Source organism: Streptomyces sp. NPDC110618 (genome assembly GCF_055657065.1).
This window is the reverse complement of sequence record NZ_JBVKBN010000008.1, coordinates 57672-115342: the sequence shown is the minus strand read 5'-3', so window position 1 is coordinate 115342 and position 57671 is coordinate 57672. Positions and strand designations below refer to the sequence as shown.

The 57671-nt window shown below is 71.8% G+C and carries 41 protein-coding genes (2 of these 41 cut by a window edge); 27 read left to right on the top strand and 14 right to left on the bottom strand.

What is annotated here, in order from left to right; translation table 11 throughout:
- Positions 1–398, bottom strand: the 5' portion of a protein-coding gene (locus tag ACZ7L7_RS17025; protein WP_285513464.1) for a thioesterase II family protein. The gene continues 364 nt to the left of window position 1, outside the view; only the first 398 of its 762 coding nucleotides appear in the window; its start codon is at positions 396–398; its stop codon lies beyond the left edge, outside the window.
- Positions 399–658: 260 nt separating this feature from the next.
- Between ACZ7L7_RS17025 and ACZ7L7_RS17020 the strand changes: the two genes are divergently transcribed.
- The 9 genes from ACZ7L7_RS17020 (at position 659) to ACZ7L7_RS16980 (ending at position 24330) form a co-directional block, all read left to right on the top strand.
- Entirely contained in the window at positions 659–967 is a 309-nt protein-coding gene (locus ACZ7L7_RS17020; RefSeq protein ID WP_285513465.1) for an acyl carrier protein, read from the top strand.
- Positions 960–6998, top strand: a complete 6039-nt coding sequence (locus ACZ7L7_RS17015; protein ID WP_472076284.1) for a type I polyketide synthase — start codon at positions 960–962, stop codon at positions 6996–6998. The genes ACZ7L7_RS17020 and ACZ7L7_RS17015 overlap by 8 nt, the downstream gene beginning before the upstream one ends.
- A 2-nt stretch (positions 6999–7000) precedes the next feature.
- Positions 7001–13651, top strand: a complete 6651-nt coding sequence (locus tag ACZ7L7_RS17010; RefSeq protein WP_472076282.1) for a thioester reductase domain-containing protein — start codon at positions 7001–7003, stop codon at positions 13649–13651.
- 119 nt (positions 13652–13770) lie between these two features.
- Positions 13771–15279, top strand: coding sequence for an MFS transporter (locus ACZ7L7_RS17005; RefSeq protein WP_285513468.1), 1509 nt, complete (start codon positions 13771–13773; stop codon positions 15277–15279).
- 242 nt (positions 15280–15521) lie between these two features.
- Positions 15522–17273, top strand: coding sequence for an NAD(P)/FAD-dependent oxidoreductase (locus ACZ7L7_RS17000; protein WP_453607514.1), 1752 nt, complete (start codon positions 15522–15524; stop codon positions 17271–17273).
- Positions 17274–17484: 211 nt separating this feature from the next.
- Positions 17485–18981, top strand: a complete 1497-nt coding sequence (locus tag ACZ7L7_RS16995; protein ID WP_471429583.1) for an FAD-dependent monooxygenase — start codon at positions 17485–17487, stop codon at positions 18979–18981.
- 122 nt (positions 18982–19103) lie between these two features.
- The gene (locus tag ACZ7L7_RS16990; protein ID WP_285513471.1) at positions 19104–20840 is read left to right on the top strand and encodes an NAD(P)/FAD-dependent oxidoreductase; all 1737 of its coding nucleotides are present in this window, start codon (positions 19104–19106) and stop codon (positions 20838–20840) included.
- Positions 20841–20892: 52 nt separating this feature from the next.
- Positions 20893–22572 carry an NAD(P)/FAD-dependent oxidoreductase gene (locus ACZ7L7_RS16985; RefSeq protein ID WP_285513472.1) on the top strand — a complete coding sequence of 560 codons (1680 nt, stop codon included), beginning with the start codon at positions 20893–20895 and terminating at the stop codon, positions 22570–22572.
- Between the two features lie 78 nt (positions 22573–22650).
- Positions 22651–24330 (top strand): NAD(P)/FAD-dependent oxidoreductase, encoded by a 1680-nt coding sequence (locus ACZ7L7_RS16980; RefSeq protein ID WP_471592111.1) that lies wholly within the window; start codon positions 22651–22653, stop codon positions 24328–24330.
- A 128-nt stretch (positions 24331–24458) separates the two neighbouring features.
- Here the strand turns inward: ACZ7L7_RS16980 and ACZ7L7_RS16975 are convergent, their stop codons facing one another.
- Genes ACZ7L7_RS16975 through ACZ7L7_RS16950 form a run of 6 tightly spaced genes read right to left on the bottom strand, consistent with a single transcriptional unit; the run spans position 24459 to position 31804 of the window.
- The gene (locus ACZ7L7_RS16975; protein ID WP_285513474.1) at positions 24459–24980 is read right to left on the bottom strand and encodes a flavin reductase family protein; all 522 of its coding nucleotides are present in this window, start codon (positions 24978–24980) and stop codon (positions 24459–24461) included.
- Positions 24980–26461, bottom strand: a complete 1482-nt coding sequence (locus tag ACZ7L7_RS16970; protein WP_285433581.1) for an amino acid adenylation domain-containing protein — start codon at positions 26459–26461, stop codon at positions 24980–24982. The genes ACZ7L7_RS16975 and ACZ7L7_RS16970 overlap by 1 nt, the downstream gene beginning before the upstream one ends.
- Positions 26458–27594 carry an acyl-CoA dehydrogenase family protein gene (locus ACZ7L7_RS16965; protein ID WP_285513476.1) on the bottom strand — a complete coding sequence of 379 codons (1137 nt, stop codon included), beginning with the start codon at positions 27592–27594 and terminating at the stop codon, positions 26458–26460. Before ACZ7L7_RS16965 ends, ACZ7L7_RS16970 begins: the two co-directional genes overlap by 4 nt.
- Before the next feature lie 20 nt (positions 27595–27614).
- The gene (locus tag ACZ7L7_RS16960; protein WP_285513477.1) at positions 27615–28922 is read right to left on the bottom strand and encodes a cation:proton antiporter; all 1308 of its coding nucleotides are present in this window, start codon (positions 28920–28922) and stop codon (positions 27615–27617) included.
- A 40-nt stretch (positions 28923–28962) separates the two neighbouring features.
- The gene (locus ACZ7L7_RS16955) at positions 28963–29976 is read right to left on the bottom strand and encodes a 2-oxoacid:ferredoxin oxidoreductase subunit beta (RefSeq protein ID WP_285513478.1); all 1014 of its coding nucleotides are present in this window, start codon (positions 29974–29976) and stop codon (positions 28963–28965) included.
- Complete coding sequence (locus ACZ7L7_RS16950) at positions 29966–31804, bottom strand: 2-oxoacid:acceptor oxidoreductase subunit alpha (RefSeq protein WP_472076392.1); 1839 nt, start codon at positions 31802–31804, stop codon at positions 29966–29968. Before ACZ7L7_RS16950 ends, ACZ7L7_RS16955 begins: the two co-directional genes overlap by 11 nt.
- A gap of 253 nt (positions 31805–32057) precedes the next feature.
- On the opposite strand from ACZ7L7_RS16950, the gene ACZ7L7_RS16945 reads away from it, so the two are divergent.
- Genes ACZ7L7_RS16945 through ACZ7L7_RS16935 form a run of 3 tightly spaced genes read left to right on the top strand, consistent with a single transcriptional unit; the run spans position 32058 to position 35475 of the window.
- A complete protein-coding gene (locus ACZ7L7_RS16945) occupies positions 32058–33317 on the top strand; it encodes a beta-ketoacyl-[acyl-carrier-protein] synthase family protein (RefSeq protein ID WP_093719771.1) in 1260 nt (419 codons plus the stop codon).
- Positions 33314–34540: a beta-ketoacyl synthase N-terminal-like domain-containing protein gene (locus tag ACZ7L7_RS16940; protein WP_285513480.1), complete on the top strand. Its 1227-nt coding sequence runs from the start codon at positions 33314–33316 to the stop codon at positions 34538–34540. The genes ACZ7L7_RS16945 and ACZ7L7_RS16940 overlap by 4 nt, the downstream gene beginning before the upstream one ends.
- Before the next feature lie 50 nt (positions 34541–34590).
- A complete protein-coding gene (locus tag ACZ7L7_RS16935; protein ID WP_285513481.1) occupies positions 34591–35475 on the top strand; it encodes an aromatase/cyclase in 885 nt (294 codons plus the stop codon).
- Between the two features lie 12 nt (positions 35476–35487).
- Here ACZ7L7_RS16935 and ACZ7L7_RS16930 read toward each other — a convergent pair whose 3' ends face one another.
- Positions 35488–36177, bottom strand: coding sequence for an SDR family NAD(P)-dependent oxidoreductase (locus ACZ7L7_RS16930; RefSeq protein WP_285513482.1), 690 nt, complete (start codon positions 36175–36177; stop codon positions 35488–35490).
- Positions 36178–36402: 225 nt separating this feature from the next.
- Between ACZ7L7_RS16930 and ACZ7L7_RS16925 the strand changes: the two genes are divergently transcribed.
- The 3 genes from ACZ7L7_RS16925 to ACZ7L7_RS16915 are packed head-to-tail and all read left to right on the top strand — an operon-like array spanning position 36403 to position 39124.
- The gene (locus ACZ7L7_RS16925; protein WP_285513483.1) at positions 36403–37968 is read left to right on the top strand and encodes an acyl-CoA carboxylase subunit beta; all 1566 of its coding nucleotides are present in this window, start codon (positions 36403–36405) and stop codon (positions 37966–37968) included.
- The gene (locus tag ACZ7L7_RS16920; protein ID WP_285513484.1) at positions 37965–38198 is read left to right on the top strand and encodes an acyl-CoA carboxylase subunit epsilon; all 234 of its coding nucleotides are present in this window, start codon (positions 37965–37967) and stop codon (positions 38196–38198) included. Before ACZ7L7_RS16925 ends, ACZ7L7_RS16920 begins: the two co-directional genes overlap by 4 nt.
- Positions 38195–39124: an MBL fold metallo-hydrolase gene (locus ACZ7L7_RS16915; RefSeq protein ID WP_285513485.1), complete on the top strand. Its 930-nt coding sequence runs from the start codon at positions 38195–38197 to the stop codon at positions 39122–39124. Before ACZ7L7_RS16920 ends, ACZ7L7_RS16915 begins: the two co-directional genes overlap by 4 nt.
- 39 nt (positions 39125–39163) lie before the next feature.
- On the opposite strand, the gene ACZ7L7_RS16910 is transcribed toward ACZ7L7_RS16915, so the two are convergent.
- Positions 39164–39655, bottom strand: a complete 492-nt coding sequence (locus ACZ7L7_RS16910) for a MarR family winged helix-turn-helix transcriptional regulator (protein ID WP_285513486.1) — start codon at positions 39653–39655, stop codon at positions 39164–39166.
- Between the two features lie 116 nt (positions 39656–39771).
- Between ACZ7L7_RS16910 and ACZ7L7_RS16905 the strand changes: the two genes are divergently transcribed.
- The 5 genes from ACZ7L7_RS16905 (at position 39772) to ACZ7L7_RS16885 (ending at position 43098) form a co-directional block, all read left to right on the top strand.
- Positions 39772–40287, top strand: coding sequence for a YceI family protein (locus ACZ7L7_RS16905; RefSeq protein WP_285513487.1), 516 nt, complete (start codon positions 39772–39774; stop codon positions 40285–40287).
- 103 nt (positions 40288–40390) lie between these two features.
- Positions 40391–40774 carry a cell division protein SepF gene (locus tag ACZ7L7_RS16900; RefSeq protein WP_250754342.1) on the top strand — a complete coding sequence of 128 codons (384 nt, stop codon included), beginning with the start codon at positions 40391–40393 and terminating at the stop codon, positions 40772–40774.
- A gap of 114 nt (positions 40775–40888) precedes the next feature.
- Positions 40889–42064, top strand: coding sequence for an AAA family ATPase (locus ACZ7L7_RS16895; RefSeq protein ID WP_472076273.1), 1176 nt, complete (start codon positions 40889–40891; stop codon positions 42062–42064).
- The gene (locus tag ACZ7L7_RS16890) at positions 42061–42387 is read left to right on the top strand and encodes a nucleotide pyrophosphohydrolase (RefSeq protein WP_285513489.1); all 327 of its coding nucleotides are present in this window, start codon (positions 42061–42063) and stop codon (positions 42385–42387) included. Before ACZ7L7_RS16895 ends, ACZ7L7_RS16890 begins: the two co-directional genes overlap by 4 nt.
- Positions 42388–42615: 228 nt before the next feature.
- The gene (locus tag ACZ7L7_RS16885; RefSeq protein WP_285513490.1) at positions 42616–43098 is read left to right on the top strand and encodes a DUF6099 family protein; all 483 of its coding nucleotides are present in this window, start codon (positions 42616–42618) and stop codon (positions 43096–43098) included.
- Between the two features lie 109 nt (positions 43099–43207).
- Here ACZ7L7_RS16885 and ACZ7L7_RS16880 read toward each other — a convergent pair whose 3' ends face one another.
- Positions 43208–43402, bottom strand: a complete 195-nt coding sequence (locus ACZ7L7_RS16880) for a hypothetical protein (RefSeq protein ID WP_285513491.1) — start codon at positions 43400–43402, stop codon at positions 43208–43210.
- A gap of 199 nt (positions 43403–43601) precedes the next feature.
- Here ACZ7L7_RS16880 and ACZ7L7_RS16875 point away from each other — a divergent pair, with 199 nt between their 5' ends.
- The 3 genes from ACZ7L7_RS16875 to ACZ7L7_RS16865 all read left to right on the top strand — a co-directional run bounded on the left by ACZ7L7_RS16875 (position 43602) and on the right by ACZ7L7_RS16865 (position 48720).
- A complete protein-coding gene (locus ACZ7L7_RS16875) occupies positions 43602–44522 on the top strand; it encodes an LLM class F420-dependent oxidoreductase (protein WP_453607649.1) in 921 nt (306 codons plus the stop codon).
- Positions 44523–44680: 158 nt separating this feature from the next.
- Positions 44681–46144 (top strand): 3' terminal RNA ribose 2'-O-methyltransferase Hen1, encoded by a 1464-nt coding sequence (locus ACZ7L7_RS16870; RefSeq protein WP_453607646.1) that lies wholly within the window; start codon positions 44681–44683, stop codon positions 46142–46144.
- The gene (locus tag ACZ7L7_RS16865) at positions 46141–48720 is read left to right on the top strand and encodes a polynucleotide kinase-phosphatase (RefSeq protein WP_471429601.1); all 2580 of its coding nucleotides are present in this window, start codon (positions 46141–46143) and stop codon (positions 48718–48720) included. The genes ACZ7L7_RS16870 and ACZ7L7_RS16865 overlap by 4 nt, the downstream gene beginning before the upstream one ends.
- Before the next feature lie 175 nt (positions 48721–48895).
- Here the strand turns inward: ACZ7L7_RS16865 and ACZ7L7_RS16860 are convergent, their stop codons facing one another.
- Both ACZ7L7_RS16860 and ACZ7L7_RS16855 read right to left on the bottom strand, forming a co-directional pair.
- Positions 48896–49789 carry a hypothetical protein gene (locus tag ACZ7L7_RS16860; protein ID WP_471429603.1) on the bottom strand — a complete coding sequence of 298 codons (894 nt, stop codon included), beginning with the start codon at positions 49787–49789 and terminating at the stop codon, positions 48896–48898.
- Entirely contained in the window at positions 49786–50790 is a 1005-nt protein-coding gene (locus ACZ7L7_RS16855; RefSeq protein ID WP_285513495.1) for an SPFH domain-containing protein, read from the bottom strand. The genes ACZ7L7_RS16860 and ACZ7L7_RS16855 overlap by 4 nt, the downstream gene beginning before the upstream one ends.
- Positions 50791–50925: 135 nt before the next feature.
- Between ACZ7L7_RS16855 and ACZ7L7_RS16850 the strand changes: the two genes are divergently transcribed.
- Both ACZ7L7_RS16850 and argF read left to right on the top strand, forming a co-directional pair.
- Positions 50926–52152, top strand: a complete 1227-nt coding sequence (locus tag ACZ7L7_RS16850; protein WP_093723250.1) for an arginine deiminase — start codon at positions 50926–50928, stop codon at positions 52150–52152.
- 75 nt (positions 52153–52227) lie between these two features.
- Positions 52228–53244, top strand: a complete 1017-nt coding sequence (gene argF / locus ACZ7L7_RS16845) for an ornithine carbamoyltransferase (protein ID WP_472076269.1) — start codon at positions 52228–52230, stop codon at positions 53242–53244.
- Positions 53245–53346: 102 nt separating this feature from the next.
- On the opposite strand, the gene ACZ7L7_RS16840 is transcribed toward argF, so the two are convergent.
- Positions 53347–53787 (bottom strand): ATP-binding protein, encoded by a 441-nt coding sequence (locus ACZ7L7_RS16840; RefSeq protein WP_285513498.1) that lies wholly within the window; start codon positions 53785–53787, stop codon positions 53347–53349.
- Between the two features lie 311 nt (positions 53788–54098).
- Here ACZ7L7_RS16840 and ACZ7L7_RS16835 point away from each other — a divergent pair, with 311 nt between their 5' ends.
- A complete protein-coding gene (locus ACZ7L7_RS16835; protein ID WP_472076267.1) occupies positions 54099–54926 on the top strand; it encodes an enoyl-CoA hydratase family protein in 828 nt (275 codons plus the stop codon).
- A 3-nt stretch (positions 54927–54929) separates the two neighbouring features.
- Positions 54930–57206 (top strand): bifunctional salicylyl-CoA 5-hydroxylase/oxidoreductase, encoded by a 2277-nt coding sequence (locus ACZ7L7_RS16830; RefSeq protein ID WP_472076265.1) that lies wholly within the window; start codon positions 54930–54932, stop codon positions 57204–57206.
- A 4-nt stretch (positions 57207–57210) separates the two neighbouring features.
- Here the strand turns inward: ACZ7L7_RS16830 and ACZ7L7_RS16825 are convergent, their stop codons facing one another.
- A protein-coding gene (locus tag ACZ7L7_RS16825) for a sulfate adenylyltransferase subunit 1 (protein ID WP_472076263.1) crosses the window boundary here: on the bottom strand, positions 57211–57671 show its final stretch. Its footprint extends 766 nt past the window's final position; only the last 461 of its 1227 coding nucleotides appear in the window; its start codon lies beyond the right edge, outside the window — the gene reads right to left on this strand; the stop codon is at positions 57211–57213.

Here is a 57671-nt window from a genome sequence, read left to right as displayed (position 1 = left end):
TGCAGGCCCCGGACGAAGCCGTCGTCGGGCAGGTGGGCGAAGGGCCGGTGCGACAGCGGCTCGGTGGGACCGTTGCGGCCGGAGACCAGCAGCAGCTTCGGCGGGGTCCCCTGGGCGGTCAGCACCCGCGCCGCCTCGTAGCCGAGCAGTGAGCCGAAGCTGTGCCCGAAGATCGCGTACGGCTGGTGCCGGCGCTCGCCGATCAGCCGTACCGCCTCCTCGGTGAGCGCGGCCATGCCGTGCAGCAGGGGCTCGCGTACCCGGGTGCCGTGGCCGGGCAGCTCCAGCGGGACGACGGTGACACGACCGGGCAGACCGGCGCCGAGCCGGAGGTAGGGATGCGCGCTGCCGCCCGCGTGGGCCAGGCAGAACAGCGTCAGTTCGGGGTCGGTGGTCAACGGAGCGTTCCTTCCGCGCGAAAAGGCAGGTCGGTCGGACCTGGTTCGCCCCGGATCGCACCAGCAGACGCTCAAGCCGCCGTCGACAGGGGTTCGAGAGGGGAGGGGGTGCGGCACTCCCCGGCTGGCCGGAACAGCTCGAACTGGCGTGCCCTTCAAGGGTGGTCGGACACCGGCTGCCCCCGTGCTCTCTCAAGGGCGTCTTGAGGCCGTCTCCCTACCGTCGCTTTCGGCCGCACTTGAGAGGGAGAGGTGCCACGGTGAGCGGAACTGTGCAGGGGGTCACCCCCCAGGAGATCACCCCCGAAGCGGTGGAGAACTGGCTGGTGGAGCAGATAGCCCAACGAACCCTGCTGCCCCCGGCCACGGTGTCGGTCCACCTCTGCTTCGACGAGTTCGACATCGATTCCGCGGACAGCCTGGTCATCACCACGGCCCTGGCGCACTGGCTCGGATTCGAGGTGGATCCGCGCGCCCTCGTCAGGTACCCGACCATCAGGTCGCTCGCGGGTTACCTGGCCGGCCAACGCCGTCAGGTCATCACAGGAGGTATGCCGGTCCATGGCTGAGAACCGACGGTTCGAGCCCCGCCCCGACGACATAGCAGTCGTCGGGGCCGGTTGCCGCTTCCCCGGGGGCGTACGCGACCTGGACGGACTGTGGCGGGTGCTGATGGACGGCGTGGACGTCGTCACCCCCGTGCCCGCCGACCGCTGGAGCGACGACTTCCACCACCCCGACCGGCACAACCCGGGCACCACCTACTGCCGTGAGGGCGGATTCCTCGACGAGATCGACCGGTTCGACGCCGACTACTTCGGTGTCTCGCCGCGCGAGGCCCGCGCCATGGACCCGCAGCAGCGGCTGCTGCTGGAGGTCTGCTCCGAGGCCATGGAGGATGCGGGCGTGCCGCGCGGCGCCTGGGAGGGCAGCCGCACCTCCGTGCACATGGGCATCCTGGGCTCCGACTATCTGCTGCTGCACGCGCGGACCAGCGGGATCCGCGGTATCGACCCCTACTTCGCCTCCGGCAAGGAGTTCAGCTTCGCCGCCGGACGCATCGCCTACACCTTCGGGCTGCACGGCCCGGCGATGACCGTCAACACCGCCTGCTCCTCCTCGCTCGTCGCCGTCCACCTCGCCTGCCAGGCGCTGCGCAACGGCGAGGCCGACACCGCGCTCGCCGGCGGCGTCAACGTCATCGTCGCCCCCGAACTCTCCGTCTTCATGGGCAAGGTGCAGGCGCTGTCCCCGACCGGACGGTGCCGCCCCTTCGACGCCCGCGCCGACGGCATCGTCCGCGGCGAGGGCTGCGGGGTCGTCGTACTCAAGCGCTACGCCGACGCGGTACGCGACCATGACCGCATCCACGGGCTGATCCGGGGCTCGGCCGTCAACCAGGACGGCCGCAGCGCCGGACTGACCGCCCCCAACGCCGTAGCGCAGCAGGACCTGCTGCGCGCGGCGCTGGCGTCGGCGTCCGTCACCCCCGACGAGCCCGTGTACGTCGAGGCGCACGGCACCGGCACCCCGCTCGGCGACCCGCTGGAGATCTCCGCGCTCACCGAGGTCATCGGCCGCGCCCGCCCCGACGGCAAACCGCTCCTGGTCGGCTCCCACAAGGCCCACTTCGGGCACATGGACTCCGCCGCGGGCATCGCCGGACTCCTCAAGACGCTGCTGGTGCTGCGCCACCGCACGGTCCCCGGCCAGATCCACCACGTCTACCCGGCCCCGATGATCGACTGGGAGTCCTCCGGCACCCTCGTCCCGGTGGAGCACACCCCGCTGCCCGGCGAGGAGCCGCTGACCGCCGGGGTGAGCGCCTTCGGCCTGTCGGGCACCAACGCACACGTGGTCCTCGGCAGCGCGCCGCAGCCGGCGGAGACCGACGACACCGCCGACGCCGCCGGTCCGCACACCCTGCTGCTCTCCGCGACCACCGCCGACGGACTGCGCCGGCTCGCCGCCGACTACGCCGGGCGGCTCGCCGACCCGGTCGGCCCCGTCGCCGCCGCCTCCGCGGTGCGCCGCAGCCACCTCAAGCACCGGATCGCCGTCGTCGGCAAGGACGCCGCCGAACTCACCGCCGCGCTCGCCGAGGCCGAGGGCAGCCGGGCCGCCGACAACCCGCCCAAGGTCGTCCACGTCTTCTCCGGACAGGGCTCGCAGTGGCCGAGGATGGGCCTGGACCTCGCCGAGAGCGAGCCCGTGGTCCGCGACACCCTCGACGACATCGACGAGCTGCTGCGCGCCGAGGCCGGCTGGTCCCTGTACGACGTCCTGCGCGACGCCGACCCGGCCCGGGTGAAGGCCACCGATGTCGCCCAGCCCGCCGTGTTCGCCGTCCAGGTGGCGCTGGCCCGGCTCTGGCAGTCCTGGGGCGTGCGCCCCGACGCGGTCATCGGCCACAGCATGGGCGAGGTCGCCGCCGCGCACATGGCCGGAGCGCTCGAACTGGAGGACGCGGTACGGCTGGTGACCCACCGCGGGCGCCTCATGCACCGCGCCGCCGGCACCGGCCGGATGGCCAACGTCGAACTGGGCGCCGACCAGGTCGCCGAGCGGCTCGCGGCCCGCCACCCCGAGGTGTGCGTCGCCACCGAGAACGGGCCCGCCTCCGTCGTCATCGCCGGACCCAAGGAGGCCGTCGAGGCGGCGGTGCGCGAACTCGCCGACGACGGGGTCAACGTGGTCGCGCTCCCCGTCGACTACGCCTTCCACTCACCGCTGATGCAGCCCTACGCCGACGAACTCGCCGCGATACTCGCGGACTTGAGGCCCACCGCGCCGACCGTGCCGTTCCTGTCCACGGCTCTGCCCGGCGAGGACGTGCCGCTGGACGCCGCGTACTGGAGCGCCAACCTCCGGCAGGCGGTGCGGCTGTGGCCCGTCGTCGACACCCTGCTCGCCCAGGGCGAGACGGCGTTCGTCGAGATCGGGGCGCACCCGGTGCTGGCCCGGCCGCTGAACGCCGCGCTCGCCCACCGCGAGCGGCGCGGGCCGGTCGTCTCCTCGCTGGTCCGGGCCCAGCACGGGCCCACCATGCTGGCGCGCTCCCGGGCCAGGCTGCACGAGGCGGGCGTCGCGATCGACTGGGCCGCCGCGCACGGCCGTCCGGTGCGGCCGGTGACGCTGCCGCCGCAGCGGTGGGCCGACGAGCGGTTCTGGCTGGACGGCGTGGAGCGCGGCGAACAGGGCTCCCCGGCCGCCGACCTGAGCGGGCTGCGCGCCGAGGTCCGGCTCGTGGACTCCGGTGGACGGGTGGTGGCGGAGCTGGGCGCGGCGACGCCTGCCGTCGAGGCTCCCGCGGCAACCGTCCCGGCTCCGGCGCCTGTTGCCGTCGCGGTCCAGGAAGCGCCGGACGCCGCCGTGGAAGAGGCCGCGCCCGTCTCGTACGACCGTGAATACGTGGCCTCCACCGTGCACTCCGTGCTCATCAAGATCCTCGGGCACGGGCCGCGCAAGCGGCTGCCGCGTGGCCGGGGGTTCTTCGAGCTCGGTGTCGACTCGATCTCCGTCGCGGAGTTCGGGCGCATGGTGGCGGAGAAGCTGAGGGTGCCGGTCGACGGCGCGGACGCGCTCGCGCACGGGACCATCGACGGGTTCACCGACTACATCATGACGCTCACGCCGGAGGGGGATGCGCGGGCGGAGGGTGCCTCGACCCACGAGCCGGAGCCTGCCGCGCCCCTCGACGGCACTCCCGAACCGCCCGTTGCCAAGGCACCCGTCGGCGGCACTCCCGAACCGCCCGCCGCCAAGGCGCCCGCCGAGGTGGTTCCGGTTCTTCCCGCCGAACCCGCCCCCACCCCCGAACCCCCGGCCCCCGACCTCGGCGAATCCGTCGAACCCATCGCCATCGTCGGCATCGGCTGCCGGCTCCCCGGCGGGGTCAACGGCCCCCAGGACTTCTGGCAGTTGCTCGACGAGCGCCGCGACGCCAGCGGGCCCGTGCCGGCCGGCCGCTGGGACGCCTCGGCGTTCGAGGGAGTGCCCGCGCGCGGTTCCTTCCTGGACTCCGTCGACGGGTTCGACAACTCCTTCTTCCGGATCTCGCCCCGCGAGGCCCGCACCATGGACCCGCAGCAGCGGCTGTTCCTTGAGGTGGCCTGGGAGGCGCTGGAGGACGCCGGGGTCCGGGCGGACAAGCTGAGCGGCACCCGCACCGGCGTCTTCGTCGGCCTCAACACCACCGACTACCAGCAACTGGTGACCCGCCGCGAGTCCGACGTGGACCTGTACTACGGCACCGGCAACTCCTTCAGCGCGACCGCCGGGCGCATCTCCTACTTCCTGGGGCTGCGCGGGCCGAGCATCGCCGTCGACACCGCCTGCTCCTCCTCGCTGACCGCCGTGCACCTGGCCTGCCAGAGCCTGCGCGCGGGGGAGAGCGGGGTCGCGCTGGCCGGCGGGGTGAACGTGATGGCCACTCCGACGGTGTTCCTGTCCATGGGCGCGGCCGGGGCGCTCGCCCCCGACGGGCGGTGCAAGACCTTCGACGACTCCGCCGACGGCTACGGCCGGGGCGAGGGCGCCGGTGTGGTCATCCTCAAGAAACTCTCGACCGCGCTGCGCGACGGTGACCGGGTGTACGCGATCATCCGCGGCAGCGCGGTCAACCAGGACGGCTCCAGCGGCGGGTTCACCGTGCCCAGCGGAACCGCCCAGGAGGAGGTCATCCTCACCGCGCTCGACCAGGCCGGGATCGCACCGCACGAGGTGTCCTACGTCGAGGCGCACGGCACCGGCACCCGGCTCGGCGACGCGGTCGAACTACGCGCTCTCGCCGGTGCGTTGGGCGCCGGCCGCCCCGAGGACCGTCCGCTGGTCGTGGGCTCGGTGAAGACCAACGTCGGCCATCTGGAGGCCGCCGCCGGAGTCACCGGACTGATCAAGACGGTGCTGGCGCTGGGCCACGAGACCATCCCCGCCCAGCTCCACCTGAACGAGCCGACCGGCCAACTGGACTGGCAGAAACTGCCGTTGAAGGTCGCGGCCGGACCCGTGCCGTGGCCGCGCGGCGACCGGCCGAGGATCGCGGGCATCAGCGCCTTCGGCTTCACCGGCACCAACGCGCACGTCCTGGTCCAGGAGGCCCCGCCGCAGCCCGCCCCGGCCCTGACCGGGCCCGCCCGGCCCTGCGTGCTGACCGTGTCGGCCGCCACCCCGGACGCCCTGACCGATGCCGTCGCCCTGATGCGCGAGCGGGTCGCGGCCACCGAGGACAGCGAACTCGCCGACCTGTGCTGGACGTCGGGCGCCCGCCGCGCCCACCTCGCGCACCGGGTCACCGCCGTCGGAGGCACCCGCGAGGAGCTCCTCGCCGCCCTGGACCGGGCCCGCCCGGTGCAGGCCCGCGACGAGGCGACCGTGCTGTTCGTCTTCGGCCGCACCCCCGCCGACACCTCCGGCTACGAGGAGGCCCTGGCCGGCGACCCCGAGGCCGCCGACGCCTACCGCAGCGCCCTCGCCGAGGCGCGGGACGCGCTGCGCGCCGAACTCGGCGAGACCGACGGACCGGCGCCGCCCGGCAGCGTGGAGCACGCGGGCGAGGTGTTCGCGGGCCAGCTCGCCACCACCGCGCTGTGGAAGGCGCTCGGCGTCGAGCCCGACGCGGTCGTCGGCTGGGACATCGGCGAGTACGCCGCCGCCGTGGTGGCCGGTGACCTCACCCTGCTGAACGCCGTACGGCTGCTCGCGGCCGGAGTGCCCGTGCCCGCGCAGGCCGACGGGGCGCGAGTGGTCCGCCACTCCGCCGCGCGCGGCTGGTCGGGGCTGGCCAACGAGGTCATCATGTCCGGCATCGACGTCCTGCTGGACATCGGCACCGGCAGCCGCGCCATCCGCATGCTGGGCGCCGCCCTGGACGCGGCGGCCGAACCCGGCGAGACCGTGCCGGTCCAGCTCACCGCGCCGCGCAAACGCCAGCCCAGCGGTGTCGAGAAGGCCTACCTCGGCCCGGTCGACCTGCTGGAACTGGCCGCCTCCCTGCACGCGCACGGCGTGAGCGTCGACTGGGACCGGCTGGTCCCCGGCGCGCACCGGCCGGTGACCCTGCCCGCCTACCCGTGGCAGCGCAAGCCGTACTGGGTGGACACGCCGTACCGCGTGGAACCGCGCCCGCAGTCCGAGCCGCAGCCCGCGGCCGAGACGGCGAGCGCTCCGGAGCCCGCCGCCGGACTCGCCGCCGACCTGCTCGCGCTGCCGCCCGACCGGCGTGCGCAGCGACTGGTCGACCTGCTGCTCAAGCTGGTCGCGCAGGTCCTCGGCGAGGAGGCCGACGTCTCGCCCGACCAGGGCTTCTTCGACCTCGGCATGGACTCGGTGCTCTCCCAGGACCTCAAGCGGCGCGCCGAGCACGAGCTGGGCCTCGAACTGCCCGCCACCGTCCTGTTCGAGTGCCCCAATGTCACGTCCTTCGCCCGCTTCGTCCTCGACGAGGTGCTCACCGAAGAGCAGGACCAGCCCGAACCGGTGGCCGAGCCGGAGCCGGTGGAGGACCTGGAAGATCTCGCCGACCTCGACGACGACTCGCTGCTCAGCCGTCTCGACGACGCGCTGGCGTCGTCCGAAGCCCTGTTGACCGAGGGAGACTGACCATGACGACCCCGGACTACCGGGCCCGCCTCGTCGAAGCCGTCCGCACCATCGAGAAGCTCAAGGGCGAGCTGGCCAAGAACCGCAGCCGCCCGCTGGACGAGCCGATCGCCATCATCGGGCTCGGCTGCCGCCTGCCCGGTGGCGCGGACAGCCCCGACTCGCTGTGGCGGATGCTGGTGGACGGCACCGACACCATCCGGGAGTTCCCGGCCGAACGCGGCGACGCCCAGGCGGTGTTCGACGCGGACCCGGACCAGCCCGGGAAGGCGTACGTCACCCAGGGCGGCTTCCTCGACGAGCGCGTGGACCTGTTCGAGCCCGGCGTGTTCGGGATCTCCCCGCGCGAGGCCGTCGGCATGGACCCGCAGCAGCGGATCGGGCTGGAGGTGGCCTGGGAGGCCCTGGAGCGCGCCGGGTACGCGCCAGACCGGCTCACCGGCTCCGCCACCGGCGTCTACTTCGGCGTGTCCACCACCGACTACGCCCGCCTGAGGCAGTCCGAGGGCGACATCCGGGACGTCGACGCCTACCAGCTCGTCGGCGAGCCCAGCTTCGTCGCGGGCCGGATCTCCTACACCCTCGGCCTGATGGGCCCGAGCAAGGTCGTCGACACCACCTGCTCCTCCTCCCTGGTCGCGCTGCACGAGGCCTGTCAGGACCTGCGTACCGGCGAGTGCGACATGGCGCTCGCCGGCGGGGTCAACCTGATGCTCTCGCCGTACGGCTTCGTGATGATGAGCAAGTTCGGCGGCCTGTCCCCGGACGGCCGCTGCAAGACCTTCGACGCGAGCGCCAACGGCTATGCGCGCGGCGAGGGCGCCGGGGTGGTCGTGCTCAAGCGGTACTCCGACGCGCGGCGCGACGGCGACCCCATCCTCGCCCTGGTGCGCGGCTCGGCCGTCAACCACGACGGCCGCAGCAGCGGACTGACCGTGCCCAACCCGGCCGCCCAGCAGGGCGTCATCCGCAGCGCCCTGGAGCAGGCCGGGATCGCCCCCGGCGACGTCGACTACGTGGAGGCGCACGGCACCGGCACCGCGCTCGGCGACCCCATCGAACTGCGGGCGCTGCAAGCCGTGATCGGCCGCAACCGCCCGGCGGACAGGCCGCTGAAGGTCGGCTCCATCAAGACCAACATCGGTCACCTGGAGTCGGCGGCCGGCATCGCGGGCGTGCTGAAGCTGGTGCTCGCGCTCCAGCACGGCGAGCTGCCGCCGCACCTGCACTTCAACGACCCCAACCCGAACGTCGACTGGAGCAAGCTGAACGTCGAGGTCACCAAGGACGGCGGTCCCTGGGGTGCCACCGGCGACCGGCCGCGCATCGGCGGCATCAGCAGCTTCGGCGCCAGCGGCACCAACGCGCACGCCGTCATCAGCGCGGTGCCGGAACCAGCCGAGCCCGCCGACACGTCCGCCGGGCCGCAGGTGCTGACCCTGTCCGCGCACTCCGCGCAGAGCCTGACCGCGCTCGCCGGACGGTACGCCACCCACCTGCGGGACAACCCCGAGGTGCCGCTCGCCGACATCAGCTGGACCAGCCAGGTCGGCCGGTCCCGGCAGCGCAGCGGGCTCGCGGTCACCGGCTCCTCGGCGGGCGAACTCGCCGACGCGCTGGAGGCGTTCGCGCGCGGCGAGCGGGCCTCCGGCGTCGTCACCGCCGAACTGCCGGTGCACAAGCACCGCAAGACGGCCTGGCTGTTCACCGGCCAGGGCTCCCAGTACGCCGGAATGGCCCGCGGCCTGGCCGACGTGCCCGCCTTCCGGGTGCCGTTCGACGAGGCCGCCGACCTCTTCGACGTCCACCTGGACCGGCCGCTGGCCTCCGTGGTGTGGCCCGAGCCGGGGCAGGACTCCCCGGTCGACGACACCCGCTACACCCAGCCCGCGCTGTTCGCGGTGGAGTACGCGCTCGCCCGGATGTGGCAGTCCTGGGGCCTGAGGCCCGGCGGACTGCTCGGCCACAGCATCGGCGGCATCGTCGCCGCCTGTATCGCCGGTGTCTTCGAACTCCCGGACGCCGTCCGGCTGGTCGCCGCCCGCGCCGCCCTGATGGCCGCGCTGCCGGAGGGCGGCGCCATGGCCGCCCTGGACTGCGACGAGGCCACGGCCCGCGCGGCGATCTCCGGGTACCGCGACACGGTGTCGCTGGCCGGGGTCAACGGCCCGTCCAGCGTGGTGATTTCCGGCGCCGCCGCCGACGTGGACGCCGTGCGCGCCACGCTGGAGGCACGCGGCACCCGCACCACCCGGCTCACCGTCAGCCACGCCTTCCACTCCCCGCTGCTGGCGCCCATGCTGGCGGACTTCCGGGCGGTCGCCGAGTCGCTGACGTACAACATGCCGACGCTGCCGCTGGTCTCCGACCACACCGGACGCCCCTGGACCGCCGAGGACAGCGGCCCGGAGTACTGGGTACGGCACGCGGCCGGCACCGTCCGCTTCCACGACGGACTGACCGCCCTGCACGCCGAGGGCGCCCGCACCTTCCTGGAGATCGGACCCTCCCCGGTGCTCAGTGGCATCGGGGAACGCACCGGCCTGGACGGCGACTGCCTGTACGTGCCGTCGCTGTACAAGCCCCGGGCCGGGGCACCCGAGGACCGCACCGCCGTCCAGCGGGCGCTTGGTCTGCTGCACCTGCGCGGCGAGACCGTGGACTGGACGGCGGTGCACTCGGGAGCGGACCGGGCCCCGCGCCGGGTGCCGCTGCCGGTCACCCCGTGGAACGGCGAGCGCTACTGGTACGAGGAGCGCCGCGAGGCGCCCCGCGCCTCCGCCGGAACTCCGGTGCCGGTGGCCGGAACACGGCTGCACAGCGCCGTACCCACCTATGAGCAGCAACTGGACTCCCCGGAGTGGGACCGCTACGCGCGCACCGGCGCCGACGGCTTCCGGTTCCTGCCCGTCGGCTCGCTCAGCCGGGTCGCGCGGGCCGCGGCCGGGGACGCCCTCGGCGGGGTGTGGTCCTGCGTGGAGAAGCTGGAGGTCTTCCGGCGCATCCCGATGGAACGGGCCGGCCGGGTCCTGCAAGTCACCGTCGACGGCGACGAGGACGGCTGCGCGATCGTCACCCTGCACACCCAGACCCCCGCCGAGGCCAACGCCGGGGCGCCCTGGACGCGGCACGCCCGCGCGGTGCTCAGGCGCCGGGCGAGCACCCGCTCGCGGCACTCCGCGCCGACCCTCGCCGGGCACGAGTACGCCGACGACCTGCACTACGAGACGGCCTCCCTGTCCGACGCCCTGATCGGCGCCGTGGTCTCCGCGCGCCGCGGCGACGAGGGCGTGCTGGTGGCCCTCGGCCTGGACAGCGAGGAGACCGCCGACCACGCCGTGCAGGTCTTCGACGCGGCCGTCGCCGCCGTCTCCTGGGACGCGGGCCTGACCAAGGCGGGCTACGCGGGCCGCGTCACCGAGGCCACCCTGGAGTCCCTCCAGGCCGCCCGCTACGTACGGGCCATCGCCCAGCCCGGCAAGGACCCCGGCACCGTCTGCGGCAGCGTCGACCTGTTCTCCGAGGACGGCGCCTACCTGGGCGGCATCCGCGAGCTGATGGTGGTCATCGAGGACGCGAAGCCCCCCGCCGAGCCCGCCCCCTGGCGCGACCCGGAGGAGCTGCTCACCCGCCTGGAGTGGCAGGAGACCGAACCGGCCGCCGCCGCGCCCGACCTGTCCGGGCAGGGCTGGCTGCTGGTGCCCGACCGCACCGGCACCGCCCGCCGGCTCGCGACCGCGCTGCGGGCGCTCGGCGCGGACGCCCGGATCGAGGAGTCCGGCGCCCCCGATCTGGACGACTGGCTCGGCCGGCTGCCCGACGGTGTCACCCCGCACCGGGTCGTCCTGCTGACCGGCCTGGACGCGCCGCGCCCCGACGCCGCCGACGCCGACTCGCTCACCGCCTTCCGCGACCGCGCCGAACTGGCCGCCGTCGCCCTGGTCCAGGGCCTGTCCGCCCGCGCGGCCTGCACGAGGACCGGGCTCAGCCTGGTCACCCGCGGCGCCGTGCCCGCGCTGCCCGAACAGGGCGTCACCTCGCCGTTCGCCGGGACGCTGTGGGGCCTTGGCCGGGCGATCGCGCTGGAGCACCCCGAGCACTGGGCCGGTGCGATCGACCTCGACCCGGACGCGGGGGAGAGCGACGAGGGTACGGCGCTGGCCGCGGCGCTCGCCGACACCGCCGAGGAGGACCAGCAGGCGCTGCGCGGCACGGGCCGCCGGGTCGCCCGGCTGGTGAAGTTCCCGCTGAGCGCCGAGGAGTTGAGGCGCAGGCCGGTCATCGACAAGCAGGGCACCTATCTGATCACCGGCGCCTTCGGCGGCATCGGCCAGGCTCTCGCCCGCGACCTCGCGGACAGCGGCGCGGGCAAGCTCGTGCTGCTCGGCCGCACTCCGCTGCCGCCGAGGCAGCAGTGGAACGATCCCGGGTTGACCGACTCCGTGCGCGAGCGCGTCGACTTCGTGTCGGCGCTGGAGGAGACCGGGGTGCTGGTCGACGTGGTCGCCGCCGACGTCAACGACGTCGAGGAGATGCTCCCGGTCGTGCAGGGCCTGGCCACCGGCCTGATGCCGCTGCGCGGTGTGGTGCACGCGGCCGGTACGTCGGTGCCGCAGTTCCTGCGGGACATCCCGGTCGACGATCCGCGCGACTACGACGCGGTGTGGCGGCCCAAGGTGGTCGGCGGCTGGCTGCTGCACCAGCTCACCGAGGGGCTGGAGCTGGACTTCTTCCTCGGCTTCTCCTCCATCGCGGCGACCTGGGGCTCGCAGCACGTGACCAGCTATGCCGCCGCCAACTCCTTCCTCGACGCGCTCGCCGAGTACCGGCACGCGCAGGGCCTGACCGCGCTCACCGTGAGCTGGGGCCCGTGGGAGCTGACGAGCAATCTGTTCGGCGCGGACGTCGTGGAGTTCCTGACCTCCACCGGTCTGCGCATGCTCTCGGCACCGCAGTGTCTGAAGCTGCTCAACGCCCTGCTCGCCCAGGACGCCCCGCAGGCCGTGGTGTGCTCCGCCGACTGGGCGCGGTACAAGCCGGTCATGGAGGCCCGCGCCGACCGCCCGGTGCTGCGCACCGTGGAGATCGACGAGGGCACCGGCGGCGGTACGTCCACGGCGGTGCTCCAGGCCCTGGAGGGCGCCGACGCCGCGGGCCGGGCGGGCGTGCTCACCGGGTATCTGCAGCAGGTGCTCGGCGAGGTGCTGGCGGTGCCGCCGGAGTCGGTGCTGCCGGAGGCGGACGTGATGTCGCACGGCCTGGACTCGCTGATGGTCATGGAGGTCGTCAAGCGCTGCAAGGGCGACCTGGGCATCAGCGTGCGCCCGAGTCAGTTCTTCGAGCGGACCACGCTGGAGGACTGGGTGCGCCTGCTCGACACCGAGCTGGGCGGCGAGGGCGAGGCCGCCCCGGAACCGGCCGCGGACTGGACGGAACCGGCGCGGATCGCCGCCGACGTGAACCTCGACCCGGCGATCGTGCCGGCCGGGCCCGTCGGCAAGGGCTGCACAGACCCCACCGACGTGCTGCTCACCGGTGCCACCGGCTTCCTCGGGGCGTACATCCTCGACGAGTTGCTGGCCACCACCCGGGCCACCGTGCACTGCCTGGTCCGCTGCGACACCCCCGAGTCGGGCCTGGAGCGGATCAAACGGAACCTGGAGCAGTACCTGCCCTGGCGCGAGGACGCCGAGGCCCGCATCGAGGTGGTCCCCGGCGACCTCGGACAGCCCCGACTGGGCCTGGACGAGGCGGAGTTCACCCGGCTCGCCGGACTGCTCGACGGGATCTACCACAACGGCGCCTGGGTCAACTTCTCCTACACGTACGAGCAGTTGCGCCCCGCCAACCTCTCGGGCACCGAGGAGATCCTGCGGCTCGCCTGCGCCGGTCCGACGCAGATCCCGGTCTCGTACGTCTCGACGTACGGCATCTGGGGCATCCCGGCCGACGGCCGCACCGTGATCGCCGAGGACGACGACATCCTCGGCGCCGGCAAGCTGGTGACCGGGTACGTGCAGACCAAGTGGGCGGCCGAGCTGCTGGTGCGCCAGGCGCAGGAGCGCGGTATCCCGGTCGATGTGCACCGGCCCGGCCGGGTGCTCGGCGACTCCCGTACCGGCGCCTGCCTCACCACCCACTTCACCACCCGTGTGATCAAGGGATGTGTGCAGCTGGGAATGGCCCCGGACCTCGATCTGGAGATCGAGATGACCCCGGTGGACTACGTCACCTCCGCGCTGGTGCGGATCTCCCGCGAGGAGCACGCGTGGGGGCAGACGTACCACCTGGTCAACCGGCGCAAGGCGGCCTTCAAGGAACTGCTGGAGGCGATGGAGCGGCACGGCTGGGAGTTCCGCACGGTGCCGGTGGAGCAGTGGTGGCGTGCGCTGCAGGACTCCTTCGCCGTCAACGACAACGAGCTGCACCCGGTCATGGGGGTGGTGGAGGAGTTCGTCGTCGGGGGCGAGGAGGCCATCGACTACGACGCCACGAACACCTTGCGGGGCCTGGCCGGCTCGGGCATCGCTTGTCCGCCGCTCGACGGGTCACTGCTCTCGCTGTACTTCGAGTGGATGGTCCGAACTGGGTACTTGCCCGCACCGTCGCACAGGGAGAATAATTCATGGCAGGATGAATCCATCAACGGGTGAATTCATGAAGCGGTGACGCCCCCGCCCCTTGCGGCGGCCGACCCGCCCCGCCGAACCAAGGTCCGCGGCCCCCGTCGGAAGGGGGCCGCGGAACACGACGGAGAAAGGCATCTCCCCCCATGACCACATCCGAAGACCGGGTCCCCGGCGGTACCGCCGTCGGAGCGGCCCCGTTAGCGAACCCCAAGCGCTGGACGGCCCTCGTCTTCATCTGCCTGGCCCAGCTGATGGTGGTTCTCGACATCACGATCGTGAACATCGCTTTGCCGGAGATGCAGGCCGACCTCGGCTTCTCCAATGAGAACCGGCAGTGGGTCGTCACCTCGTACACCCTGGCCTTCGGCAGCCTTCTGCTGCTGGGCGGCCGGATCGCGGACTACACCGGCCGCAAGCGGGCCTTCCTGATCGCACTGGCGGGCTTCGCGGTCGCCTCCTGCCTGGGCGGTGCCGCTCCCAACATCGAGATGCTGCTCACCGCGCGTGCCCTCCAGGGCGCCTTCGGTGCGCTGCTCGCCCCGACCGCGCTCTCCCTGATCTCGGTGAACTTCACCGACCAGAAGGAGCGCGCCAAGGCGTTCAGCATCTTCGGCGGCATCGTCGCCTCCGGGGCCGTCATCGGTCTGCTGCTCGGTGGCATCCTCACCGAGTACATGGACTGGACCTGGTGCATGTACGTGAACGCGCCGATCGCCGTCATCGCCGCGTTCGGTGTGCTGTACCTGGGTCCGGAGCAGCGTGCCGCGGTGCGCGCCCGGATGGACATCCCCGGCGTGCTGCTGGTCACCAGCGGTCTCGTCGCGGTCGTGTACGCGTGCAGCGAGGCCGAGTCCGAGGGCTGGGGCTCCGGTCTGGTGGTGGGCCTGTTCATCACCGGCGCGGTGCTGCTGGCCGCCTTCGTCGCGGTCGAGGCGCGCTCCTCGCACCCGCTGCTGCCGCTCGCGGTCATCCGGGACCGCACCCGGGGCAGCTCCTACCTGGCGGTCGGTGTGGCGATGATCGCCATGCTCGGCGCGCTGTTCTTCCTCACCTTCTACCTCCAGCTCGTCAAGGGGTACTCGCCGGTGGAGACCGGTCTGGCGTTCCTGCCGCTGCCGCTCGGTGTCGGTATGTTCGCCGGCGGTGTGTCCACCAAGCTGATCCCCAAGGCCCCGCCGCGCGCGCTCGTGGTGCCCGGCATGGTCATCGCGGCCTGCGCGCTGTTCTGGCTGGCCGCGCTCGACCCGGGTTCCTCGTACTGGGGCATGGTCGCGCCCGCTCTGTACGTCCAGGGCGCGGGCATGGGTCTGGTGATCGCGACGGCGATGAACTACGCGACCTACCGGATCGCCGACGAGCACGCCGGTGTCGCCTCCGGCACCGTCAACACCGCGCAGCAGATCGGCGGTTCGATCGGTACGGCGCTGCTCAGCACGCTCGCGGCGGACGCGGCGGCCGAGTACCTCGCCGAGCGCGCCGCACAGGCGAAGAACCCGGCGGTGGTCCACCAGGCCATGACCGAGGGGTTCACGACCGCCTTCACCTGGGCCGGCATCATCATGGCCTGCGGTGCGGTGGTCATCGCGGCGATGATGAACACGCCCAGGCCGCGGCCCGGTGAGACCAGCGCCCCGGTGGCGCACATGGGCTGAGGCAACCCCGCACGGCCCGGGCGGCCGGCTCCCCGCGAGGGAGCCGGCCGCTTCACCGTGTGCGCCCCCGGGCGGTCGGCCTCTTTTTCGGGGAGGTCGACCGCCCTTTTTTCTTTAACGATTGATTTCTCGCCATGCATGTACCGTTGAAATGACCGGAATATGAGTTGTCTTTGAGGTGCGAAACCTACCTTGGCCGGGATCCGTAGCCCTGACGGCTGAAAACGACCAAGGAGAGGCTCATGCCCCGAGACGGCCTCAGCCCCAAGAGCCCCCATGCACCGCAGTACGACGTGGCCATCCTGGGCTCCGGCCTGGCCGGAACCACGCTGGCCGCCTGCCTCGCCAACAACGGCGCCAAGGTGCTCGTCCTCGATGCCGGACTGCACCCGCGGTTCGCCATCGGCGAGTCCACCATCCCGTACACCTCGATGATGATGCGACTGGTCAGCGAGCGGTACGGCGTACCGGAGGTCAAGTGGCTGACCACCTTCGAGGCGGTCCAGTCGAAGATCACCACCAACTGCGGGGTCAAGCGCAACTTCGGCTTCCTCTACCACCGCGAGGGCGCCCGGCAGAACCCGCTGGAAACCAGCATGTTCCCGATCCCGAAGATCACCCACACCGAGAACCACTTCTTCCGCCAGGACACCGACGCCTGGATGCTGAACGTCGCCCTCAAGTACGGTGCCGAGGTCCGCCAGCAGACGAAGGTCATGGACGTCGACATCGACGACGACGGCGTCACCGTCATCCCGGACCAGGGCGACCCGGTGCGCGTGAAGTTCATCGTGGACGCGAGCGGCCACCGCTCCCCGCTGGCGCAGAAGTTCGGGCTGCGTGAGGAGCCGAGCCGGCTGCGTCACCAGTCGCGCTCCCTGTTCACGCACATGATCGGGGTGAAGCCGTACGAGGACACCGTGCCCAAGGGCACGCACCACAACCCCAGCCCGTGGAGCGAGGGAACCCTGCACCACCTCTTCGAGGGCGGCTGGATGTGGGTCATCCCCTTCGACAACCACCCGTTGCACACCAACCCGCTGTGCAGCGTGGGCCTGAACCTGGACCCGCGCATCCACCCGGTCCCGGACTGCTCCCCGGAGGAGGAGTTTCGCCGGTTCATCGCCAAGTACCCGGACATCGCCCCGCAGTTCGAGGGCGCCGTCGCCACCCGCGACTGGGTGCGCACCGGACGGCTCCAGTACTCCTCGAAGCAGACCGTCGGCTACCGTTGGTGCCTGACCTCGCACGCGGCCGGCTTCGTGGACGCCCTGTTCTCCCGCGGCCTGTCCAACACCATGGAGATCATCCACGCCCTGGGCTGGCGCCTGCTGGACGCCATCAAGGAGGACGACTTCTCCGTCGAGCGCTTCCAGTACGTCCAGGAGCTGGAGCAGGGCCTGCTCGACTTCAACGACGACCTCGTCGCCAACGCCTACACCTCGTTCGGCAGCTGGTTCCTCTGGAACGCCTGGTTCCGGGTGTGGTCGCTCGGCCAGATCCTCGCCACCTTCGAGATCAACCGCGCCTACGCCACCTTCCTCGACAGCCGGGACCCGGCCGGGCTCGCCCGCCTGGAACGCCAGGCACCCGACGGCGCGATCCCCGACCACGCCCCGGTGCGCCGGCTGCTGAAGAACGTCAGCACCCTCGTGCAGGCCGTGCAGAAGGGCGAGGCGGACCCGCGGGAGACCTCGGACGAGATCCTGCGGCAACTGCGCGCCGCCGACTTCGTACCGCCCGCCTTCGGCCTGGCCGACCCCGACAACCACTGGACGGACGCCACCACACTGAAGGTCCTGCAGACCCTCAAGTGGGCGAAGAAAGACGCTCCCGACGAGATCGGGGACCTCGTCTACGAGGGCCTGACCCTCTTCCTGCGCAAGCGGTTCGACCAGGAGGAGTTCAAGGTCACCGAGGAGCTGAAGCACATGGCCGCCTACTGGCCGGTGGTCGGGCGGATCATCAAGCACCGGGCCCACAACGTCAGTTGACGCCGGACGGGTCCCGCCGTCCGCGCGGACGGAACGGTGGGACATCGGCCGGGGCGATCGAGCGCTTCCCGAAGGGCAAGCGGATCTTCCAGCACCTCCTGCGGGCCCGGTCGGTTCCGCGACCGACCGGATGATGCGAGCCGTTTCTCGCGCACCGGTCGCGAAGGAGTCGACGGGCCCGCCCAGGGGGCCGTAGAGAGAGGTCAACGCAGTGAACGACAAGACCGCCGCATACGACGTGATCGTCGCCGGTGCCGGTCCCACCGGGCTGATGCTGGCCGGTGAACTCGCCCTCGCGGGCGTGCGCTGCCGGGTCGTGGAACGGCGCGAGGACCGCACACGGGAGTCCCGGGCACTGGGACTGCACGGCAGGACCATGGAGGTCCTCAACATGCGCGGCGTCGCCGACGAGGTACTGGCCCGCGCCAACCCGATCCCGCGGGTACGGGTGTCCCTCGGGCAGTCCCTGTTCGACATGGGCCAACTGGCCACCGACTACGGGCAGTTGACGATCATCCCGCAGGGGGAGACCGAGGAGGTCCTGGAGAAGCGCGCCACCGCCCTCGGCGTGGTCGTGGACCGCGGGGTCAGCCTCACCGACTGCCGCCAGGCCGGCGGTCTTGTCCACTGCACCCTGGAGCAGGACGGCCGCACCTGGCAGGAGAGCGCCTCCTACCTCGTCGGCTGCGACGGCTCGCGCAGCCGGGTGCGGGAGGCGATGGGCGCCGATTTCACCGGCGCCACCTACCCGTACACGATCATCGTGGCCGATGTGAAGCTCGGCACCCCGCTCGACGACCAGCTCCTGATCCGCGTCGGCCGCGCGGGGCTCGTGGTCGCGACCGACTTCGGCAACGGCTGGTACCGCATGGGCGTCATCGACCGGGAGAAGCCCTGGTCCGACGACCCGGTCACGCTCGCCGAGGTCGACCAGACCCTCGCCAAGCTGTTCGGACGGGACATGCGGCCCAGCGAACCGCTGTGGACCTCCCGCTTCCACATCCAGGAACGGCAGGCCTCCTTCTACCGCCAGGGACGCATGCTCATCGCCGGGGACGCCGCGCACGTGCACTCCCCGCTCGGCGGACAGGGCCTCAACCTCGGTATCCAGGACGCCATGAACCTCGGCTGGAAGCTCGCCGCCGTGATCAACGGGCGCAGTTGCGACGACATCCTCGACACGTACGCGCTGGAACGGCGCCGGGTGTCCCAGGGCGTGATCAAGGTGACGGACATCGCCACCCGCATGATGACCTCCGACAAGCTGCCCGCCCGGGTCGCCCGCAAGGCCGTGATGACCCTGGCCAGCCGCATCCCCAGGACCCACCAGGTCGCCGTCGGACACCTCTCCGGCATCGCCACCCGCTACCCCTCCATGGTGTCCGCCGTCGGCGCCTCGCCCCTGGCCGGCACCCGCGTCCCCGACCTGAGGATCGCCGGGCCCGGCGGCCCGCAGCACCTGCACGAAGTGCTGCGCCACGGCGGGTTCGTGCTCATCGAGCGCGGGGACGGCGCCCCGGTGCTGCCCTCGGCGGCCGAGGGCGAGGGCATCCTGCTCCGGCTGCGCGGCCGGATCGTCGCGGACTCCGGCCCCTGGAGCGAGCCCGAGGTCGTGCTGGTCCGCCCCGACGGCTACTGCGCCTGGGCCGGCCCGCGCAGCCGCGCCCAGGAACTGTCCCTCGCCTACCGGAGGTGGATCCAGGACTGACCCGCGCCGCGGGCGAGGCCGTAGCGGTGCGCGGCGGCTCCCTGAGCCGTGGCTGAGTGGGGCTTGAGCCGGTGGTCCTAGCTTGGCCGAAACGGATGCCGGGATCGACCAAGGAGAGGCTCATGCCGACTCGCTCGAAGCACCCTACGTCGCCGCAGTACGACGTGGCCATCCTGGGTTCGGGCCTGGCGGGCACCACGCTGGCCGCCTGCCTCGCCCGCAACGGCGCGAAGGTGCTCGTCCTCGACGCGGGTACGCACCCTCGCTTCGCCATCGGGGAGTCCACCATCCCGTACACCTCGATGCTGATGCGGCTGGTCAGCGAGCGGTACGGGGTTCCCGAGATCAAATGGCTCACCACGTTCGAGTCCGTGCAGTCGAAGATCTCCACGAACTGCGGGGTCAAGCGCAACTTCGGCTTCCTCTACCACCGCGAGGGCGCCCGGCAGAACCCGCTGGAGACCAACGAGTTCCCGATCCCGAAGATCACCCACACCGAGAACCACTTCTTCCGCCAGGACGTCGACGCCTGGATGCTCACCGTGGCCATCAAGTACGGCGCCGAGGTCCGCCAGCAGACGAAGATCGTGGACGCCGAGTTCGACGACGACGGGGTGACGGTCATCCCCACCACCGGCGACCCGGTGCGGGTGAAGTTCCTCGTCGACGCGAGCGGCCACCGCTCGCCGCTGGCGGAGAAGTTCGGGCTGCGCGAGGAGCCGAGCCGGCTGCGCCACCAGTCGCGCTCGCTCTTCACGCACATGATCGGGGTCAAGCCGTGGGAGGAGACCGTCCCCAAGGGCAGCCACAAGAACCCCAGTCCGTGGAGCCAGGGCACCCTGCACCACATGTTCGAGGGCGGCTGGATGTGGGTCATCCCCTTCAACAACCACCCGCGCGCCACCAACCCGCTGTGCAGCGTGGGTCTCAACCTCGACCCGCGGATCCACCCGGTGCCGGACTGCTCCCCGGAGGAGGAGTTCCGCCGGTTCATCGCCAAGTACCCGGACATCGCCCCGCAGTTCGAGGGCGCCATCACCACCCGGGACTGGGTGCGCACCGAGCGGCTGCAGTACTCCTCCAAGCAGACCGTCGGCTACCGCTGGTGCCTGACCTCGCACGCGGCCGGTTTCGTGGACGCGCTGTTCTCCCGCGGTCTGTCCAACACCATGGAGATCATCCACGCGCTGACCTGGCGGCTGCTGGACGCCATCAAGGACGACGACTTCGCCGTCGAACGCTTCGAGTACGTCCAGGAGCTGGAGCAGGGCCTGCTCGACTTCAACGACGACCTCGTCGCCAACGCCTACACCTCCACCAAGAGCTGGTTCCTGTGGAACGCCTACTACCGCTCCTGGGTGCTCGGCCAGGCGCTCGCCACCTTCGAGATCAACCGTGCCTACGCCTGGTTCCTGGAGGACCACGACCCGAAGGTCCTGGAGCGGCTGGAGCGCCAGGCCCCGGACGGCGCCATCCCCGACTACGCGCCCCTGCGCGAGCTGCTCAAGGGGATGAGCGAGGCGATCCAGGACGTGCAGCACGGGCGCCGCGAGGAGCGCGAGGCCGCCGACCACATCATGACGCTGCTCGGCAAGGCCGACTACATCCCGCCGGTGTTCGGCCTCGCCGACCCCGACAACCACTGGACGGACGTCACCCCCGTCAAGCTGGCCAAGACCCTGCACTGGTCGCGCACCAGGGCGCCCAAGGAGATCGGCGACCTGACCTGGGAAGGGCTCACGCTCTTCATGAAGAAGCGCTTCGACCGCGACGAGTTCCAGCTGGCCGAGGAGCTCAAGCACACGGTCGCGGGCTGGCCGGTGATCGGGCGGGCCTTCCGGGTCCCCGAGCCCGAGTGACCGCACCCCCGGATCCCGCAACCAGCAGCCCGACAAGCCTGAGGAGTTCCCCGTGTCCGACAGCCCCGCCCTGGTCAGCGGCCCGGAGCCGGTGTACGACGTGGCGATCCTGGGGTCCGGCATCGCCGGCTCCATGCTCGCCGCCGTCCTGGCCCGCAACGGCGTCAAGGTCCTGCTCCTGGACGCCTCGGCCCACCCGCGCTTCGCGATCGGCGAGTCCACCATCCCGTACACCCTGGTGTGCCTGCGCACGATAGCCGAGCGCTACGACGTGCCCGAGATCAAGACGCTGGCCACCTTCACCAACAGCACCAAGGTGCTCGGCCCCAAGTTCGGGGTGAAGAAGCACTTCAGCTTCCTGCTCCACCACGAGGGCCAGGAGCAGGACCCGCAGGAGGTCAACCAGTTCGGCACGCCCGGCCTGCTGCACGAGGCGAGCCACCTGTACCGGCAGGACACCGACCTCTACATGTTCCACACGGCCCTGAAGTACGGCGCCCACGCGCGGCAGAACTTCCGGGTCTCCGACATCGACTTCGACGACAGCGGGGTCACCCTCTCCACCGCCGCGGGCGAGCAGTACCGCGCCCGTTACGTCGTCGACGCCAGCGGCTACCGGTCCCCGCTCGCGGACAAGTTCAACCTGCGCGAGGACCCCTGCCGGTTCAAGCACCACTCGCGGTCCATGTGGAACCACATGACCAACGTGCGGCGCACCGACGAGCTGTTCACCCACCGCAGCAAGGAGGACACCCCGCCCTCCCCCTGGTACCAGGGCACCGTGCACCACATGTTCGAGCGCGGCTGGTTCTGGGTGATCGGCTTCGACAACCACGAGTGGTCCCGCAACCCGCTGTGCAGCGTCGGCCTCACCCTCGACCCGCGCAAGTACCCCAAGTCCGCGGACATGACGCCGGAGGAGGAGTTCTTCTCCTACGCCTCCCGCTTCCCGGACATCGCCCGCCAGTACGAGGGCGCCAAGGCGGTCCGCAACTGGGTCTCCACCGACCGCCTCCAGTACTCCTCGCGCCAGTGCGCCGGAGACCGCTGGTTCCTGCTCTCGCACGCGGCCGGCTTCCTCGACCCGCTGTACTCGCGCGGCCTGTCCAACACCGCCGAGGCCATCAACAGCCTCACCTGGCGGCTGTTGGAGGCCGTCAAGGACGGTGACTTCTCCCGCGAGCGCTTCGACTACGTCGACCGCATGCAGCAGGGCCTGTTCGACTACAACGACTCCCTGGTCAACGCCTCCTTCATCTCCTGGAGCGACTACGACCTGTGGACCGCCGTCTACCGGATGTGGGCCTGGGGCGCCAACGCGGGCACCTACCGGCTCTCCGAGGGCCTGTTCAAGTACTTCAAGGACGGCAACGAGCAGCACTTCAAGGACCTGGAGAAGGCCCCGCACCTCGGCCTGTACTGGCCGGACCACGACGGCTTCAAGGACCTGTACGACCTCATGATCGGGCAGGTGGACGAGTACGAGGCGGGGAAGATCACCGCCCGCGAGGCCGCCGACACCATCTACGAGCAGCTTCAGTCCGTGAACTTCGTGCCGAAGAACTTCGGCTTCTCCGAGCGCACGCTGCGCTTCATGATCCCGGGCCCCAAGACCATCCTGAAGACCGCCCGTTGGCTGCGCACCGAGGCCGACCCGGTCGTCAAGCGGATGATGACGGGCAACGGGCGGGAGGCCGTCAAGGCGAAGCTGCGCGGCAAGCGCATCTTCTGACCGCGCGAGGGGCGCCGGTCCCCACGGGACCGGCGCCCACGCGTGTGTCCAGGGAGAGAACCGAGGGGAGTTGAACCCATGAAGATCAACCGAACCGCCCCCGACGGCGACCGCGCGGCTCCTCCCGCGGACTTCCGGGAGAGGTACGACGTCGCGGTACTCGGGGGCACCATGGCCGGCGGCCTGCTCGCCGCCGTGCTGGCCCGGCAGGGCGTACGGGTGCTCGTGGTGCCGGGCGCCGAGGACCGCAGCGAGCCGTCCGGCGAGACCACCGTGCCCTACACGGCCGAGGTGTTCCTGCTGCTGGCCAAGCGTTTCGACATCCCGGAGATCGCCGCCTTCGGCCTGTTCCCGGACCTGCCGGCGGACGTACGGCGCGACAGCGGCGTCAAGAAGAGCCTCGGCTTCCTCCACCACCGGGTCGGACAGCGGCAGAACCCCGAGGAGAGCATCCAGTTCAACGTGCCCGGCGAGCACGCCGAGTGGCACCTGGAGCGGCGCACCGTCGACGCGTACACCCTGCGCATCGCCCACCGCTACGGTGCCGCGATCCTGCCGCACGGGGTGCACGCCACCGACGCCTGGACCGAGGAGGACGGGGCACGGATCGAGACCACCGACGGGCATGTGTGGAAGGCCCGTTACCTGGTCGACGTCAGCGGACCCGGCTCCTTCCTGGTGGCCCGCAACGGCGGCGACGACCCCGAGCCGCGGCTGTCGCTGCGGTCCCGGGTCATCGCCACCCACATGACCGGCGTGACCCCCTTCGAGGACGTACGGCCCGTCACGGAGTACCCGAAGGCCACCGCCTGGTCCGAGGGCACCGTCCACCACCTCTTCGACGGCGGCTGGATCCAGCTGGTCCGCTTCGACAACCACCCCGGCGGCGCCAACCCGGCCACCGGGGTCACCCTCAGCCTCGACCCCGACCGCTGGGGCCACCTCCCCGACGACCCGGAGAAGGCGTTCCGCACCGTCGTGGAGCAATTCCCCGACCTGGACAAGCAGTTCGCCTCCGCGACCGCGGTCCGCCCCTGGACCAACGCCCCGCTGTGGCAGCGCACGGCCGCGAGGACCTACGGGGACCGCTGGTTCGCGCTGGAGCGCACCGCCTCCCGCAACGACCTGTTCCTCTCCCGCGACGTCACCATGGCCACCGAGGTCGTGCACGCGCTGGCCGGTGTCCTCGTCCCGGCCGTGCGCCGCGACGACTTCTCCGTCGCGCCGTTCGCCAAGGTGGCCGCCTTCCAGGACGAGCTGGCCGCCTTCAACGACCGCTGGCTGGCCTGCGCCCGCACCGCCGCCCGGGACTTCCAGCTCTACAACGCCTTCTCCCGGGTCTGGCTGCTCTGGCAGATCCTCGCCGACCTCTCGCTCAAGCGGGCCCGGCTGGACTGCGAGTCGAGCGCCGGGCGGGACTGGTCGGCCGTGGAGCGCTTCGAGCTGGGCGGCATCTGGTTCCACGTCCCCGAGGGGCTGCGCGGGGTCATCGACCGGTCGCTGCGGACCATCGAGCGGGTCGGCTCGGGCGACCTGCGGCCGAGCCCCGCCGCGGAGAGCATCTTCGCCGAACTGCGCCGGGAGAAGTTCATCCCGCCGCTGTACGCCTTCGGCGACCCGGACGCCCGGGTCTACCACTTCACCATCCCCAAGCGGCTGAAGATGCTGTGGTGGGTCAAGACCGCCGCCCCCGCGGACTTCCGCCGCCTGCTGACCCGGGACAACGTGACCTCGGTGACCTCGGCGTCCTCGCGCTGAGAGACCGACCCCCTGCAGGACGGTGCCGCCGCATCCCGCGGCGGCACCGTCCTTTCGTGCTGTCCCGCACACACCAGAACCCGGCGTGGGTGGGGCCACGCCGGGTTCTTGAGGTGCCGCTCGGTGGGTCAGGCCGCCGAGGACGGCAGCAGCCGGGCGTAGCTGCCCCGCCAGTAGGTGAGCGGGAACCGCTCCTCCGCGCTGCCGCCGCCCACCACCCGGCCGATCAGCAGGGTGTGGTCGCCGGCCTCCACCGCGTCGTGCAGCTCGCACTCCGCGTGCCCGACCGTGACCGCCAGCAGCGGCGTCCCGGTCACCGGGCCGGCGGTCCAGCGGACCCGCTCGAACTTGTCCTGGGCGCCCGAGGCGAACAGCTGGGACGCCATCTGGCCCTGCGAACCGAGGATGTTGACGGAGAACTGGGCCCGGTCCAGCACCGCGCGCAGGGTGCCGCTGCGGTTGCTGACGCTGGCCAGCAGCAGCGGCGGGTCCACCGAGACACTGCACACCGCGGAGCAGGTCAGCCCGCGGGGCTCGTCCTCCTTGTCCAGGGTGGTCACGATGGAGACACCGCTGGCCAGCGAGGCCATGACGGTACGGAACAGCTGGATGTCGACGGACTGGGCCAGCGTGGGCATGGCGGTCTGCATCACAGCTCACCCGCCTCTACGGCCGTCACCAGCGCGGCGCGGTGCAGCTTGCCGTTCGGTGTCCTCGGCAGGTCCTCGGCGATGTGCAAACGGTCGATGTTCATATAGGTGGGCAACCTTTCCGCACAACGGCGTTTGATGGCGAGCAGGGAGGGCCGCTGCCCCGGCGAGGGGACGACGACCGCGTGCAGTTGGGACGTGAGGCCGGTGCCGATCACCAGAACCGTCACCTCGGCGACGGATTCGAGGGTGCCGATGGCCGCCTCGATCTCGCCCAGCTCGATCCGGTTGCCGCGGACCTTGACCATGTGGTCGCGGCGACCGACGTACTCCAGGTTCCCGTCCGCGTCCAGGCGGGCGATGTCGCCCGTGCGGTACGGGCCCTCGTGGGGGCCGCGCCCCCAGTAGCCCAGCATCACCGTCGGACCGGTGACGACGACCTCGCCCTCACCGTTCTCCACGCCGTCCAGCGTGACGGTGTCACCGGAGCAGGCCTTGCCGATCGGCAGCGGCGACTCCCGCTCCAGGTCGGCCTCGGTGACCTCGTAGGAGGTGCACACATTGGTCTCGGTCGGGCCGTACCAGTTCAGCAGCCGCACCCCGGGCCAGGCCTTGCGCAGTTCCTGGACGTGGTGGATGGCGAACGGCTCGCCGGCGAACAGACAGACCCGCAGCGACGACGGCGGGGGACCGTCCAGCAGGCCGCCCTCGCGCATCATCAGGCTGATCGCGGACGGCACCGAGTACCAGACGGTGATCAGTCGCTGCCGCATGAACTCCGCCAACTGCACGGGCGCGTACGCCAGTTCCTCGGGCACCAGGTGCACCGAGGCGCCGGCGGCGAAGGCGCCGTACAGGTCGAAGACGGACAGGTCGAAGTTGAACGGCGCGTGGTTGGACAGCCGGTCGGAGACGGTGAGCTGGAGCTCCTCCACCGCCCAGTCCACGAACGCCAGCGCGTTGCGGTGGCTGATCATCACGCCCTTGGGCTCACCGGTGGAGCCCGAGGTGTAGAGGATGTACGCCGGGTCGTCCGGCTCGTTCTTGTAGTGGGTCGGGCGCGCGCCCTCCTCGGCCCGGCCGCGCAGCTCCTCGAAACCGGCCAGCGGCGCCGCGTCGAACCCGGCCGCCTGGGCCCGCTGCACGCCGCCGTCGTCGGCCACGACCAGCTTGGGTTCGCAGCCGGCCGCGATCCGCGCCACCCGGGCGGGCGGGTTGGAGCCGGTGACCGGCACGTACAGGGCGCCGATGCGCAGCGCGCCCTGCATCACGGCGATGGCGTCGACGCTCTTGTGACTCCATATGATCACGCGGTCGCCGACTCCCACCCCGCTCTCGCGCAGGGCCGCGGCGTACCGGTCGGCGAGCCGGTCGAGCTTGCGGTAGTCGATGGGGCCGTCCGCCCCGTGCACCGCCACCGAGTACGGATAGCGCCGGGCGGAGTCGTACAGCAGGCGGTGCAGGCTGACGTTGGTGCTCATAGTCCCAGCTCCCTGGAGATGATGTCGCGCTGGATGTCCGACGTGCCGGAGAAGATGACGGAGGGCACCGCGTCCCGCAGCGCGGCCTCGATGCCCTCGGAGCGCAGATAGCCGCGTCCGCCGAAGAGCCGGACCGCGTCCAGCGCGGTGGTGATCACGCCCTCCGAGACGGCCAGCTTGGACAGGGCGATCCACAGGGTCGCCGGGCCGCCCCGGTCCATCTCCCAGGCGGCCCGGTACAGCAGCAGCCGGGCGCTCTCGGTGCGCAGCTTCATGTCCGCGATCCGGTGCGAGACGGCCTGGAAGCGGGAGATCCGGCGCCCCGACTGCCTGCGGGTGCGGGCCTGTTCCACGGCCCGGTCCAGCAGATGGTCGGCGAGCCCGAGGAACCCGGCGAACAGACAGCACCGCTCCCAGCCCATGGAGTGCTGGAAGATGAAGCCGCCCTGGCCCTCCTCGCCGAGCACCTGGTCGTCCGGCACGAAGCAGTTCTCGAACGTCAGCCGCCCGGCCGGTACTTGGGACATGCCCATCTTGTCGAAGGGCTCCCCGACGGTCAGTCCGGGCGCGCCGCGCTCGACCACGAACCCGGTGACACCGAGATAGCCCGCCTTGGGGTCGGTCGTCGCGTACGTGGTGAACACATCGGCGGCCGGGCCGTTGGTGACGAAGCTCTTCTCGCCGTTGAGGATCCAGCCGCCGTCGGTGCGCTCGGCGACCGTGGCCAGCTTGGAGACGTCCGAACCGGCCTCGTCCTCGGTCATCGCGTTGCCCGCGATCAGCTCGCCGGTGCACATCCCGGGCAGCACCCGGGACTTCACGGCCGGGGAACCGAAGTCGACGATCGGCATCGCGCAGGCGAACAGGTGCGCGGAGGCGCCGAAGACCAGCCCCGTGCGGTCGCAGCCGCGCCCCAGGGCCTCCACCTGCCGTGCCGTGTCCAGCGCGCCGAGCCCGCGGCCGCCGTAGTCGGCCGGCACCGAGAGCCCCAGCAGGCCGAGCTGCCCGAGCGTCTTCCAGTCCCCGCGGTGGTAGTACTCGGCCGTGCCGTCACTGGGCGGGAACGCCTCGCGCACGGCGGCCAGCGTGTCGTCGTATGCCTGCCGCTGTTCCTCGGTCCAGGCGAAGTCCATGGCGCGTGCCTGCCTTTCGACTATTTGGGAGAAGGGATCGCGGAAACCGCGGGCCGGGAATTCAGCAGTTCCTCGTGGGCGCGCTCGTTCTGGCGGGCCAGCAGGGCGGACAGCAGGGGCGCCGCCATCGCGGTGGTGACCAGCGCCATGATCACCATGGCGCTGAACAACTCCACGGTGAGCAGCCCCAGTTGGAGACCTACGTTGAGGATCACCAGCTCGGTCAGGCCGCGGGTGTTCATCAGCAGCCCGAGCACGGTGGCGTCGCGCCAGTTCATCCCCGTGAGCCGGGCCGGGATCGCCACCCCGCCGAGCTTGCCGACACAGGCGACCGCGATGACCGCCAGCATCACCAGCAGGCCCTGTCCGGTGATCGTGGTGAGGTCCACGGACAGCCCCGTCACCACGAAGAACAGCGGCAGCAGCAGCTTGCTGGCGCTCTCCATCGGCCCGAACGCCGACTGCATCAGACGGCGGTCGCGCGGCATGACCAGACCGAAGAAGAAGGCGCCGAAGATGGCGTGGATACCGATCTCGGAGGTCAGCCAGGCCGAGCCGAAGGCACCACAGGCGGCGATCACCATGATCTGCGGGCCGGGTGTCTGCGGCAGCCGGTCCGTCAGCTTGCGCAGCGCCGGTTTGACGACCCACAGCATGCCCGCCACGTACACCAGCGACCACAGCAGCATGGTCACGAAGGCACCCGTGCCGCTCGCCGTCACCAGCGCCACCACCAGGGCGAGCATGCACCAGGCGAGCACGTCGTCGGCGGCGGCCAGCGCCAGCGACAGCGCGCCGGCCCGGCTGAACTGCAGCCCCTGGTCGGCGACGATCCGGGCCAGCACCGGGAACGCGGTGATCGACATCGCCACGCCCAGGTACAGCGTGAACTCGAACATGCCGGTCTCTTTGCCGTTCACCGTGCCGTAGGTGCCGTAGATGAGTGCGGCGAGGCCCATGCCGAGGGCCAGCGGGCAGGCGATCGAGCTCAGCCAGATAATGCCGGTGGACTTGCGGCGGCCGCTGAAGCTGGTGCCGTCGAACTCCCAGCCGATGACGAACATGAACAGGATCAGCCCGATCTGGGCGGCGGTGCCCAGGTGGGCCCGCGCCTCGGCCGGGAAGAACTTCTCGGGCAGGTCGCCGGGCAGCAGCCCGAGCAGACTCGGACCGAGACAGATGCCCGCGGCGATCTCACCGACGACCGCGGGCTGGCGGATCCGGCGGGCGGCTGCCGCGAAGGCGACGCCCACCAGCAGCGCCAGTGCGATGCCGCCGATGACGGTTGTCAGCAACCACTCGGAGTGTGCGGCAGCGGCAGAGCTCACTGGGTCTCCTTACGAAAGGGCAGTGCGGGTCGGGAGCGGATCAGCGGCTCCATGTGTCGCTTCCGGCCAGGACGGCGGCGAGGTCGCCCTTGCCGTGCTGCTCGACGGCGGCCTCCAGCTGGTCGGCCATCGTGGTGTCGTAGACAGGCCGTTCGACGTCCCGGAAGACACCGATCGGCGTGTGGTGCAGGGTCTGCGGGTCGGCGAGCCGGGACAGCGCGAAGGCGGTGGTGGGGGAGGCGGCGTGCGCGTCGTGCACGAGGACGTCGGCCTCGTTCTCCGGCGTCACCTCGACCACCCTCAGGTCGCCGGTCGCCCGGTCCCGTACGACTCCCTTGGCGCCGTCGGCCCCGAAGCGGACCGGCCTGCCGTGCTCCAGCCGGATCACCGACTCCTGCGCCTGCTGCCGGTCCTTGAGGACCTCGAAGGCGCCGTCGTTGAAGATGTTGCAGTTCTGGTAGATCTCCACCAGCGCGGTACCGGGGTGCTGGTGCGCGGCGCGCAGCACCTCGGTGAGGTGCTTGCGGTCGGAGTCGACGGTCCGCGCCACGAAGGACGCCTCCGCGCCGATCGCCAGCGACACCGGGTTGAAAGGGGCGTCCAGCGAGCCCATCGGCGTCGACTTGGTGATCTTGCCGAGTTCCGAAGTGGGGCTGTACTGGCCCTTGGTGAGCCCGTAGATGCGGTTGTTGAACAGCAGGATCTTCAGGTTCACGTTCCGCCGCAGGGCGTGGATCAGGTGGTTGCCGCCGATGGACAGCGCGTCGCCGTCACCGGTGACCACCCACACGCTCAGGTCCGGCCGGCTCACCGCGAGGCCCGTCGCGATCGCCGGGGCACGGCCGTGGATGGAGTGCATCCCGTACGTGTTCATGTAGTACGGGAAGCGCGAGGAGCAGCCGATCCCGGAGATGAAGACGATGTTCTCCCGCGCCACCCCGAGTTCGGGCATGAAGCCCTGCACCGCGGAGAGGATGGCGTAGTCACCGCACCCGGGGCACCAGCGCACCTCCTGGTCGGACTTGAAGTCTCGGGCCGACAGTTCAAGCCGCATGGATCTCCTCCTTCAGCACCGCGGCGAGTTGCTCGGCCTTGAACGGCATGCCGCTGACCTGGGTGTGGCTGTGCACGTCGACGAGGTAGCGGGCGCGCAGCAGGGTGGCGAGCTGGCCGAGGTTCATCTCGGGCACCACGACCCGCTCGTAGCGCTTCAGCACCTCGCCGAGGTTGCGCGGGAAGGGGCTGACGTGGCGCAGGTGCGCCTGCGCGACCGGCTCCCCGGCCCTGCGCAGCCGGCGCACGGCGGCGGTGATCGGGCCGTACGTCGAACCCCAGCCCAGCACCAGCGTGTTGGCCCCGTGCGGGTCGTCGACCTCGACGTCCGGCACCCACACGCCGTCGACCTTGGCCTGCCGGGTGCGGACCATGAAGTCGTGGTTGGCGGGGTCGTAGGAGATGCTGCCGGGGCCGTCCTGCTTCTCGATGCCGCCGATGCGGTGCTCAAGACCCGGCGTGCCCGGGATCGCCCACGGGCGGGCCAGCGTCAGCGGGTCCCGCTTGTACGGCCAGAAGACCTCGGTGCCGTCCTCCAGGGTGTGGTTGGGTCCGTCGGCGAAGTTCACCCGCAGGTCCGGGAGTTCATGCAGCTCCGGGATGCGCCACGGCTCCGCCCCGTTGGCCAGGTAGCCGTCGGAGAGCAGATAGACCGGCGTGCGGTACGTCACCGCGATGCGCACCGCCTCCAGCGCCGCGTCGAAGCAGTCCGCCGGGGTGCGCGGGGCGACGATCGGCACCGGCGCCTCGCCGTTGCGGCCGTACATCGTCTGCAGCAGGTCCGCCTGCTCGGTCTTGGTCGGCAGACCGGTGGACGGGCCGCCGCGCTGGATGTCGACGATGACCATCGGCAGCTCCAGGGCGACCGCGAGGCCGATGGTCTCGCTCTTGAGCGCCATCCCGGGACCCGAGTTGGAGGTCACCGCCAGCGAGCCGCCGAAGGCCGCGCCCAGCGCCGCGCCCGCCGCCGCTATCTCGTCCTCGGCCTGGAACGTGCGCACCCCGAAGTTCTTGTGCCTGGACAGCTCGTGCAGGATGTCCGAGGCCGGCGTGATCGGGTACGAGCCCAGGAACAGCGGCAGATCGGCCTGCCGGGCGGCGGTGAGCAGCCCGTAGGACAGGGCGAGGTTGCCGGAGATGTTGCGGTAGGTGCCGGACGGGAAGGTGTCCGCGGCCGGGGCGATCTCGTAGGTGACCGCGAAGTCCTCCGTGGTCTCGCCGAAGTTCCAGCCGGCCTTGAACGCGGCGATGTTGGCCGCCGCGATCTCCGGCTTCTTGGCGAACTTCGACTTCAGGAACTTCTCCGTGCCCTCGGTGGGCCGGTGGTACATCCACGACAGCAGGCCCAGCGCGAACATGTTCTTCGCGCGCTGCGCCTCCTTGCGGCTGAGCCCGAACTCCTTCAGTGCCTCCACCGTCAGGCTGGTCAGCGGCACCGGGTGGAGCCGGTAGCCCTGGAGGGAGTCGTCGTCCAGCGGCGAGGCGTCGTACCCGGCCTTCGTCAGCGCACGCGAGTCGAACTCGTCGCTGTTGACGAGGAGTTCACCGCCCGGACGCAGGTCCGCCAGATTGGCCTTCAGAGCCGCCGGGTTCATCGCCACCAGCACGTCCACGGCGTCGCCGGGCGTGAGGATGTCGTGGTCCGCGAAGTGCAGCTGGAAGGAGGAGACCCCGCCCAGGGTTCCGGCGGGGGCGCGGATCTCGGCGGGGAAGTTCGGCAGCGTCGACAGGTCGTTGCCGAACGACGCCGTCTCCGACGTGAACCGGTCACCCGTCAGCTGCATGCCGTCTCCGGAGTCGCCCGCGAACCGGATGACCACACGCGACAGCCGCTCGGTCCGCGAGGAGGTCTCCGCGGAAGCCTCCGAGGCCGCCGGTGGATGGGTGCTGGGGTGAGGAGCTGCAGTCACCGAGCCTCTACCTCTCTCTCGGGGGGTGCCCTGGGCGGTTGCAGTTTGGGTAGGCCGCCTAGAGGGAGGGTCAAGAAGCGGTGCACCGGCGGGGGTTGTGTCAACCGACGTCCCTCGGCCAGGTCGGGCGCCGCTCCACCGCAGCTTGAGCGCGCGCACCGACCATCCCGGCATGACCCGACGCGCAGTGATCACAGGGCTGGGTGTGGTCGCCCCCGGTGGCATCGGCACCAAGGACTACTGGGCGCTGCTCACCGGCGGCCGGGCCGCGACCCGGCACATCACCTTCTTCGACGCCTCCGGCTACCGCTCCCGCGTCGCCGCCGAGGTCGACTTCGATCCCGCGGCGGCCGGACTCGGAGCCCGGGAGATCCACCGCATGGACCGCTCGGCGCAGTTCGCCGTGGTCAGCGCCTGGGAGGCGGTCGCCGACAGCGGCCTCGCGCTCGGCGGCCTCGACCCGCAGCGCACCGGCGTCGCCATCGGCAGCGCGGTCGGCGCCGCCACCAGCCTCGACCGGGCCTACCCGCTGCTCAGCGACGAGGGCCGGGAATGGCGCACCGACACCGACTACGCCGTACCCCACCTGTACGACTACACGGTGCCCAGCGCGCTCGCCCGCGAGGTCGCCTGGACCGTCGCCGCGCAGGGGCCGGTCGCGCTGGTCTCCACCGGCTGCACCTCCGGCCTCGACGCCCTCGGGCACGCCGCCGGGATCATCGCCGAGGGCTCGGCCGACGTGATGCTCGCCGGCGCGGCGGAGGCACCCGTGTGCGCCATCACCGCCGCCTCCTTCGACGCCATCAAGGCCACCACGCCCTACGACGGCGACGACCCCGCCGAGGCGTGCCGCCCCTTCGACCTCAACCGCGACGGATTCGTGCTCGGCGAGGGCGGCGCGGTCCTCGTCCTGGAGGAGAGGGAACACGCCCGCCGCCGCGGCGCCCATGTGTACGCCGAGATCGCCGGGTTCGCCACCCGCGGCAACGCCTACCACATGACCGGGCTGCGCCCCGACGGCACCGAACTGGCCGCCGCCGTCGGCGCCGCCCTCGACGAGGCCCGGCTGCCCGCCGACGCCGTCGACTACGTCAACGCGCACGGTTCCGGCACCCGGCAGAACGATGTGCACGAGACCAACGCGCTGAAGCTGAGCCTCGGTTCGCACGCCTACGACGTGCCGGTCAGCTCGATCAAGTCGATGATCGGCCACTCGCTCGGCGCCATCGGCTCGCTGGAGGCGGCCGCCTGCGCGCTGGCCCTGGAGCACGGAGCCGTCCCGCCCACCGCGAACCTTCACACCCCGGACCCGGAATGCGACCTCGACTACGTACCCTTGACCGCGCGGGCTCAGCCCCTCAGGACCGTGCTCAGCGTGGGCAGTGGCTTCGGGGGCCTGCAGAGCGCCCTCGTCCTGAGGAAGCCCGAATGAGCCCCGACCCCTCGCCGGTACGCCCCGACCGGGCGCGCGCCGCCGTCACCGGACTCGGTGTCGTCGCCCCCAACGGCGTGGGCGCCCGCGCCTGGTGGCAGGCCACCCTGCGCGGCGTGAGCGCCCTGCGCCCGGCGCGCGACGCGCCCGTCAACCGGGTGCCGGTCGCCGGTGAGGTGACCTCCTTCGTGGCCGAACAGCACCTGCCCAGCAGGCTGTTGCCGCAGACCGCCCGCTTCACCCGGCTCGCGCTCGCCGCCGCCGCCGAGGCCCTCGACGACGCCGACGTCGACCGCGCGGAGCTGGGGGAGTACGGCACCGGCGTGTACACCGCCAGCTCGGCGGGCGGCTACGAGTTCGGGCAGCACGAGATGAGCGCCCTGTGGCGCACCGGCAGCGACAGCGTCAGCGCGTACCAGTCCTTCGCCTGGTTCTACGCAGCCTGCACCGGCCAGGTCTCCATCCGGCACGGACTGCGCGGCACCAGCGGCACGCTCGTCACCGAACAGTGCGGGGGACTGGACGCGGTGGGGCAGGCGCGGCGGCGGCTCGGGGACGGGGCGCGGGTGCTGCTGGCCGGGGGCTCCGACGCGGCCCTGTGCCCGCTGGGCTGGGCCGGACACCTCGCCACCGGCCGGGTCAGCCCGCACAGCCGCCCCGACCGGGCCTACCTGCCCTTCCACCACGACGCCTCCGGGTACGTGCCCGGCGAGGGCGCCGCCTATGTCGTACTGGAGGAACGGGCCGCCGCCGAGGAGCGGGGCGCGGAGGTCCTCGGCGAGATCGCCGGGTACGCCGCCGCCTTCGACCCGCCCACGGGGCCCGGCAACCTGGGACGGGCGGCCCGTCTCGCCCTGGAGGACGCGGGGCTGCTCCCCGACGACATCGACGTGGTGTTCGCCGACGGCTCGGGCGTACCGGAGCTGGACGAGGCCGAGGCGGAGGTCATCACCGACATCTTCGGCCCGTACGGCGTCCCGGTCTCGGTGCCCAAGACCATGACGGGCCGGATCGGCGCGGGCGGCTCCACCCTGGACCTGGCCGCTGCCCTCCTCACCCTGCGCGAGGGCGTCATCCCCCCGGCGGCCCACGTGGACCGCCCGAAGGACGGCTGGCACCTGGACCTGGTCACCACGGCACCCCGACCGGCGGAACCGCGCGCCGCGTTGGTACTGGCCCGGGGGCACGGTGGCTTCAACTCGGCGGCCGTAGTGGTGAAGTGACGCCCTGTCCGTACGTCAGTGAACCGTCCACGACATCGAGGGGGACCCGCATGGCGAACACCGTTCACACCACTCGGATCGCCGCGCCCGCGAAGGCGGTTCACGCGCTGATCGCCGATGTGACCGTGTGGCCGCTGATGTTCGAGCCGTGCGTGCACGCCGAGTACGTCGAGGACTCCCCGCGCGGCGAGGGGCGGGAACGGATCCGCCTGTGGGGTTTCGCGGGGGAGGAGGTCCGCAGCTGGGTCTCCGAGCGGACGCTCGATCCGCACTCCCTCAGCGTCGACTTCCGGCAGCTGGAACCCGCCGCGCCGCTCGCCTCGATGAGCGGGCGCTGGCTGGCCAAGGACCTCGGCGACGGCCAGACCCTGCTCGAACTGCACCACGAGTTCGAGGCGTTGAGCGACGAGCACGTCGTCCTGCACGCCCTGCACCAGAACAGCCCCGCCGAACTCGCCGGGTTGCGGATCGCCGCCGAGAACCCCAGGGCGCCGTACACCTTCGAGGACAGCCTGCGCATCGCCGCGCCCCCCGAGGCGGTCTACGACTTCCTGTACGCCGCCGACCGCTGGCCGCAACGGCTGCCGCACGTGGCCTCGCTGGAGCTCACCGAGGAAGCGGGGGGCATCCAGCGGCTGGTCACGGAGACCCGCGGCCCCGACGGCACCACGCACCCCGCCGAGTCGGTCCGGGTGTGCCGGCCCGAGTCCGGCAGCATCGCCTTCAAACAGCTCCGCACCCCGACCGTCCTGGTGGCCCACACCGGCGAGTGGCGGCTCACCCGCCTCCCCGACGGCACGACCCTGGCCGCCTCCCGCCACTCGGTGATCCTGGCCGACCCCAAGTCCCGCGAGGCCGTGCGCAACACCCTCGGCACCACCAGCAGAGCGACCCTGCGCCGGGCGAAGGAGTACGCGGAGACCCGCAGGGCGTAGCGGCACCCGGTCTCAGGGCCTGCCGGTGAGCGCCTGCCCCGCCGGACGGTGCGTGCGCACCATCGCCAGCACCGCCTGCGCCACCCGCTCCGCCGCCACGGGGTCCGCGCCGTCCGCCGGTCCGGAGGCCACGGCGTGCACCCGCACCTCGGGGCCGGTCAGCGCCGCCAGCATGCGGGTGATGTTGTTCAGGGCGGCCCTGCTCACGGCGTACGGGACGGACCCGTCGGCCGGGCTCTCGTCCGCCACGGTCGCCACGTTGATCACGCATCCGTCGCCGCCCGCCCGCAGATACGGCATCGCCGCCACACTCATCTGCCAGGTCCCGAGGACGTTGACGTCGAAGATCTCCCGCAGCACCTCGGCGTCCGCGGCCCGCTCGCGCCGTGCCGCGCCCGCGGAGTTCACCAGCACGTCCAGCCGCCCGTACCGCGCGAGGACCGCCGCGACCAGCCCCTCGGCCTCCTCGCGCACCGACACATCGGCCGTGGCGCACCACGCCTGCTCCAACTGCGCCGCCAGCCGCTCCCCGGCCCGCCGCCCCGGCTCGCAGTTGACCACCACCCGCATGCCCTCCGCCGCCAGCCGCCGCGCGACCGCCGCGCCGACGCCGGAGGCGCAGTCCGTCACCAGGGCGACCGGCGCCCCGTCCGAGGGAGTGGGACCGGCTCCGAGGGGCTCTGCACCGGACGGGTACGTCATGAGACCACTTCCCTTCGTCCCCCGAGGCTTTCCCCGGTACATGTCCGCGTACTTTTCCGTGCGGACGCCCTGATTCTGCTTCGCCCCGGTTGAGCCCGGCTCGACGCCTTCGCGGACGCGCTCAGGCCCCACTCCACCAGCGCTCCAGCCCTGCGACGCACTCTGTCCGCCACGCGTTCCGGGAAGAGGCGCGACTCGCCTCTTGACGACTTGTAAGGAGCGTCAATGGACCGCACTACCCCTCCACTCCGGGAACGGACGGCCGAACTCCTCGAACTGCGCGAGTCGGTGCACCGCGGTCCCTCGGAGCGGGCGACCCAGGCGCAGCACGCCAAGGGGAAGCTGACCGCACGTGAACGGATCAACCTGCTCTTCGACAAGGGCACCTTCACCGAGACCGAAGGACTGCGGCGCCACCGCGCCACCGGCTTCGGCCTGGAGGCCCGCCGCCCGCACACCGACGGAGTGATCACCGGCTGGGGCCGGATCAACGGCCGTACCGCCTTCGTCTACGCCCACGACTTCCGGATCTTCGGCGGCGCCCTCGGCGAGGCGCACGCGCAGAAGATCCACAAGCTGATGGATCTCGCGACGGCGGCCGGTGCCCCGGTGATCGGCCTGTGCGACGGTGCCGGGGCGCGGATCCAGGAGGGCGTCACCGCGCTCGCCGGATACGGCGGCATCTTCTCCCGCAATGTGCGCAACTCCGGTGTCATCCCGCAAATCAGCGTGATCATGGGTCCGTGCGCGGGCGGCGCGGCCTACTCGCCGGCGCTCACCGACTTCGTGTTCATGGTCCGCGGCACCTCGCAGATGTTCATCACCGGCCCGGACGTCGTCCAGGCGGTGACCGGCGAGGAGATCACGATGGACGGGCTCGGCGGCGCCGACCCGCACTCCACCTCCTCCGGGGTCGCCCACGCCGTCTTCGACGACGAGGAGGAGTGCCTGGAGAACGTGCGCTTCCTGCTCTCCCTGCTGCCCGCCAACAACCGCGAGGCGGCCCCCGCCGTCGCCGAGTCCGACCCGGCCGACCGGCGCACCGAGGCGCTGCTCGACCTGGTCCCGGCCGACCCGCGCGCCTCCTACGACGTGCGGGACGTGATCGAGGAGATCGTCGACGACGGCTTCCTCTTCGAGGTGCACGAGAATTGGGCGCGCAACGTGGTCTGCGCCCTGGTCCGGATGGGCGGCGAGGTCACCGGGGTGGTGGCCAACCAGCCGATGGTGCAGGCCGGCGCGCTGGACATCCAGGCGTCGGAGAAGGCGGCGCGGTTCGTGCGGTTCTGCGACTCCTTCAACATCCCGCTGCTGACGCTGGTGGACGTGCCCGGCTTCCTGCCCGGCGTGGACCAGGAGCACGGCGGGATCATCCGGCACGGCGCGAAACTGCTGTACGCGTACTGCGACGCGACCGTCCCGCGGGTGCAGCTGATCATGCGCAAGGCGTACGGCGGCGCCTACATCGTCATGGACTCGCGCTCCATCGGCTGCGACGTCTCCTTCGCCTGGCCGGTCAACGAGATCGCGGTGATGGGCGCGGAGGGCGCCGCGAACGTGGTGTTCCGGCGCGAGATCGCCGCCTCCGACGACCCGCAGGCCACGCGCGAGCAACTGGTGAAGGAGTACCGCTCGGAGCTGATGCACCCCTACTACGCCGCCGAACGCGGCCTGGTGGACGACGTCATCGACCCGGCGCAGACCCGCGCGCGGCTCATCGACGCCCTGCGCACGCTGCGCCGCAAGCACGCCGACCGGCCGTCCCGGAAGCACGGGAACCAGCCCCAGTGAGCGCGACGGACTCCGAGGAACGGGTGATACGAGTGCTACGAGGCGAACCCACACCGGAAGAGCTCTCGGCCGTGCTCACGGTCCTGCTGGCCCTCTCCGGCCGACGGGAGGGGCAGGCGGAGGGCGAACCGCTGCCGACCCAGCCGCCCGCGGTGTCCTGGGCCCGGACGACCGGAGGGGGGACGAGCTGGGCGGCGCCGGGCTACCCGTACTGGGCGGCCGTCTCATGAGCGCCCCGGTCACGACGCTGCGCACCGAGCTGACCGAGGTCGCGGACGGTGTGTACGCCCACCTCCAGCCCGACGGGGGCTGGTGCCTGAGCAACGCGGGCGTGGTCGCCGGTCCCGAGGGCCTGGTCCTCGTCGACACGGCGGCCACGGCGGCCCGCGCGGCGGCCCTGCGCGAGTCCGTACAGGGCCTCGGGCGCGGCCCGGTGAAGGTGCTGGTCAACACCCACCACCACGGCGACCACACGCACGGCAACGGCGCCTTCCCGGGCGCCACGGTGGTGGCGCACGCCCGCACCCGCGCCGAGATGGCCCGCAACGGCCTTGCCCTGACCGGGGTCTGGCCGGACGTGTCCTGGGGCGAGCTGTCGGTACGGCTGCCCGACCTCACCTTCACCGACCAACTCACCCTGTACCAGGGCGAGAAGGAGATCCGGCTGCTCCACCTGGGCCCCGCGCACACCAACGACGACGTGGTGGCGTGGCTCCCTCAGGACCGGGTCCTGTTCGCCGGGGACATCGCGATGTCGGGGGCCTCCCCGTTCGTCCTGATGGGCTCGGTCTCCGGCTCGCTCGCGGTCCTGGCCCGCCTGCGCGCGCTGCGGCCCCGCACGGTGGTGTGCGGTCACGGGCCGGTGCGGGGGCCCGAAGTGCTGGACGAGACCGAGGAGTACCTGCGCTGGATCCAGCGGGTCGCCGCGGAGGGCAGGGCCCAGCGGCTGACCCCGCTGGTGGCGGCGAAGGAGGCGGGCAAGGGCGCCTTCGGCCATCTCTCGGAGTTCGAGCGGATCGTCGGCAACCTGCACCGCGCCTACGCCGAACTGGACGAACGCGAGGCGATCGCCACCGGCCGGACGGTGGACGTGGCCGAGGCGTTCGGCGAGATGATCACGTACAACGGCGGCAGGCTGCCGACCTGCCACGCGTGAGTCAAGGGGCTCGTCGGCAGTTGAGGGGCCCGGCCTGCCTCAGTCCTCGGCCAGGCCCGGCACCAGGCCGCACATGGCCTCGCGCTCGGCCGGGCCGACGACATGGCCGAGCGCCTCGGTGATCGTGCGGGCGAGCGGGCCCGCGGCCTCGGTGAGCAGGTCGCGGGCCTTCGCGGTGAGGGCGACCTCCACGCCGCGCCGGTCGCCGCAGACGGACTGCCGGGTGACCAGGCCGGCGCGCTGGAGGCAGGCGATCTGGTAGGTCAGCCGGGTCTTCGGGCGGCCCAGCAGCTCCGCGATCCGGCTCATCCGCAGACCCTCGCGGGGCCGCTCGGCCAGCAGGCACAGGATCAGGAACTCGTCGTGGGAGACGTCGAGGGTCTCCTTCACCACGGAGTGCAGCCGCTGCTCCACCGCGGCCGTCGCGGCGAGCATCCGCATCCAGGAGCGCAGCTCGGCCGGGAGCAGGCTGTCCGCGGACGCTCCGGGGCATCCGGGCTGCTCGACGGGGGTCTCCTGGGAGTCGGCCACGTGGTCGATCCTACCTGTTGTCCAAATTTGCACGAGAGAGTTGTTCAAATTTGGACCGTCCGCTACGGTGGCGGTCATCCAAATTTGGAGCATTGCGATCCGACAGGAGTACGACCATGACCGTCGCCGTAGAGACCGGCCTGTGGCAGCTCGATCCCACCGCCACGACGGTGGCCCTGAAGCACCGCACGATGTGGGGCCTGGTCACCGTGAAGGGCACCTTCACCGGGGTCGCCGGCCAGGGCGAGGTACGCCCCGACGGGACGGCGGTGGGGCAGGTCACCCTGGACGCCGCCTCCCTGGACACCAAGAACGCCAAGCGTGACGAGCACCTGCGTTCGGCGCACTTCCTCGACACGGCGAACCACCCCGAGCTGACGTTCGCGGTCCGGGGCGCCGAGGCGGCCGCGGACGGCACCGTCCGGGTCGACGGCCAGTTGACGGTCCGGGGTGTGAGCCGCCCGGTGACCGTCACCGCCCGCCTGGCCGGGGCCGGGGCCGACACGGTCACCCTGGAGACCGAATTCACCGTGGACCGCGAGGAGTTCGGCATGACCTGGAACCAGCTCGGTATGATGCGCGGCCCGGCCACGGTCACCGCCGCCCTGCGCTTCACCCGCCGCGACGCCTGAACCCGGCCCGTCGCGGTCCGTGTCGCTGTTGGGCCGAACGGGTGACTTGGCGTAAGAATTGGCTGGTGCAGGCATTGAGTACCAGTCAGTTCGGGGGGAGCCGGTGAACCGCTACGACGTCACCGATGAGCAGTGGGAAGGGCTTGCCCAGGTGGTTCCACTGCGCGGCCGGGACGCGTGGCCGTCCGCCGTCGACCACCGCGCCCACCCGGAGGCCGACACGGAGCCGCGCCGCCGCTTCGTGGTCCTCAGGGTGAACGTCTTCGGCGACGCCCGCGAGGTCGCCGAGACCCTGATGGCCGGTATCCCGGTCCTGCTCGACCTCACCGGCGCGGAGGGCGAGGTCGCCAAGCGCGTCCTCGACTTCAGCACCGGCGTCGTCTTCGGCCTGTCCAGCGGTATGCACCGGGTCGACCGCAATGTGTTCCTGCTGACCCCGAACGGCACCGAGGTCAGCGGGATCATGGAGGGCGCGGGAGTGCCGTAGTCCCGTACGCGGGCCGTACCCGGGTCACGGAGCGCGGGGGCGTGCGCCCCCCGATCGTAGGAAGCTGCCGCCGCCAAAACGGTTCCGCCTCCACCGGAGTCCTACGGTCCGCATATGGCCGTCCCCTCCAGCTCCGTACAGGTCGGCGCCCAGCGCGCGCCGCTGACCTCCGCCGGGCCCGCCCGGCCCTGCCTCACCGAGTTACGGCTCGGCGCGTTCGCCGGACACCGGAGGGTCGCGGTGCCGTTCGGCGCGTGCACGCTGATCGCCGGGCCCAGCGGCAGCGGGAAGAGCACGGCACTGAGGGCGTACGAGGCGCTCGCCCGGCTCGGGGGCGGGGCACGGCTCGTCGAGGCCTTCCCGGACGCCGGTGCCTGTGTGCCCGACGGGGCGCGTCCCGACGCCCAGCGACGGCGGGGCTTCCGGATCGGCTGCACCGCCGACGGACCCGAGGGGCCGGTCCGGCTCGAACTCGCCGTGCAGGCCGAGCCCGAGCTGCGGATCGTCGGGGAACGACTCACCGCGGACGGGATGGTCCTGCTGGAGACCGCCCTGCGCGACCCCGGGCGGCGCGCTGTCCAGGCCGCCTGGCACACCGCCGGGTCCGCCCCGGTCACCCGAGCCCCGCTCCCGGACGACCGCCTCGGCACCGCCCTGCTGCCGCTGCGGGTCGCCGGGGCGACGGACGGACAGCGCAGGGTCCTCGCCGCCGCCGAACAGATGGTCGTCGCCCTGCGCTCGGTCTTCGCCTGCGATCCCCGGCCCGACTGGATGCGCGTCCCCGTGCCCACCGGCTCCGGCCGGCTCCTCGGCGGCTGCGACAACCTCGCCGACGTCCTGTGGCGCACCCGCCACGAATGCGCCCGCCGGCACCAGCAACTCGTCGCCGCGGCCCGCGCCGGCTGCCTCGGCCCCGTCACCGACGTCCTCGCCCAGCACCTCGGCGACGGCACCGTCACCGGCGTTCTGGACCGCGGCGACGGCAGCCGCACCGACTTCGGGCGCCTCGGCGACGGCGAACTGCGCTATCTCGCCCTCGCCCTGGTCCTGCTCACCGGCCCCGGCGTACTGGAGGTCGACCCGCCCGGCGAGGTACCGCCCGCCATGCGCACCCTCACCGTCCTCACCGACGGCCTCGAACGCTGCCTCGACCCCCGCCAGCGCACCGAACTCCTCCAGCTCGCCGCCCGGATGGGCGACCGCGGCCACATCCGCCTTGTCGCCACCGTCAGCGACGCGACCTGGGCCTGCCGGACGCCCGGCGTCACGGTGGTACACCTGAACCCGTGACACAGGACCTGGACCTCGCGACCCTCCAGCGCAGGCTGGCCGAGTTCGCCGCGGCGCGCGACTGGCAGCCGTACCACACCCCCAAGAACCTCGTCTCCGCCCTCAGCGTGGAGGCCGCCGAACTGGTCGAGATCTTCCAGTGGCTGACCCCCGAGGAGTCGGCCCGCGTGATGGACGACCCCGACACCGCGCACCGCGTCACCGACGAGGTCGCCGACGTCCTCGCCTACCTCCTCCAGCTCTGCGAGGTACTCGGCATCGATCTCCTCGCCGCCCTGGCCGCCAAGATCGACCGCAACGAACAGCGCTTCCCGGCGCCGTAGTTGTCGGTCGGTGAGGGAGTGATTCAGTCCGCGGTTCCCGACCGAATGAGGGAGTGAATCAGTCCGCTTTCACTCTCCGTGCACATTCTTCGGCCCGAAACCGATTTGTTGTCCACAGATTTCCGTCTTCCTCTGGCTTTTCGTCCCACACACCCTCACTCTGGGTAGTGGACAAGGGAGTTCGGGCGGAGACGTGCCGCCGGCGCGTCGGACGGACGGGGGCAGCGCATGGACGCTGTGCGGCTCATCGTGACGAGCAGGCGCGCCCTGGCAGGCACCGAACGCGCGCCGGACCTGATGACGGAGGTGTGGCAGGCCCAGGCCCTGGCCCAGGCGATAGGCAGCCGGCTCGCGGTCTTCGGACCGCCCGAACTGCGCGGCGAGGCACTGGGGCTGACCGAACTGGCGGGCCGCGGCTGCGGGGTGCTGGACACCCCCGAACTCGACACCAAGGACCTGCGCGCGGCCCAGCTCAGCGAACTCGGCGACGCCCGCCAGGCGTTGATGTACCTCGGCTCCCTCCTCGGCGAGGTCGGCATCGCCCTCGTCGGCCTGGCGAGCGCCGCGGACGACGAGGGCACGTACTGGCAGTGCATGGAGGCCATCGACGCGGCCGACGAATCCCGCGACCGCGTCCTGGAAATGCTCCGCAGACTCGCCGACCGAGACAGGGACCAACTGCTCCGCCAGGACCAGAGAGAAGCGGGCTGACACCCCGTCCGACTCAGCCCGCGTCCGGCTCGGTCACCGACCGGCTCGGTCTCCGGTCGGCTCGGTCGCCGACCGGCTCAGCCCCCGCCCCGCTCGGCCTCCCCCCGACTCAGCCCCCGTCCTCCGCGCCTCCGGTGCCGTGTCGCGCACCCGAGGCCGACTGGAGGTCCGCGTCCAGTGCGGACAGGTCCGCGTTCAGCGCCGCCATCAGCTCCTCCATCTGCTGCAACAGCCCCTTCGGCTGACCGGAGGCGCCCCCGGCACCCCCCGCCCCGCCCTGCTGCGGCACGGACTCTTCGGACATGACGGCCTCCTCGGCCCCCGGCCCTGCCACCTGTGCGCGGGCCGATACGGGTGAACACCCCGGCGGCAGACAGGCCGGTGCGGGAGCCGGGCGGTCCGGCTCCGCCCGAGCCAACGATCATCACTTCAGCTGGTCACTGGCCCGTCGTGCCGCGAGGTCCGACACCCCGGAATTTCACCCGACCGTGCAGGATGGGGTCATGGATCTTCGCATCTTCACCGAGCCCCAGCAGGGGGCGACCTACGACACCTTGCTCACCGTGGCGAAGGCCACCGAGGACCTGGGCTTCGACGCGTTCTTCCGCTCCGACCACTATCTGAAGATGGGCGACGTCGACGGCCTGCCCGGCCCCACCGACGCCTGGATCACCCTCGCCGGACTCGCCCGCGAGACCAAGCGCATCCGCCTCGGCACCCTGATGACCGCGGCCACCTTCCGCCTGCCCGGCGTGCTCGCCATCCAGGTCGCCCAGGTCGACCAGATGTCCGGCGGCCGGGTCGAACTCGGCCTGGGCGCGGGCTGGTTCGAGGAGGAGCACAAGGCGTACGGCATCCCCTTCCCGAAGGAGAAGTTCGCCCGCCTCGAAGAGCAGCTCGCCATCGTCACCGGCCTGTGGTCCACCGAGGTCGGCAAGACCTTCGACTTCCACGGCACCCACTACGACCTGACCGGCTCACCCGCGCTGCCCAAGCCCGCGCAGCCGAAGATCCCGGTGCTGATCGGCGGCCACGGCGCCACCCGCACGCCCCGCCTCGCCGCCCAGTACGCAGATGAGTTCAATATGCCTTTTAGCGGGATTGAGGACACAAAACGCCAGTTCGCCCGCGTCCGCGCCGCCGCTGAGGCGGCGGGCCGCGCCGACGCCATCACGTATTCCAATGCCCTCGTCGTCTGCGTCGGCAAGGACGACGCCGAGGTCGCTCGGCGGGCCGCCGCCATCGGCCGCGAGGTGGACGAGCTGAAGACCAACGGCCTGGCGGGCTCCCCGGCCGAGGTGGTGGACAAGATCGGCCGCTACGCCGAGACCGGCTCCAGCCGTATCTACCTCCAGCTCCTCGACCTCTCCGACCTCGACCACCTGGAGCTGATCTCCTCTCAGGTGCAGGCGCAGCTGTCGTAGAGCGCGCGGGAACAAGCACCGCGATAAACAAAGGCGCCGGTCGCACCGTATGTGGGATGGTGTGACAGTCGTCTCGAAGGCCCCCGGGATCACCCTCCTGGGGGTCTTCGCGCGCACGGCGACACCAACTGTCCACCGAGCCTCAAAGGGCCCTGCCCATGTTCCTGACGATCAGTACCACCGGCACCCCGGAACGCCCCGCCACCGACCTCGGCTACCTGCTGCACAAGCATCCCGAGAAGGCCCAGGCGTTCTCCACCTCCTACGGCAGGGCGCACGTCCTCTACCCCGAGGCGAGCCCCGATCGCTGCACAGCGGCGCTGCTGCTGGAGGTCGACGCGGTGGCACTGGTCAAGCGCGGCAAGGGCAAGGGGCGCGGCGGCGCCCCCGACGCGGCCCTCGCGCAGTACGTCAACGACCGCCCGTACGCGGCCTCTTCACTGCTCGCGGTGGCCCTGAGCGGCGTGTTCTCCAGCGCCATGCGCGGTGTGTGCACCGCCCGCCCCGAGCGCGCAGCCGAACCGCTGCCGCTGCGCATCGAGGTGCCCGCACTGCCCGCCCGCGGCGGCCCGGAGCTGGTCCGCCGGCTCTTCGAGCCCCTGGGCTGGACGGTGGCCGTCGAGCAGATCGCCCTGGACGAGCGGTTCCCCGAGTGGGGCGCCTCCCGCTACGTGCGGCTGCTGCTGGAGTCCGAGGAGCGCACCCTCGCCGAGGCGCTGCGCCACCTCTACGTCCTGCTCCCGGTGCTGGACGACGCCAAGCACTACTGGGTCGCCCCCGACGAGGTCGACAAGCTGCTGCGGGCCGGTGAGGGCTGGCTGGCCGACCACCCGGAGCAGAAGCTGATCACCACCCGCTACCTGTCCCGCCGGTGGTCACTGGCGCGCGCGGCGATGGAGCGGCTGGAGCTGGTCCGGCTCGCCGAGACCGACGACAGCGAGGTCGAGGACATCGACAACGCCGTCGAGGCCGACAGCGAGGAGGAGAAGCCCACCCCGCTCGCCGTGCAGCGCCGCGAGGCCATCCTCACCGCGCTGCGCGCCGCCGGGGTCACCCGCGTGCTCGATCTCGGGTGCGGGCAGGGCCAGTTGGTGCAGGCGCTGCTGAAGGACGTGAGCTTCACCGAGATCGTCGGCGTCGACGTGTCGATGCGGGCGCTCACCATCGCCTCCCGCCGTCTGAAGCTGGACCGCATGGGCGAGCGGCAGGCGTCCCGCGTCAAGCTCCTCCAGGGCTCCCTCGCCTACACCGACAAGCGCCTCAAGGGCTACGACGCCGCCGTGCTCAGCGAGGTGATCGAACACCTCGACCTGCCCCGGCTGCCCGCCCTGGAGTACGCGGTGTTCGGCGCCGCCCGCCCCAGGACCGTCGTGGTGACCACCCCGAACGTGGAGTACAACGTCCGCTGGGAGTCCCTGCCGGCCGGGCACGTCCGGCACGGCGACCACCGCTTCGAGTGGACTCGCGCCGAGTTCCGCGCCTGGGCGGACGCGGTGGCCGAACGGCACGGCTACGGCGTGGAGTTCGTACCGGTGGGACCCGACGACCCGGAGGTGGGCCCGCCCACCCAGATGGCCGTGTTCACCCGTACCGACAAGGAGAAGGAGGCGAAGGCCGCATGACCGAGATCATGGGGGAGACCCCGGAGGAATCCCCGGAGACGTCTCCGAGCAAGGGGCGCACCCTGCCCGTCACCGACCTGTCCCTCGTCGTCCTCGTCGGCGCCTCCGGCTCGGGCAAGTCCACCTTCGCCCGCCGCCACTTCAAGCCCACCGAGGTGATCTCCTCCGACTTCTGCCGGGGCCTGGTCTCCGACGACGAGAACGACCAGGGCGCCACCCGCGACGCCTTCGACGTCCTGCACTACATCGCGGGCAAGCGGCTCGCCGCCGGACGCCGTACCGTCGTCGACGCCACCAGCGTCCAGTCCGACGCCCGCAAGCAGCTCATCGCGCTGGCCCGGCAGTACGACGTCCTGCCCATCGCCATCGTGCTGGACGTGCCCGAGGAGGTGTGCGCCGAACGCAACGCCGCCCGCACCGACCGCGCCGACCTGCCGCGCCGGGTCATCCGCCGGCACGTGCGCGAACTGCGCCGCTCCCTGCGGCACTTGGAGCGCGAGGGCTTCCGCAAGGTGCACATCCTGCGTGGCGCCGAGGAGGTCGAGCAGGCCACCGTCGTCACCGAGAAGCGCTTCAACGACCTGACCCACCTGACCGGACCCTTCGACATCATCGGCGACATCCACGGTTGCTCCGCCGAACTGGAGGCGCTGCTCGGCAAGTTGGGCTACGTCGACGGCGTGCACCCCGAGGGCCGGACCGCGGTCTTCGTCGGCGACCTCGTCGACCGCGGCCCGGACAGCCCCGGCGTGCTGCGCCGCGTGATGGGCATGGTGGAGTTGGGCAACGCGCTGTGCGTGCCGGGCAACCACGAGAACAAGTACGGGCGTTACCTTGGCGGCCGCAAGGTGCAGCACACCCACGGGCTCGCCGAGACCATCGAGCAGATGGAGGGCGAGAGCGAGGAGTTCAAGCAGCGGGTACGGAAGTTCATCGACGGACTGGTCAGCCACTACGTCCTCGACGGGGGACGGCTCGTGGTCTGCCACGCCGGTCTGCCGGAGAAGTACCACGGCCGCACCTCCGGCCGCGTCCGCAGCCACGCGCTGTACGGCGACACCACCGGGGAGACCGACGAGTTCGGCCTGCCGGTGCGCTACCCGTGGGCGGAGGACTACCGGGGCCGCGCCGCCGTGGTGTACGGCCACACCCCCGTGCCCGAGGCGACCTGGCTGAACAACACCATCTGCCTGGACACCGGCGCCGTGTTCGGCGGCAAGCTGACCGCGCTGCGCTGGCCGGAGCGGGAACTGGTCGACGTACCGGCCGAGCGGGTCTGGTACGAACCGGCCAAGCCGCTGCGCACCGAGGCGCCCGGCGGGCACGACGGACGCCCGCTGGACCTCGCCGACGTGCACGGACGGCGGGCCGTGGAGACCCGGCACGCGGGACGCGTCGCCGTTCGGGAGGACAACGCGGCAGCGGCCCTGGAGGTCATGAGCCGTTTCGCGGTGGACCCGCGGCTGCTGCCGTACCTGCCGCCGACCATGGCGCCGACCGCGACCTCGCAGGTCGAGGGGTATCTGGAGCACCCGCTGGAGGCGTTCGCGCAGTACCGGGAGGACGGGGTCGCGCGGGTCGTGTGCGAGGAGAAGCACATGGGCTCGCGGGCCGTGGCCCTGGTGTGCCGGGACGCGGAGGCCGCGCGGCGCCGGTTCGGCGTCGACGGTCCGACGGGTTCCCTCTACACCCGTACCGGACGGCCGTTCTTCTCCGACGAGTCGGTCACCGAGGAGATCCTCGGCCGTATCCGGCAGGCCGTCGGCGAGGCCGGACTGTGGGACGAACTCGCCACGGACTGGCTCCTGTTGGACGCCGAGCTGATGCCTTGGTCGCTGAAGGCGTCCGGGCTGCTGCGCACGCAGTACGCGGCCGTCGGCGCCGCGTCCGGGGCGGTGTTCCCGGGCGCGCTGGCCGCGCTGGAGGGCGCTGCGGCGCGCGGCGTGGACGTGTCCGGCCTGCTGGGCCGCCAGCGCGAACGGGCCGCCGACGCGGCCGCGTTCACCGAGGCGTACCGGCGCTACTGCTGGACCACCGAGGGCCTGGAGGGCGTCCGCCTGGCGCCGTTCCAGATCCTCGCCGTCCAGGGCCGCAGCCTCGCCGCGCTTCCGCACGACGAACAGCTCGCCCTGCTCGACCGGCTGGTGGAGCACGACGGCTCCGGGCTGCTCCAGACCACCCGGCGCCTGTACGTCGACACCGCCGACGAGGAGTCGGTGCGGGCGGGCGTCGACTGGTGGCTGGAGATGACCGGTCGGGGCGGCGAGGGCATGGTCGTCAAGCCGGTCGGCGCGCTGGTCCGCGACGAGCAGGGCCGCCTGGTCCAGCCCGGCATCAAGTGCCGGGGCCGCGAGTACCTGCGGATCATCTACGGTCCGGAGTACACGCGCCCCGACAACCTCGCCCGCCTGCGGCACCGCTTCCTCAACCACAAGCGCTCCCTCGCGACCCGCGAGTACGCGCTCGGCCTGGAGGCACTGGACCGGCTGGCCGACGGTGAGCCGCTGTGGCGGGTCCACGAGGCGGTGTTCGGGGTGCTGGCACTGGAATCGGAGCCGGTGGACCCGCGTCTTTGACGCGGGGGGTTTCCAGTTGATTGCCGGGTGCGGGTGCGTGGGGGCTGGTCGCGCAGTTCCCCGCCGTGGGCCTGCCGGCCGGGTGCTGGCTGCCGGTTCGTGGGGGCTGGTCGCGCCCCGCGGTGGAGCCGCTGATCGACACAGCCCCGCGCCCCTGGGGTGGGTCCGGTCGGCCCTAACCTGCCAATCGCAGCCGGTCCCCGCACACCCCCACCCGTACCGACTGGCCCCACGTCAGTTCCAGGGCGTCTGTCTCCATGCCGTCGCCGAAGGCCACCAGGCGTTCGGATTCGACGGTGAGGGTCAGGTGGGCCGAGGACGTCAGTTCGCCGGAGACCAGGGACGTTCCCGTGGCCGGGGACGGCCAGGCCTCGCGGACGTACCACAGCAGGCGGTTCTCGACCGGGGTGGGCAGACGCAGCCGCCCACCCCGGTCCTGCCACACCGACCGGAGCCATCCGGTCGCCCCCGTCCCGGTGCCGACCAGCACACCGGAGGAGGCCTGGGCCTCGACGACACCCCCGTCGCCCTCCAGGCCCAGGCGGTACCGGGCCGTCTGGTGTCCGGCCGCGCCCAGGTAGATCTCGTTCAGCGCGACCAGGCGCTGCGTGTCGTCGGCGACGGCCTCGACCATGGTCAGTTCGTCGACCGAGACACTGGCCGCGGACGCCAGCAACTTGGCGGCGTCGGACGGCCGGTGCCGTACCAGGACCCCCGGATTGCGACCGGGGTCGGAGTCGATGCCGACCACCGGCTGCCCGGTGAGGTACTTGGCCACGTTCGCCACCAGACCGTCCTGGCCCACGACGACCACCACGTCCTGCGGCGCGAACAGGAACCGGTCCAGGTCGGCCCGCTCCACCCGCGCCTGACGCCAGGTCAGGGGGATGGAGGCGGTGACTTCCGCCAGCGCCCGCCGGGTGCGCTGGTGCCGTTCGGCGACCTCCTCGATGTCCCGGCCCCGGGTGCGCAGGAAGTAGGCGGCCTGGCCGTGCGTGCCGTGCCGGGCCACCAACTCCTCGTACTCCGTGGTGCGATGGACCAGCACCGCGCGCGGCGCGAGACTCACGCCCGCTCCCCGTCACCGAGCTTGGCGAGCAGCCCGGTGAGGACGTCCGGCGAGATCGTCACGCTGTCCACGCGCGGCAGGTTCTCCGCGAGCCGCGTCCCGGTGAGGGCGCGCAGGACCGCGACGTCCACCTCGGAGTGCACCCGCAGCCAGGCGGCCTGCGCCTCGGCCTTGGCCTCGCCCACCGTGCGGGCGCTCTCGGCCTCGGCCTTGGCGAGCCGTACGGTCCGTGCGGCCTCCGCTTCGGCGCGTACGGCGTCGGCGGCGGCGCGCTCCTCCGCCTTGCGCCGCTCGTTGGTGCCCCGCTGCTCGACCAACTGCTCCTCGCGGCGGGCGAGTTCGATCTGGCTGGCCAGTTCGTTCTCGGCGATGGCCCGCTCCCGCTCGACGGCCACGGCCCGGCGTTCGTAGGTGGCCCGGTCGGCCTCCTGCTGGATCAGCTCGCGGGCCGGGGTGCGCAGCGCGCGCTCCACCTCCGGCTCCGGGCGCAGCGCCACCACGCGTACGGCCACGATCTCGATGCCGGTGGCCGGCAGTCGGGGCTCGGCGGCGAGTCCTTCGGCGACCCGTTCCCGTACCGCGCTCACTCCGTCCACCAGCGCCTCCGCCAGCGGGGTGCGGGCCAGTACGTCGAGGGCATGCTGCTGGGCCGTCTCGGTCAGCAGGGTGCCGAGCTGTTCCAGCGGGGTGCCGCGCCAGGCGCCGGTGTCGGGGTCGATGGAGAAGTCCAGGCGGGCCGCCGCCACGGCCGGGTCGCTGATCCGGTAGGTCACCGTCGCCTGGACGGCCACGTCCTGGAAGTCAGCCGTACGGGCGTGGAAGGTCATCGCCAGCTCGCGGTCGTCGACCGGCACCTCGGACAGCGCCGCGCTCAGCGCCCGGAACCAGAAGCTGACGCCGGGCCCGTCGTGCGCCAGCCGCCCCTTGCGGTGGTGCCGGATGTGCGCGGTCGGCGCGCCCCGCAGATGGCGCCAGCCGAGGCGGCGCGTGATGTCGGCCATGTGGACCCCTCCCTGATTTTCGTCAAGAAGACGATAAGCGGGCTCATGGGTTCTCGTCAAGAGGACGAGAATCGGCCGGTGGCGAAGTAATGCAACAAGGGGGTGAACACGGCGTTCGATGGTCAGGATGGAGGCATGGGATTCCATGTCGACTCCGAGGCCGGCCGGCTCAGCCGCGTCATCCTGCACCGGCCCGATCTTGAGCTCAAAAGGCTCACCCCCAGCAACAAGGACGCGCTGCTCTTCGACGACGTGCTCTGGGTCCGCCGGGCGCGCGCCGAGCACGACGGTTTCGCCGATGTCCTGCGCGACCGCGGTGTCACCGTCCACCTCTTCGGCGACCTGCTCACCGAGGCCCTGGCGATCCCGGAGGCCCGCACCCTCGTCCTGGACCGCGTCTTCGACGAGAAGGAGTACGGCGTCCTCGCCACGGACCATCTGCGCGCCGCCTTCGAGAACCTGCCCGCCCCCGAGTTGGCCGAGGCCCTGGTCGGCGGCATGACCAAGCGGGAGTTCCTGGACGCCCACCCGGAACCGACCTCCGTGCGCTTCCATGCCATGGAGCTGGACGACTTCCTGCTGGCGCCGCTGCCGAACCACCTCTTCACCCGGGACACCTCCGCGTGGATCTACGACGGTGTCTCCGTCAACGCCATGCGCTGGCCCGCCCGGCAGCGCGAGACGGTGCACTTCGAGGCGATCTACCGGCACCACCCGCTGTTCCGTGACGAATCGTTCCACTTCTGGTCCGAGGGGCAGGCCGACTACCCGTCCACCATCGAGGGCGGCGACGTCCTGGTGATCGGCAACGGCGCCGTGCTGATCGGGATGAGCGAGCGGACCACGCCGCAGGCCGTGGAGATGCTGGCGCACAAGCTGTTCGCCGCGGGCTCCGCCCAGACGATCGTGGCGCTCGACATGCCCAAGCGGCGCGCCTTCATGCACCTCGACACGGTGATGACGATGGTCGACGGCGACACCTTCACCCAGTACGCCGGGCTCGGCATGCTCCGCTCCTACACCATCGAACCCGGTGTCGACGGCAAGGAACTGAAGGTCACCGACCATCCGCCGGAGCACATGCACCGCGCCATCGCGGCCGCCCTCGGACTGAGCGAGATCCGGGTGCTGACCGCCACCCAGGACGTGCACGCGGCCGAGCGGGAGCAGTGGGACGACGGCTGCAACGTCCTCGCGGTCGAACCGGGCGTGGTCGTGGCCTACGAACGCAACTCCACCACCAACACCCACCTGCGCAAACAGGGCATCGAGGTGATCGAGATCCCGGGCAGTGAACTGGGCCGGGGCCGGGGCGGACCGCGCTGTATGAGCTGCCCGGTGGAGCGGGGGTCCGTGCACTGAACAGGGCCTGTATAGAAATGTGGAACATCGTATAGACTTCCATAGTCATTGTTCGCACATCCCTGGAGCGCCCCCATGGCGACTGTCCCGACCGCCCTCGCCGGCCGCCACTTCCTCAAGGAGCTGGACTTCACCGCGGAGGAGTTCCGCGGTCTGGTCGAGCTGGCCGCGGAGCTGAAGGCGGCGAAGAGGGCCGGGACCGAGACCCAGTACCTGCGCGGCCGGAACATCGCCCTGGTCTTCGAGAAGACCTCCACGCGTACCCGGTGCGCCTTCGAGGTCGCCGCCGCGGACCAGGGCGCCGCGACGACGTACCTGGACCCGGCGGGCTCGCAGATCGGGCACAAGGAGTCGGTCAAGGACACCGCACGGGTGCTCGGGCGGATGTTCGACGGCATCGAGTACCGGGGGGACAGCCAGGACAAGGTCGAGGAGCTGGCCGCGTACGCGGGGGTGCCGGTCTACAACGGCCTCACCGACGACTGGCACCCCACCCAGATGCTCGCCGACGTCCTCACGATGCTGGAGCACAGCCCGAAGACCCTCGACGACACCATCGCCTTCGCCTACCTCGGCGACGCCCGCTTCAACATGGGCAACTCCTACCTGGTCACCGGCGCCCTGCTCGGCCTGGACGTACGGATCGTCGCCCCCAAGGCCTACTGGCCGGCCGAGCACATCGTCGCCGAGGCCCGCCGCCTCGCCGAGACCAGCGGCGCCCGCATCACCCTCACCGAGTCCGTCACGGAGGGCGTCCTGGGCGCCGACTTCGTCGCCACGGACGTCTGGGTCTCCATGGGTGAGCCCAAGGAGGTCTGGGACGAGCGCATCAAGGCCCTGTCCCCGTACGCGGTGACCATGGACGTCCTCCGGGCGACCGGCAACCCCGACGTGAAGTTCCTCCACTGCCTCCCGGCCTTCCACGACCTCGGCACGAAGGTGGGCCGCGAGATCTTCGAGACCCACGGCCTCGACTCCCTGGAGGTCACGGACGAGGTCTTCGAGTCCTCCCATTCAGTGGTCTTCGATCAGGCGGAAAACCGCCTGCACACGATCAAGGCGGTCCTGGTCGCCACTTTGGCCAGAGGGTAAGGATTCCCACCCATAGGGGCGCGGGGCTGTGTTGATCAGCGGCTCCGCCGCGGGGCGCGACCAGCCACAACGCACCCGCACCAAGCCGCCAACCTCCCGCCCCTACGCCGAAGGCCTCCGCGGCGCCGGCACCGTAGGCAACCGGAACCACACCGCCTTCCCCGACGCCGTCGCCCGATGCCCGCAAGCGGAGCTCAGCGCACGGATCAGCAGCAGCCCCCGCCCGTGCTCCTGCCAAGGATCCGGCTCCCCGGCGACGGGATGCGTCAGATTCCCCGGCGGCGCCGGATCCGGATCGTGCACCTCCACCTTGCAGCCGTTCGGCAGCAGCTCCACCACCAGCTCTATGGGCCCGTCACCCGCCGTGTGCTCGACGGCGTTCGCGACCAGCTCCGCGGTCAGCAGCTCCGCCGTGTCCCCGTCGGCACTGTGCTCCAGTTCCGCCAGGGCCGTACGGACCAGCGCACGCGCGACCGGCACCGCCGCGGTGGTGTGCGGCAGTGCGATGCGCCAGGAGGCGGGGGTGGGGAGGCGATCGTGCACGGCGGGTCCGTTCTCAAAGCAGGCGGTGCTGCTTTCAACCGTATGAATGGTACGGGGCCCCACGTCAGAGTCTTCGGTCAGGCCCCGCCCGGGACCTTCGGCCCCGTAGCGAGCGGCTTACCCGGGACAACGCTCCGCCTCGCGCGCCCGATCCCACCGTTACCGGCGCGTGGACGATCCGTGACACGCGGGTCGCGCCCGTGACGTATCGCGCCATCCTGACGACAGTCACGGATGAGTGATAACTTCGAGGGGTACACCTCAGTGAGACAGCGCAGCGCCCCGCAGTCCGCCCGAGGAGGCCGCCCGCCATGAGTCCCTTCACCGGCTCCGCCGCCCGCACCGACCGCTGGCGGCACCTGCGCGTGGACCTCACCGACGGCGTCGCCACGGTCACCCTGGCCCGCCCGGAGAAGCTGAACGCGCTCACCTTCGGCGCCTACGCGGACCTGCGCGACCTGCTCGCCGAGCTGTCCCGCGAGCGCGCGGTACGCGCCCTGGTGCTGGCCGGAGAGGGAAGGGGCTTCTGCTCCGGCGGCGACGTGGACGAGATCATCGGCGCCACCCTCGCCATGGACACCGCCCAGCTCGTCGACTTCAACCGCATGACCGGCCAGGTCGTGCGCGCGATCCGGGAGTGCCCGTTCCCGGTGATCGCCGCGCTGCACGGCGTCGCGGCGGGCGCCGGCGCCGTCCTCGCGCTGGCGGCGGACTTCCGCGTCGCCGACCCCACCGCCCGCTTCGCGTTCCTCTTCACCCGCGTCGGACTGTCCGGCGGCGACATGGGCGCCGCCTACCTGCTGCCCCGCGTCGTCGGCCTCGGCCACGCCACCCGGCTGCTCATGCTGGGCGAGCCGGTACGCGCCGCGGAGGCCGAGCGCATCGGCCTGATCAGCGAGCTGACCGAGGAAGGAGGCGCCGACACCGCCGCCGCCGACCTCGCCCGCCGCCTGGCCGACGGCCCGGCCCTCGCGTACGCCCAGACCAAGGCCCTGCTGACGGCGGAACTGGACATGCCGCTGGCGGCGGCCGTGGAACTGGACGCCTCCACGCAGGCCCTGCTGATGACGGGGGAGGACTACGCGGAGTTCCACCGGGCGTTCACCGAGAAACGCCCCCCGAAGTGGAAGGGGCGCTGAACCATGGCTCCCTTGCGTGTCGCCGTCATCGGCGGCGGGCCGGGCGGGCTGTACGCCGCCGCCCTCCTCAAACGCCTCGACCCCGGCCGGGAGATCACCGTCTGGGAGCGCAACGCCCCCGACGACACCTTCGGCTTCGGCGTGGTCCTCTCCGACGAGACCCTGGGCGGTATCGAACACGCCGACCCCGAGGTCTACGCCGCCCTCCAACAGCACTTCACCCGCTGGGACGACATCGTCATCGGCCACCGCGACACCCGGCACACCTCCGGCGGCCACGGCTTCGCCGCCCTCGGCCGCAAACGGCTGCTCGACATCCTGCACCGCCGCTGCCGGGGCCTCGGCGTCGATCTCCGCTTCACGGCCGAGGCGCCGCCCCCGGACGAACTCGCCGAGACCCACGATCTGGTGATCGCCGCCGACGGCGTGCACAGCACCACCCGCGAGACCTACGCCGAGGTGTTCCGCCCCCGGATCACCAGCCACCGCTGCCGCTACATCTGGCTCGCCACCGACTTCGCCTTCGAGGCCTTCCGTTTCGAGATCGCCGAGACCGAACACGGCGTGATGCAGCTCCACGGCTACCCGTACGCGTCCGACGCCTCCACCGTCATCATCGAGATGCGCGAAGAGGTCTGGCGCGCCGCCGGTTTCGCCGACACGGACACCCGCGACTCCATCGAGGCCTGCGCCAAGATCTTCGCGGACGTCCTGCGCGGGCGCCCCCTGCGCTCCAACAACTCCGCGTGGACCACCTTCCGCACGGTCGTGAACGCCCGCTGGTCGCACCGGAACGTCGTCCTGCTCGGCGACGCCGCTCACACCGCCCACTTCTCCATCGGCTCCGGCACCAAGCTCGCCGTCGAGGACGCCCTCGCCCTCGCCGCCTGCCTGGAGGAACAGCCCGACCTGCCGAGCGCGCTGACCGCGTACGAGGAGGAGCGCAGACCCGTCGTCGCCTCCACCCAGCGCGCCGCCCGCGCCAGCCTGGCGTGGTTCGAGAACATCGCCCTCTACCTCGACCAGCCGCCGCGCCAGTTCGCCTTCAACCTGCTCACCCGCAGCCGCCGGGTCACCCACGACAACCTGCGGCTGCGCGACGCCCGCTTCACCGAGGCCGTCGAGCGGGACTTCGGCTGCCCGCCCGGTACGCCGCCGATGTTCACTCCGTTCCGGCTGCGCGGACTGACCCTGCGCAATCGGGTCGTCGTCTCACCCATGGACATGTACTCCGCCGTCGACGGCATGCCCGGCGACTTTCACCTCGTCCACCTGGGCGCGCGGGCCCTCGGTGGCGCCGGACTGGTGATGACCGAGATGGTGTGCGTGAGCGCCGAGGGCCGTATCACCCCCGGCTGCACCGGCCTGTGGACCGGTGCCCAGGGCGAGGCGTGGCGGCGGATCGCCGACTTCGTGCACACGCGGGCGCCCGGGACCGCGATCGGCGTGCAGCTCGGCCACAGTGGGCGCAAGGGCTCGACCAAGCTGATGTGGGAGGGCATCGACGAGCCCCTGCCCGACGGCAACTGGCCCGTCGTGGCCGCGTCCCCGATTCCGTACCGCCCGGACAGCCAGCTCCCGCGCGAACTGTCCCGCGCCCAACTCACCGACATTCGCGAACAGTTCACCTCGGCCGCCTGGCGCGCGGCCCGCGCCGGCTTCGACCTCCTCGAACTGCACTGCGCACACGGCTACTTGCTCTCCGGCTTCCTCTCCCCGCTCACCAACCGCCGCACCGACGCCTACGGCGGAACCCTGGAGAAGCGGCTGCGCTTCCCGCTGGAGGTCTTCGACGCGGTACGGGCCGTCTGGCCCGAGGAGCGCCCCATGACCGTCCGTATCTCCGCCACGGACTGGGCCGAGGGCGGCAACGACGCCGAGGACGCCGTCGAGATCGCCCGCGCCTTCGCCGCGCACGGCGCCGACGCCATCGACGTGTCGACGGGCCAGGTGGTCCACGACGAACAGCCCGAGTACGGCCGCTCCTACCAGACGCCGTACGCCGACCGCATCCGCAACACCGTGGGCGTCCCGGTGATCGCCGTCGGCGCCATCTCCTCCTGGGACGACGTCAACTCCCTGATCCTGGCGGGCCGCACCGACCTCTGCGCCCTGGCCCGCCCCCACCTCTACGACCCCCACTGGACCCTGCACGCGGCGGCGGAACAGTCCTACGAGGGCCCCGCGGCCCCCTGGCCGGCCCCGTACCGGGCGGGCAGCCGCCGCCCCCAGACAGGCCGCACGGACGCCCCGAAGCCCCGCCTGACCCTCGGCGCGTGAGGCGCTACGGCTCGACCATCCCCGCCGTCAGCGTCGCCCCGTCCGTCGGGTCGACGACGATGAAGGCGCCGGTGCGACGGCAGGTCGCGTAGGGGTCGAGGGGGAGGGGGTCCGCCGTGCGCAGGGTGACGCGGCCCAGGTCGTTCACGGACAGGGAGGACGCGCCGCCCAGGTCCTCGACCACGGCCTTGACCGTACGGGTGGTGTGCCGGACGTGCACCCGGTCGCCGACCTTCAGCGGGCGGTCGGCCAAGTGGCATACGGCCGCCCGCACGTCCCGGGTGAGCGATGGTACGGCGACCCCGGCCGTGATCATGTCGCCGCGCGACACGTCCCGTTGGTCGGCCAGCCGCACGCTGATCGACTGCGGCGCCCGCGCCGACTCCTGGGCCGTACCGAGGACATCGATCCCTGCGACCCGTGACGTCTCCCCGGAGGGGTGGACGGTGACCCGGTCGCCGACGC

Excerpts from the sequence above, each read along its gene's own strand:
- ACZ7L7_RS16875 (WP_453607649.1), top strand. The coding sequence starts at position 43,602 with ATGGATCTTCGCATCTTCACCGAGCCCCAGCAGGGGGCGACCTACGAC.
- ACZ7L7_RS17000 (WP_453607514.1), top strand. The coding sequence starts at position 15,522 with ATGCCCCGAGACGGCCTCAGCCCCAAGAGCCCCCATGCACCGCAGTAC.
- ACZ7L7_RS16945 (WP_093719771.1), top strand. The coding sequence starts at position 32,058 with ATGACCCGACGCGCAGTGATCACAGGGCTGGGTGTGGTCGCCCCCGGT.
- ACZ7L7_RS16925 (WP_285513483.1), top strand. The coding sequence starts at position 36,403 with ATGGACCGCACTACCCCTCCACTCCGGGAACGGACGGCCGAACTCCTC.
- ACZ7L7_RS17005 (WP_285513468.1), top strand. The coding sequence starts at position 13,771 with ATGACCACATCCGAAGACCGGGTCCCCGGCGGTACCGCCGTCGGAGCG.
- ACZ7L7_RS16940 (WP_285513480.1), top strand. The coding sequence starts at position 33,314 with ATGAGCCCCGACCCCTCGCCGGTACGCCCCGACCGGGCGCGCGCCGCC.
- ACZ7L7_RS16955 (WP_285513478.1), bottom strand. The coding sequence starts at position 29,976 with ATGCGGCTTGAACTGTCGGCCCGAGACTTCAAGTCCGACCAGGAGGTG.
- ACZ7L7_RS16870 (WP_453607646.1), top strand. The coding sequence starts at position 44,681 with ATGTTCCTGACGATCAGTACCACCGGCACCCCGGAACGCCCCGCCACC.
- ACZ7L7_RS16865 (WP_471429601.1), top strand. The coding sequence starts at position 46,141 with ATGACCGAGATCATGGGGGAGACCCCGGAGGAATCCCCGGAGACGTCT.
- ACZ7L7_RS16980 (WP_471592111.1), top strand. The coding sequence starts at position 22,651 with ATGAAGATCAACCGAACCGCCCCCGACGGCGACCGCGCGGCTCCTCCC.
- ACZ7L7_RS16880 (WP_285513491.1), bottom strand. The coding sequence starts at position 43,402 with ATGTCCGAAGAGTCCGTGCCGCAGCAGGGCGGGGCGGGGGGTGCCGGG.
- argF (WP_472076269.1), top strand. The coding sequence starts at position 52,228 with ATGGCGACTGTCCCGACCGCCCTCGCCGGCCGCCACTTCCTCAAGGAG.
- ACZ7L7_RS17015 (WP_472076284.1), top strand. The coding sequence starts at position 960 with ATGGCTGAGAACCGACGGTTCGAGCCCCGCCCCGACGACATAGCAGTC.
- ACZ7L7_RS16970 (WP_285433581.1), bottom strand. The coding sequence starts at position 26,461 with ATGAGCACCAACGTCAGCCTGCACCGCCTGCTGTACGACTCCGCCCGG.
- ACZ7L7_RS16965 (WP_285513476.1), bottom strand. The coding sequence starts at position 27,594 with ATGGACTTCGCCTGGACCGAGGAACAGCGGCAGGCATACGACGACACG.
- ACZ7L7_RS16850 (WP_093723250.1), top strand. The coding sequence starts at position 50,926 with ATGGGATTCCATGTCGACTCCGAGGCCGGCCGGCTCAGCCGCGTCATC.
- ACZ7L7_RS16895 (WP_472076273.1), top strand. The coding sequence starts at position 40,889 with ATGGCCGTCCCCTCCAGCTCCGTACAGGTCGGCGCCCAGCGCGCGCCG.
- ACZ7L7_RS17010 (WP_472076282.1), top strand. The coding sequence starts at position 7,001 with ATGACGACCCCGGACTACCGGGCCCGCCTCGTCGAAGCCGTCCGCACC.
- ACZ7L7_RS16885 (WP_285513490.1), top strand. The coding sequence starts at position 42,616 with ATGGACGCTGTGCGGCTCATCGTGACGAGCAGGCGCGCCCTGGCAGGC.
- ACZ7L7_RS16930 (WP_285513482.1), bottom strand. The coding sequence starts at position 36,177 with ATGACGTACCCGTCCGGTGCAGAGCCCCTCGGAGCCGGTCCCACTCCC.
- ACZ7L7_RS16915 (WP_285513485.1), top strand. The coding sequence starts at position 38,195 with ATGAGCGCCCCGGTCACGACGCTGCGCACCGAGCTGACCGAGGTCGCG.
- ACZ7L7_RS16855 (WP_285513495.1), bottom strand. The coding sequence starts at position 50,790 with ATGGCCGACATCACGCGCCGCCTCGGCTGGCGCCATCTGCGGGGCGCG.
- ACZ7L7_RS16835 (WP_472076267.1), top strand. The coding sequence starts at position 54,099 with ATGAGTCCCTTCACCGGCTCCGCCGCCCGCACCGACCGCTGGCGGCAC.
- ACZ7L7_RS16975 (WP_285513474.1), bottom strand. The coding sequence starts at position 24,980 with ATGCAGACCGCCATGCCCACGCTGGCCCAGTCCGTCGACATCCAGCTG.
- ACZ7L7_RS16905 (WP_285513487.1), top strand. The coding sequence starts at position 39,772 with ATGACCGTCGCCGTAGAGACCGGCCTGTGGCAGCTCGATCCCACCGCC.
- ACZ7L7_RS16935 (WP_285513481.1), top strand. The coding sequence starts at position 34,591 with ATGGCGAACACCGTTCACACCACTCGGATCGCCGCGCCCGCGAAGGCG.
- ACZ7L7_RS16990 (WP_285513471.1), top strand. The coding sequence starts at position 19,104 with ATGCCGACTCGCTCGAAGCACCCTACGTCGCCGCAGTACGACGTGGCC.
- ACZ7L7_RS16830 (WP_472076265.1), top strand. The coding sequence starts at position 54,930 with ATGGCTCCCTTGCGTGTCGCCGTCATCGGCGGCGGGCCGGGCGGGCTG.